The organism is Pantoea sp. BRR-3P, assembly GCF_039621635.1.
Lineage (GTDB): Bacteria > Pseudomonadota > Gammaproteobacteria > Enterobacterales > Enterobacteriaceae > Pantoea > Pantoea floridensis.
Window position 1 is genome coordinate 344662 of record NZ_CP155066.1, and the last position, 57671, is coordinate 402332.

General features: G+C 51.8%; 53 protein-coding genes, 1 tRNA gene, 3 pseudogenes and 1 riboswitch (2 of these 58 only partly in view). Of the genes and pseudogenes, 29 read left to right on the forward strand and 28 right to left on the reverse strand.

Annotated features, from left to right (window positions below; genetic code table 11):
* Positions 1-188 carry the end of a gluconate:H+ symporter gene (locus tag AAGR08_RS01720; RefSeq protein WP_064738443.1) on the forward strand. The gene continues 1132 nt to the left of window position 1, outside the view, so 188 of the gene's 1320 nt are visible here — the last part of the coding sequence; its start codon lies off the left edge, out of view; its stop codon occupies positions 186-188.
* A gap of 29 nt (positions 189-217) precedes the next feature.
* On the opposite strand, the gene AAGR08_RS01725 is transcribed toward AAGR08_RS01720, so the two are convergent.
* Complete coding sequence (locus AAGR08_RS01725) at positions 218-937, reverse strand: polyphenol oxidase family protein (protein ID WP_345828221.1); 720 nt, start codon at positions 935-937, stop codon at positions 218-220.
* A 109-nt stretch (positions 938-1046) separates the two neighbouring features.
* Here AAGR08_RS01725 and AAGR08_RS01730 point away from each other — a divergent pair, with 109 nt between their 5' ends.
* From AAGR08_RS01730 to AAGR08_RS01745, 4 genes are all read left to right on the forward strand, one after another.
* Positions 1047-1856, forward strand: a complete 810-nt coding sequence (locus AAGR08_RS01730) for a 5'-nucleotidase, lipoprotein e(P4) family (RefSeq protein ID WP_097095952.1) — start codon at positions 1047-1049, stop codon at positions 1854-1856.
* A 580-nt stretch (positions 1857-2436) separates the two neighbouring features.
* Positions 2437-3075, forward strand: coding sequence for a carbonic anhydrase (locus AAGR08_RS01735; RefSeq protein ID WP_345829834.1), 639 nt, complete (start codon positions 2437-2439; stop codon positions 3073-3075).
* Between the two features lie 2 nt (positions 3076-3077).
* On the forward strand, positions 3078-4547 hold the full coding sequence (locus AAGR08_RS01740; protein ID WP_097097646.1) for a SulP family inorganic anion transporter: 1470 nt from the start codon (positions 3078-3080) through the stop codon (positions 4545-4547).
* Positions 4548-4840: 293 nt separating this feature from the next.
* Positions 4841-6262, forward strand: coding sequence for a GGDEF domain-containing protein (locus tag AAGR08_RS01745; RefSeq protein WP_097095954.1), 1422 nt, complete (start codon positions 4841-4843; stop codon positions 6260-6262).
* Positions 6263-6278: 16 nt separating this feature from the next.
* Here AAGR08_RS01745 and ddlA read toward each other — a convergent pair whose 3' ends face one another.
* Positions 6279-7373, reverse strand: coding sequence for a D-alanine--D-alanine ligase (ddlA, locus tag AAGR08_RS01750; RefSeq protein WP_097095955.1), 1095 nt, complete (start codon positions 7371-7373; stop codon positions 6279-6281).
* 244 nt (positions 7374-7617) lie between these two features.
* Here ddlA and AAGR08_RS01755 point away from each other — a divergent pair, with 244 nt between their 5' ends.
* The 4 genes from AAGR08_RS01755 to AAGR08_RS01770 all read left to right on the forward strand — a co-directional run bounded on the left by AAGR08_RS01755 (position 7618) and on the right by AAGR08_RS01770 (position 13549).
* Positions 7618-9879, forward strand: coding sequence for a type I secretion system permease/ATPase (locus AAGR08_RS01755; protein WP_345828224.1), 2262 nt, complete (start codon positions 7618-7620; stop codon positions 9877-9879).
* Positions 9876-11117 (forward strand): HlyD family type I secretion periplasmic adaptor subunit, encoded by a 1242-nt coding sequence (locus tag AAGR08_RS01760; protein WP_097095957.1) that lies wholly within the window; start codon positions 9876-9878, stop codon positions 11115-11117. Before AAGR08_RS01755 ends, AAGR08_RS01760 begins: the two co-directional genes overlap by 4 nt.
* Before the next feature lies 1 nt (position 11118).
* The gene (locus AAGR08_RS01765; protein WP_345828225.1) at positions 11119-12510 is read left to right on the forward strand and encodes a TolC family protein; all 1392 of its coding nucleotides are present in this window, start codon (positions 11119-11121) and stop codon (positions 12508-12510) included.
* Between the two features lie 334 nt (positions 12511-12844).
* On the forward strand, positions 12845-13549 hold the full coding sequence (locus tag AAGR08_RS01770; protein ID WP_097095959.1) for an MgtC/SapB family protein: 705 nt from the start codon (positions 12845-12847) through the stop codon (positions 13547-13549).
* A 117-nt stretch (positions 13550-13666) separates the two neighbouring features.
* Here the strand turns inward: AAGR08_RS01770 and AAGR08_RS01775 are convergent, their stop codons facing one another.
* The 3 genes and pseudogenes from AAGR08_RS01775 to AAGR08_RS01785 form a co-directional block, all read right to left on the reverse strand.
* Positions 13667-14515, reverse strand: coding sequence for a benzoate transporter (locus AAGR08_RS01775; RefSeq protein ID WP_345828227.1), 849 nt, complete (start codon positions 14513-14515; stop codon positions 13667-13669).
* Positions 14516-14869: 354 nt separating this feature from the next.
* On the reverse strand, positions 14870-15487 hold the full coding sequence (locus AAGR08_RS01780) for a hypothetical protein (protein WP_345828229.1): 618 nt from the start codon (positions 15485-15487) through the stop codon (positions 14870-14872).
* A gap of 37 nt (positions 15488-15524) precedes the next feature.
* Positions 15525-15989 (reverse strand): annotated as a pseudogene (locus AAGR08_RS01785) (tyrosine-type recombinase/integrase); the annotation flags it as partial.
* A gap of 68 nt (positions 15990-16057) precedes the next feature.
* Here AAGR08_RS01785 and AAGR08_RS01790 point away from each other — a divergent pair.
* On the forward strand, positions 16058-16315 hold the full coding sequence (locus tag AAGR08_RS01790; protein ID WP_345828231.1) for a hypothetical protein: 258 nt from the start codon (positions 16058-16060) through the stop codon (positions 16313-16315).
* Between the two features lie 262 nt (positions 16316-16577).
* Positions 16578-18920, forward strand: a complete 2343-nt coding sequence (locus AAGR08_RS01795) for an AAA family ATPase (RefSeq protein WP_345828232.1) — start codon at positions 16578-16580, stop codon at positions 18918-18920.
* A 56-nt stretch (positions 18921-18976) separates the two neighbouring features.
* Here AAGR08_RS01795 and AAGR08_RS01800 read toward each other — a convergent pair.
* Positions 18977-19798: pseudogene (locus AAGR08_RS01800) on the reverse strand (phage portal protein); the annotation flags it as partial.
* 134 nt (positions 19799-19932) lie between these two features.
* Here AAGR08_RS01800 and AAGR08_RS01805 point away from each other — a divergent pair.
* Positions 19933-20151, forward strand: a pseudogene (locus tag AAGR08_RS01805) (ogr/Delta-like zinc finger family protein).
* Positions 20152-20218: 67 nt separating this feature from the next.
* Here AAGR08_RS01805 and AAGR08_RS01810 read toward each other — a convergent pair.
* The 3 genes from AAGR08_RS01810 to AAGR08_RS01820 all read right to left on the reverse strand — a co-directional run bounded on the left by AAGR08_RS01810 (position 20219) and on the right by AAGR08_RS01820 (position 22368).
* The gene (locus AAGR08_RS01810; protein WP_345828234.1) at positions 20219-20899 is read right to left on the reverse strand and encodes a hypothetical protein; all 681 of its coding nucleotides are present in this window, start codon (positions 20897-20899) and stop codon (positions 20219-20221) included.
* Between the two features lie 420 nt (positions 20900-21319).
* Positions 21320-21395 (reverse strand) — tRNA-Ile (locus AAGR08_RS01815).
* A 187-nt stretch (positions 21396-21582) separates the two neighbouring features.
* On the reverse strand, positions 21583-22368 hold the full coding sequence (locus AAGR08_RS01820) for an SDR family oxidoreductase (RefSeq protein ID WP_345828236.1): 786 nt from the start codon (positions 22366-22368) through the stop codon (positions 21583-21585).
* Between the two features lie 133 nt (positions 22369-22501).
* On the opposite strand from AAGR08_RS01820, the gene AAGR08_RS01825 reads away from it, so the two are divergent.
* The 3 genes from AAGR08_RS01825 (at position 22502) to AAGR08_RS01835 (ending at position 24449) form a co-directional block, all read left to right on the forward strand.
* Positions 22502-23089: a TetR/AcrR family transcriptional regulator gene (locus tag AAGR08_RS01825; RefSeq protein WP_345828238.1), complete on the forward strand. Its 588-nt coding sequence runs from the start codon at positions 22502-22504 to the stop codon at positions 23087-23089.
* Positions 23086-23601 (forward strand): G/U mismatch-specific DNA glycosylase, encoded by a 516-nt coding sequence (gene mug / locus AAGR08_RS01830; RefSeq protein ID WP_097095966.1) that lies wholly within the window; start codon positions 23086-23088, stop codon positions 23599-23601. The genes AAGR08_RS01825 and mug overlap by 4 nt, the downstream gene beginning before the upstream one ends.
* An 89-nt stretch (positions 23602-23690) precedes the next feature.
* Entirely contained in the window at positions 23691-24449 is a 759-nt protein-coding gene (locus AAGR08_RS01835) for a substrate-binding domain-containing protein (RefSeq protein WP_345828242.1), read from the forward strand.
* Between the two features lie 48 nt (positions 24450-24497).
* Here AAGR08_RS01835 and rpoD read toward each other — a convergent pair whose 3' ends face one another.
* The 3 genes from rpoD to rpsU all read right to left on the reverse strand — a co-directional run bounded on the left by rpoD (position 24498) and on the right by rpsU (position 28704).
* Positions 24498-26339, reverse strand: coding sequence for an RNA polymerase sigma factor RpoD (gene rpoD, locus AAGR08_RS01840; RefSeq protein WP_097095968.1), 1842 nt, complete (start codon positions 26337-26339; stop codon positions 24498-24500).
* A 285-nt stretch (positions 26340-26624) separates the two neighbouring features.
* Positions 26625-28370 (reverse strand): DNA primase, encoded by a 1746-nt coding sequence (gene dnaG, locus AAGR08_RS01845; RefSeq protein WP_097095969.1) that lies wholly within the window; start codon positions 28368-28370, stop codon positions 26625-26627.
* A gap of 118 nt (positions 28371-28488) precedes the next feature.
* The gene (gene rpsU, locus AAGR08_RS01850; protein ID WP_008103436.1) at positions 28489-28704 is read right to left on the reverse strand and encodes a 30S ribosomal protein S21; all 216 of its coding nucleotides are present in this window, start codon (positions 28702-28704) and stop codon (positions 28489-28491) included.
* Positions 28705-28985: 281 nt separating this feature from the next.
* Here rpsU and tsaD point away from each other — a divergent pair, with 281 nt between their 5' ends.
* Positions 28986-29999 carry a tRNA (adenosine(37)-N6)-threonylcarbamoyltransferase complex transferase subunit TsaD gene (gene tsaD, locus AAGR08_RS01855; protein ID WP_345828246.1) on the forward strand — a complete coding sequence of 338 codons (1014 nt, stop codon included), beginning with the start codon at positions 28986-28988 and terminating at the stop codon, positions 29997-29999.
* A 30-nt stretch (positions 30000-30029) separates the two neighbouring features.
* Here tsaD and plsY read toward each other — a convergent pair whose 3' ends face one another.
* A complete protein-coding gene (gene plsY / locus AAGR08_RS01860) occupies positions 30030-30629 on the reverse strand; it encodes a glycerol-3-phosphate 1-O-acyltransferase PlsY (RefSeq protein ID WP_097095971.1) in 600 nt (199 codons plus the stop codon).
* Between the two features lie 107 nt (positions 30630-30736).
* Between plsY and folB the strand changes: the two genes are divergently transcribed.
* Both folB and bacA read left to right on the forward strand, forming a co-directional pair.
* A complete protein-coding gene (gene folB / locus AAGR08_RS01865; RefSeq protein ID WP_097095972.1) occupies positions 30737-31096 on the forward strand; it encodes a bifunctional dihydroneopterin aldolase/7,8-dihydroneopterin epimerase in 360 nt (119 codons plus the stop codon).
* Positions 31097-31287: 191 nt separating this feature from the next.
* Entirely contained in the window at positions 31288-32106 is an 819-nt protein-coding gene (gene bacA / locus AAGR08_RS01870) for an undecaprenyl-diphosphate phosphatase (RefSeq protein ID WP_097095973.1), read from the forward strand.
* A gap of 18 nt (positions 32107-32124) precedes the next feature.
* Here the strand turns inward: bacA and AAGR08_RS01875 are convergent, their stop codons facing one another.
* Both AAGR08_RS01875 and AAGR08_RS01880 read right to left on the reverse strand, forming a co-directional pair.
* On the reverse strand, positions 32125-33357 hold the full coding sequence (locus AAGR08_RS01875) for a multifunctional CCA addition/repair protein (protein WP_345828248.1): 1233 nt from the start codon (positions 33355-33357) through the stop codon (positions 32125-32127).
* 142 nt (positions 33358-33499) lie between these two features.
* Positions 33500-34123, reverse strand: coding sequence for a TIGR04211 family SH3 domain-containing protein (locus AAGR08_RS01880; protein ID WP_097095975.1), 624 nt, complete (start codon positions 34121-34123; stop codon positions 33500-33502).
* Positions 34124-34327: 204 nt separating this feature from the next.
* On the opposite strand from AAGR08_RS01880, the gene AAGR08_RS01885 reads away from it, so the two are divergent.
* The 3 genes from AAGR08_RS01885 to hldE all read left to right on the forward strand — a co-directional run bounded on the left by AAGR08_RS01885 (position 34328) and on the right by hldE (position 40038).
* Complete coding sequence (locus tag AAGR08_RS01885) at positions 34328-35638, forward strand: inorganic triphosphatase (RefSeq protein ID WP_097095976.1); 1311 nt, start codon at positions 34328-34330, stop codon at positions 35636-35638.
* A gap of 25 nt (positions 35639-35663) precedes the next feature.
* Complete coding sequence (gene glnE, locus AAGR08_RS01890) at positions 35664-38522, forward strand: bifunctional [glutamate--ammonia ligase]-adenylyl-L-tyrosine phosphorylase/[glutamate--ammonia-ligase] adenylyltransferase (protein WP_345828249.1); 2859 nt, start codon at positions 35664-35666, stop codon at positions 38520-38522.
* 91 nt (positions 38523-38613) lie between these two features.
* On the forward strand, positions 38614-40038 hold the full coding sequence (gene hldE, locus AAGR08_RS01895) for a bifunctional D-glycero-beta-D-manno-heptose-7-phosphate kinase/D-glycero-beta-D-manno-heptose 1-phosphate adenylyltransferase HldE (protein WP_345828251.1): 1425 nt from the start codon (positions 38614-38616) through the stop codon (positions 40036-40038).
* A 37-nt stretch (positions 40039-40075) separates the two neighbouring features.
* Here hldE and AAGR08_RS01900 read toward each other — a convergent pair whose 3' ends face one another.
* The gene (locus AAGR08_RS01900; protein WP_008103418.1) at positions 40076-40381 is read right to left on the reverse strand and encodes an accessory factor UbiK family protein; all 306 of its coding nucleotides are present in this window, start codon (positions 40379-40381) and stop codon (positions 40076-40078) included.
* 171 nt (positions 40382-40552) lie between these two features.
* A riboswitch (FMN riboswitch) is annotated at positions 40553-40702 on the forward strand.
* Positions 40703-40807: 105 nt separating this feature from the next.
* On the opposite strand from AAGR08_RS01900, the gene ribB reads away from it, so the two are divergent.
* Positions 40808-41464 carry a 3,4-dihydroxy-2-butanone-4-phosphate synthase gene (gene ribB, locus AAGR08_RS01905; protein WP_097095979.1) on the forward strand — a complete coding sequence of 219 codons (657 nt, stop codon included), beginning with the start codon at positions 40808-40810 and terminating at the stop codon, positions 41462-41464.
* 32 nt (positions 41465-41496) lie between these two features.
* Here the strand turns inward: ribB and AAGR08_RS01910 are convergent, their stop codons facing one another.
* On the reverse strand, positions 41497-41901 hold the full coding sequence (locus tag AAGR08_RS01910) for a cell wall hydrolase (protein WP_345828253.1): 405 nt from the start codon (positions 41899-41901) through the stop codon (positions 41497-41499).
* A 332-nt stretch (positions 41902-42233) separates the two neighbouring features.
* Here AAGR08_RS01910 and ygiD point away from each other — a divergent pair, with 332 nt between their 5' ends.
* Positions 42234-43019, forward strand: a complete 786-nt coding sequence (gene ygiD, locus AAGR08_RS01915; protein WP_345828254.1) for a 4,5-DOPA dioxygenase extradiol — start codon at positions 42234-42236, stop codon at positions 43017-43019.
* Positions 43020-43057: 38 nt separating this feature from the next.
* On the opposite strand, the gene AAGR08_RS01920 is transcribed toward ygiD, so the two are convergent.
* The 3 genes from AAGR08_RS01920 to tolC all read right to left on the reverse strand — a co-directional run bounded on the left by AAGR08_RS01920 (position 43058) and on the right by tolC (position 46518).
* Positions 43058-44221, reverse strand: a complete 1164-nt coding sequence (locus AAGR08_RS01920; RefSeq protein ID WP_345828256.1) for a glutathionylspermidine synthase family protein — start codon at positions 44219-44221, stop codon at positions 43058-43060.
* Between the two features lie 8 nt (positions 44222-44229).
* The gene (locus AAGR08_RS01925; RefSeq protein WP_345828258.1) at positions 44230-44904 is read right to left on the reverse strand and encodes a DUF1190 family protein; all 675 of its coding nucleotides are present in this window, start codon (positions 44902-44904) and stop codon (positions 44230-44232) included.
* Between the two features lie 141 nt (positions 44905-45045).
* Complete coding sequence (gene tolC / locus AAGR08_RS01930) at positions 45046-46518, reverse strand: outer membrane channel protein TolC (protein WP_097095984.1); 1473 nt, start codon at positions 46516-46518, stop codon at positions 45046-45048.
* Positions 46519-46731: 213 nt separating this feature from the next.
* Here tolC and nudF point away from each other — a divergent pair, with 213 nt between their 5' ends.
* Genes nudF through AAGR08_RS01960 form a run of 6 tightly spaced genes read left to right on the forward strand, consistent with a single transcriptional unit; the run spans position 46732 to position 52142 of the window.
* On the forward strand, positions 46732-47367 hold the full coding sequence (gene nudF, locus AAGR08_RS01935) for an ADP-ribose diphosphatase (protein WP_097095985.1): 636 nt from the start codon (positions 46732-46734) through the stop codon (positions 47365-47367).
* Positions 47364-47789 carry a DUF1249 family protein gene (locus AAGR08_RS01940; RefSeq protein WP_008103400.1) on the forward strand — a complete coding sequence of 142 codons (426 nt, stop codon included), beginning with the start codon at positions 47364-47366 and terminating at the stop codon, positions 47787-47789. Before nudF ends, AAGR08_RS01940 begins: the two co-directional genes overlap by 4 nt.
* Before the next feature lie 42 nt (positions 47790-47831).
* Entirely contained in the window at positions 47832-48659 is an 828-nt protein-coding gene (cpdA, locus tag AAGR08_RS01945; RefSeq protein ID WP_345828260.1) for a 3',5'-cyclic-AMP phosphodiesterase, read from the forward strand.
* Between the two features lie 3 nt (positions 48660-48662).
* Positions 48663-49244 carry an esterase YqiA gene (gene yqiA, locus AAGR08_RS01950; RefSeq protein WP_097095987.1) on the forward strand — a complete coding sequence of 194 codons (582 nt, stop codon included), beginning with the start codon at positions 48663-48665 and terminating at the stop codon, positions 49242-49244.
* A 46-nt stretch (positions 49245-49290) separates the two neighbouring features.
* Complete coding sequence (gene parE, locus AAGR08_RS01955; RefSeq protein ID WP_345828261.1) at positions 49291-51186, forward strand: DNA topoisomerase IV subunit B; 1896 nt, start codon at positions 49291-49293, stop codon at positions 51184-51186.
* 56 nt (positions 51187-51242) lie between these two features.
* Positions 51243-52142, forward strand: a complete 900-nt coding sequence (locus AAGR08_RS01960) for a LysR substrate-binding domain-containing protein (RefSeq protein ID WP_097095989.1) — start codon at positions 51243-51245, stop codon at positions 52140-52142.
* 36 nt (positions 52143-52178) lie between these two features.
* Here AAGR08_RS01960 and AAGR08_RS01965 read toward each other — a convergent pair whose 3' ends face one another.
* The 8 genes from AAGR08_RS01965 to AAGR08_RS02000 all read right to left on the reverse strand — a co-directional run.
* Entirely contained in the window at positions 52179-52487 is a 309-nt protein-coding gene (locus AAGR08_RS01965; protein ID WP_097095990.1) for a putative quinol monooxygenase, read from the reverse strand.
* Between the two features lie 31 nt (positions 52488-52518).
* Positions 52519-53100: an NAD(P)H-dependent oxidoreductase gene (locus AAGR08_RS01970; RefSeq protein WP_345828263.1), complete on the reverse strand. Its 582-nt coding sequence runs from the start codon at positions 53098-53100 to the stop codon at positions 52519-52521.
* Positions 53101-53318: 218 nt separating this feature from the next.
* Positions 53319-54179 (reverse strand): ketose-bisphosphate aldolase, encoded by an 861-nt coding sequence (locus AAGR08_RS01975; protein WP_097095992.1) that lies wholly within the window; start codon positions 54177-54179, stop codon positions 53319-53321.
* Between the two features lie 127 nt (positions 54180-54306).
* Complete coding sequence (locus AAGR08_RS01980; protein WP_345828265.1) at positions 54307-55155, reverse strand: class II fructose-bisphosphate aldolase; 849 nt, start codon at positions 55153-55155, stop codon at positions 54307-54309.
* Positions 55156-55164: 9 nt separating this feature from the next.
* Positions 55165-56256 (reverse strand): PTS fructose transporter subunit IIC, encoded by a 1092-nt coding sequence (locus AAGR08_RS01985; protein WP_097095994.1) that lies wholly within the window; start codon positions 56254-56256, stop codon positions 55165-55167.
* A gap of 11 nt (positions 56257-56267) precedes the next feature.
* Positions 56268-56582, reverse strand: a complete 315-nt coding sequence (locus tag AAGR08_RS01990) for a fructose PTS transporter subunit IIB (protein ID WP_008103372.1) — start codon at positions 56580-56582, stop codon at positions 56268-56270.
* Between the two features lie 24 nt (positions 56583-56606).
* On the reverse strand, positions 56607-57077 hold the full coding sequence (locus AAGR08_RS01995) for a fructose PTS transporter subunit IIA (protein ID WP_097095996.1): 471 nt from the start codon (positions 57075-57077) through the stop codon (positions 56607-56609).
* 17 nt (positions 57078-57094) lie between these two features.
* Positions 57095-57671: the end of a transcription antiterminator gene (locus AAGR08_RS02000; protein ID WP_345828267.1), read on the reverse strand. 986 nt of this gene lie beyond the right edge of the window; the window shows 577 of its 1563 coding nt (coding positions 987-1563); the start codon falls outside the window, past its right edge; its stop codon occupies positions 57095-57097.

Genomic DNA, 57671 nt, shown 5'->3' on the forward strand with positions numbered 1-57671 from the left:
TGATGGTGCTGGCTGTGGGCTCCGGCAGTGTTATCGCATCGCACGTTAACGATCCCGGCTTCTGGCTGTTTAAGGGCTACTTCAACCTGAGCGTGGTGGAAACCCTGAAGACCTGGACGGTAATGGAAACGCTGATCTCGATTCTCGGTTTGGCGGGCGTGCTGGCCCTTAATGCAGTGATTCACTGACCGACCGGCTTCACAAGGACGTGAAGCCGCTAGCCGCGGGTACGGATCCACGAGAAGCGCGACTGATAGCCGCTGGCAAAATGGGTGTTATAGCGATAGCTGGATCCCGGCTCCGCCATGCAGTAAGTACAAACCTTCACGACCTCAATATGTTCCGCCTGAATACCGCGCTGTAACAGTAAACTCCGAGCCAGATGTGGCAGATCAAACCAAATCCCTTGCTGCTGCGCACGCGCCTGTGGGCGAATTGCCTGCGCGTTGTGTGGCTGCTGCGTAGACCACTGTAGCGGTGGCAGATCGTTACGATCCCGCATCTGTGTGACAAGATCGTTGCCCAGTTCATAACAGCAGGGACCAATGGCTGGGCCGATAGCGACACGCAGCGTTTCGCGGCTGGCACCCCGTTCCAGCAAACGATCCACGGCGTTATTTAATACGCCACCTAGCGTACCTTTCAGCCCTGCATGCACCGCTGCAACCTGCTGCTGTTGCGGATCGGCAAACAATACCGGTAAACAATCGGCGGTATATACCGCGACCGGCAGATGATGTTCGCCAATCACTCCATCAGATTCACAACTTTTCGGCGGCTGGTTTTGACTCGCCAGCACCACGTTGGCGCTGTGACGCTGCTGACCGTACGCCGCATTGGCCGGAGCCGGTTGGCCCGCCGGCTGGAACGCATATTCCAGCCACGTAAGGCCCTCTAACAGCGCTGAACGTGGACCGCGGTGCAGGTGCTGAACCATAAGTGTCTCCTATAACCTGAATGCCGTATTCTGCTGCCCACAGCTTACGTTAACTGCTACATTTTTAAAGCTTTACAAAACCTGACCATAATCACTTAAGGATGAAATGATGAAAAACACCACCTGGCTGGCCGCGTCTGGCTTCATCGTGCTGGCCCTGGCGGGCTGTGCCCAGCCGTCAAAACAGCAGGCCCAACAGCAGCTCGGCCAGCAATCCGTGCTGGCGGTGAACTGGTTCCAGCAATCCGGCGAATATCAGGCATTGAGCTGGCAAGCATTTAACACCGCGCGCATGGCGTTTGATCAGGCGCCCTCCCTGGCAGGAAAACCGAAAGCGGTGATCGTCGATCTGGATGAAACGATGATCGATAACAGCGCTTATAGCGCGTGGCAGGCGAAAAATGGGCAGCCCTTCTCCGCTAAAACCTGGTCAGCGTGGACCCAGGCGCGCCAGGCTACGGCGGTGCCGGGCGCGGTGGAATTTGCCAATTACGTGAACAGCCATGGCGGCACCATGTTCTATATCTCTAATCGCGATCGGAAGGATTATGCCGCGACCGTTGAGAACCTCACCAGGTTGGGCTTTTCCGGCGTGAACGACAAAACCGTGCGCTTAAGCAGCGGTAATTCTAATAAGCAAGAGCGCTTCGACGCGGTGAAAAATGCGGGTTACAACGTGGTGTTGTATGTGGGTGACAACCTGAACGACTTCGGTGGTGCCACCTGGCATCAGGGGAATGCCCAGCGTCAGCAATTCGTCAGCCTTAACCATCAGCATTTTGGTACGCAATTTATCGTGCTGCCGAATCCACTGTATGGCGATTGGGAAAGCGGTATGGCAGAGAATTACAACAAACTCTCCCCGGAACAGCAGTTACAGGTGCGCGATGCGCGTATGAAAGCCTGGAACGGTAAATAATTCGTCAAGCGAAATAGCGCCTGCTAATGCAGGCGCGTTAACGTCTTTTTTAGATCCACCTTTATTTACTTTTCTGCGAAACTATTATTCTCCTCATTATATTCCTGATCTCTTGCTTAATTATTCGTATGAACTGAGTGAAAAATAGCGCTGAATAAATATAAAAGCAGTGAATCGTTCTAATCATAAATTTTATAATTAGGAATCTTCCCAGCCCGAATGGTTTAAATTTCCCACCCCGGCTAAAGGCTTGCCGCAATTGCGTGTATATTTTTGTAATGGTATTAAGAATATATTAATAAGTTAGATGCTTAATGCTTTGTTGTGCCTCGTTTTTACTTCACGCTCTCTTTTTCCTGATGCTTGCGTAAATTTACTCGCTACATACGTTTGCTGAATTTTATTTTACAAATAGTCTCGATTTGTCATCCATGAAAATATTCATGATGCAACGCCATGCTTAAGCGTCTATAAACAATTTCTGTGAGGAAGTTCTGCTTTCGTCCTCAATTATTCTCCATAGCCGCGTTTAATAGCGACGCTATTTGCCTGAAAGCGATATTTTAAACGTAGAGAGAAGATTATTGTGACGACACTGAAACCCTTATTAGCGAAAAATCGCAGCTGGGCTTTGCAGCGCCGCGAGCGCAATCCCCATTACTTCGAAAAATACCTGCATCAGCAAAAACCACACTCGTTGTGGATTGGCTGTTCAGATAGTCGCGTGCCGGCGGAAGTGCTCACCGGTTCGCACCCGGGCGAACTGTTTGTGCACCGTAATATCGCCAATATGGTGGTACCGGATGACGATAATCTGATGAGTGTTATGCAGTACGCCATTTTCTATCTGGGCGTGCAGCGCATCGTGCTATGTGGCCATTACGGCTGTGGCGGCGTGCAGGCTGCCCTGGGCTTACCTGCCAGCCCGCTGGCCACAGAGAACTCGGCATTGGCGCGGCGTATCGCTGCACTGCGCAGGAGTTTACAGCAAGGGCTGGTGGAGTATCACGCCAGCGATGCCGGAGAAGAGGGTACCAGGCTCAACAGGTTGGTGGAAGCCAATGTGCTGGCACAATATGCGCAGCTCGTGGCCAGCGAGCCGGTTCGGCAGGCGTGGCAAGCCGGACAAGCGTTGGACGTTTTTGGCTGCGTCTACGATTTGCAATCCGGCCATTTGAAAGAGTTAATCCAGCAATCTGCAGAGGAATTTACGCCATGAATCTGAGCACCCTTCGTCAGGATATTCCCGCGGGTTTAGTGGTATTTCTGGTTGCGCTGCCGCTCTGTCTTGGTATCGCGCAAGCCAGCGGACTGCCGCCGTTTGCGGGTTTACTTACCGGCGTAATCGGTGGATTGCTGGTCACTGCGCTCAGCCCATCCCGCTTTGCGGTGAGTGGACCTGCCGCTGGATTAGTCACCATTGTGGTAGCATCCATCGCCACGCTGGGCAGCTTTTCTGCCTTTCTCACCGCGCTGATTTTAGCGGGCGTGCTGCAGTGTGTGTTGGGGGTGTTACGTGCCGGGCGCTTCATCTCATTGGTTCCGGGAAGTGTGATTAAAGGCATGCTGGCAGCGATTGGTATTTTACTGATCATGCAGCAAATCCCTGTGGCCTTTGGCGCAAAGGGTGATGTGGAGCTGATCTCGCTGGTGAATGGCGAGTTTGCGTTCTCAGCCAGTGCAATGCTGGTGGCTGGCACGGGTCTGACTATTTTATGGCTGTGGACCACGCCGCTGATCAAATCAGTTAAAGCGCTGAACTGGATCCCCGGGCCGCTGGTCGCCGTGCTGATAGGTTGTGTCGCGACGGTGTTTGGCGATCGCCTTTTTCCCGCACTGGCCGAAGATTTACCGCGTATTGCGCTGCCCGCATTCGATAGCCTATCCGCGCTGGCGGCAGAGCTTGAAACGCCAGACTGGCAGGCATGGCAAAATTCTTCCGTGTGGATGGTGGCGCTAACGCTGGCATTAGTGGCGAGCCTTGAAACCTTGCTGAGTCAGGAAGCACTGAAAAAGCTGCGCCCACAGCATCCTGCGCCGTCACCGAATAAAGAGATGTTTGCGCAGGGCATTGGTAATCTCACTGCCGGTTTTCTTGGTGCGATGCCCATTACCGCGGTGATTGTGCGTAGCTCGGTGAACGTCAGCTCGGGCGCACAAACCAAGCTCTCCATTCTGATTCATGGTGTGCTGCTGCTGATTTGCGGCCTGTGGTTTAGCCATCTGCTAAACGCCATCCCTCTTGCCAGCCTGGCAGCCGTGTTGCTTTACACCGGTTATAAGCTGGCGACGCCGCGTCTGTTCATTGAACAGATGCGCATGGGCGCGCAGCAATATGTGCCTTTCCTTGCCACCATCGGCGGCATTATCGTATTTGGCATGCTCGCGGGGATTGGGATTGGCATCGCCACCCAGGTCCTTTGCAGCATCTATAAAAGTCATCGTAATGCTTTGCAGCTCACGCGTTATGACGATCACTATGTATTGCGCTTCCAGCAAAACCTCACTTTTATGCATAATCCCAAATTGCAGGGATTACTGGCGGAGATTCCGGAAAATAGCGTAGTGATTGTCGAACACGATAATGCCGAATATATGGATCCGGATGTAAAAGCGGTATTACAGGATTTTGGTGAAAGCGCCCCTGAACGTGGCATTCGGCTAAGCCAGTGGCCCGTTGCGGTTAAATAGCAACAATCCTCGGCGGGAAAGTCATTTTTTCACCCTAAAATCGGATATCTCGGATATCCGATTTTTTTATTTACAGGGCATAATTGCCACAGTTGCATCCTTTTTCTCTGACGTTACCGCAATACCACCTGGCCCCTATCCTGCTTTCATGGCAGATTGAGCGCCATCCAGCCGCAGAGTAGGATGACGAACACTTGCTTAATTACCGAATCATCGCACGGTTATTTCAGGTTTAATGCTTGCTGATGCCCATGGCTGATGGCAGCGATTTCCAGGTTACAGGATTCAGACGTATGCGCGTTATGCTGTTTGAAGAGAATAATTTAAAAAAGAATGCTCTCACGCTGTTCTTCATTACGCTGTTTTTCTGTTTTATCGGTAGCCATTTACGCATCCCCGAAGAGTTTTCACTGTTCTGGCCGGTAAATGCGTTGGTGGCCGGTTTAATGGTGCGTAACCCGTTTTTGCACACCACCTCCAGTTATCTGGTGTGTTTCAGTGCCATGGTCTTTAACGACATGGTATTTTCCGGCTGGGCGTTGCCAGCGTTCACCGTCAATTTCGCCAATATTTTGTTTATTCTCGTGGCGGTCAGCATGCTGATCAAACATCTGCAGCGCCCTTCGGCGCATAGCCAGGTGTTTAATGCCATGCGCATTTTTCCTGCCTGTTTCCTCGGCGCGGCGGCCTGCGCCACCTGGGGTGCCTGGGCGCAGGATGTCGACTTCAACGCGCGCTTTATCGTGGCGTGGGGCGACTGGTTTAGCGAGCAGTTTTCGACTTCACTGATGTTGCTCCCGGTGATGCTGGCGCGCCCGCTGCGCACGGTAGCGCCGCGCACCTTACTGCATCCCGGCAAACTGCTGCCGCTGGCGGCGGTCATTGTGTCGTTGATCGTTGGGGCATTAATTGGTGGTGCCGGCAGCCTGACCTTCCCGGTGCCGGCGCTGATCTGGTGCGCCATTGTGTTGCCGATTCCGCTGACCAGCCTGGTTATTCTGATCACAGGGATCACCGAGATCGTCTTGGTTTCGCATGGCGTTATGAATATTCAGGGCGACGATGCGCTGCTGCCTATTAGCCATCTCACCTCAGCACGCCTTGGCGTTGCCACCGTTGCGATCAGCCCGTTGCTGGTGGCGGTGAGTATGGATGCGATCAGGCAGCTCAATCACCGTCTTTCACTGCGCGCTAATTATGATTTCCTCACCCAATTGCTCTCCCGTTCCGGCCTGTATGAAAGCCTGAAGAATGAACCCTTTTCACTGCAGCGAGAAGCGGGGGTTGTGCTGCTGGATGTCGACTATTTCAAAGCGATTAATGACAACTTCGGCCACGATGCTGGCGATAGTGTGCTGGAGGAAATTGCGCGCCGTATTCAGCAGGTGGTTGGCAATCGTGGTCTGGTGTGTCGTTTTGGCGGCGAAGAATTTGTGGTGGTGGTATTTGACTGCAATCACAGCCAGCTGTATCAGCTGGCCGAAACCGTGCGTCAGGCTATGGTGAAGGAGAAGTTCTGGATTCAGGGCAACACGGTAACGGTGACGGCCAGTTTAGGTCTGGCGCGCGGCAGCGCCCAGAGCGAACGGGAATGGCCGGCGGTTATCAACCGCTTAGTATCGGCAGCGGATAAGAATCTCTACCTCGCCAAGCGCAACGGCCGCAATCAAACCTCACCGGCGACGGAGCCGCGCAATATCATGGACGTGGCCTGAGCCACGTCCATGCCGGTTACACGCTGCTTTTAAGCTGGCTGGTGAGCTGATGGCGCTGCTGCGCCAGCACGATCAGACGCGATATTAAATCGCTGTAGCTCAAGCCTGCTGCCTGCCAGAGCTTCGGATACATGCTGATATTGGTGAAACCCGGTAACGTATTCACCTCATTGACAATAATCTCCCCGGCATCCGTCAGGAACACATCGACGCGCGCCATACCGAAACACTCCAGCGCCTGGAAAGCAGTTATCGCCACTGCGCGAATGGCATCACTTTCTTGATCGCTGATTGCCGCCGGCACCTCCACGTGGGCACCGCTTTCGCTGATGTACTTGGTGTCATACGAGTAGAACGCATCGTGTACCACCACTTCGCCGCACGGACTGGCTTCCGGCGTATCATTACCCAGCACCGCACACTCAATCTCACGACCTTTAATGCCTTGCTCAATCAACACCTTGCGATCGAAAGTAAAGGCGAGATCCAGCGCTGCATCAAACTGTTCCAGGCTATCAACTTTACTCACGCCCACCGACGAGCCCTGGTTAGCGGGTTTGATAAACAGCGGCAGGCCAAAGCGCGCGATCACCGCTTGAGCATCGACCTTGGCGCGCTGTGCCTGCGTAACGCTCAGCCACGGCGCGACATTGAGTCCGGCATCGCGCAACAGACGTTTGGTAAAATCTTTATCCATGCTCACGGCGGAACCCAGTACATCTGAACCGACAAACGGCAGATTAGCCATGCGCAGTAGACCTTGCAGCGAGCCATCTTCACCCAGCGTGCCGTGTACGATGGGGAAAATCACATCCAGCTGTGACAGCGGCTGCGCCTGCTGGCGTGTTATCAGCTGCTGCGAGGCGCTGCCGGGTACCAGCGCGATATTTTCGCCAGACCGATTGAGGGCAATCAACGCCGGATTTTCAGCGTTGAGTAAAAAACCCGACGCATCATTCAGATGCCATTCGCCCTGTTTATCAATCCCCAGTAACACCACTTCATATTTATTCTTATCAATGGCTTCAAGGATATTTTTGGCTGATTGTAACGACACTTCATGTTCGGCCGATTTGCCACCAAATACGATACCTACGCGCTGTTTTGCCATTGCTATTTTCCGATTGCTATCAAGCGAGTCAGTAAGATAACACGCAGATGAGGAGCATCAACAGCCCCCGGTTTTCACCCTGCAAAACGCCATCTTCCCAATGTTAAACAAATCGTTATATCCCTTTGAGACAAGCCTTAGACTTTCTGAAACCTGACATCTGTCAAAATTTTGCCCCTTCAAACAGATGAAACGGTGGGCAATGTGCCCGCCGTTTTTTTGTCAGGTTTACAGGAGTCGGGAAATGGTCGACCAGAAGCAGGATGCTGTGGAGCGGGATGCGCGTTCTGTTGCTCGAATAGAAACCACCGTAGATGACACGCTGTTAAAAAGCGTGGCGTGGATCTGCAAACATTACAACCGTGAAAAAAGTGAAGATGCGCTGGTGGCGGGTTTACCCAAAGCGACATTTCTTAGCCCCTCGCAGGCCATGACTGCGCTGGAAAACGCCGGCATCACGGGCGGCATGGTCGAACGCCGCCTGCAAGAGCTGCCAGAGCCGTTAATGCCGATGATTTTGCTGCGCAAAGGCTACGGCGGCTGCATTGTGCTTTCGCGCCGAATACAGACCAATGCGGAGAATCAACGCGAGCTGCGCTTCCAGCTGGTGATGCCAGATGTCAGCGAAAAAGCCGTGGAGATGACACTCGCGGAGCTCAATGAGATCTATGCCGGCTTTGCCGTGCTGGCCAAACCGGCAGCGGTACTGGACGAGCGCGCCAGTGCCATGCTGCCGGAGGTCAAAGGACATTGGCTGTTTACCACGCTGTGGCGCTATCGCCGCTACTATCGCAGTGCCGCGATCGCCGCGGTATTAATCAATGTGCTGGCACTCTCCAGCATTTTCTTCACCATGAATGTCTACGATCGCGTAGTCCCCAACCAGGCGTTCGTTACGCTGTGGTCGCTGGCGATTGGGGTCACGATTGCGATGATCTTCGAAGCGATAACGCGCTTTGTGCGCGCGCACCTGCTGGATATGGCCGGTAAGAAGGCCGATTTGGTGCTGGGCAGTATGCTGTTTCGTCAGGCTCTGTCGATTCAGATGGAGCATAAGCCGGCATCGTCGGGCACCTTTGCTAACCAGATTCGCGAATATGAATCCGTACGCGATTTTGTGGCCTCAGCAACACTCGCGGCTATCTCCGATTTACCCTTCATCCTGATGTTTGTTGGCGTGATCTTCTTTATTAGCGGTCCGCTGGCCATCATTCCGCTGATGATGATCCCGATGATCATCATCGTCAGCGCTGCGATCCAGTGGCCGCTGGCGCGCATCATGAAAGAGAACTTGCGCGATGCCTCATTGAAGCAGGGCGTGCTGATCGAATCGATCGAGGGCATGGAGACGCTTAAAGCGGTGGGCGGCGAAGCGCATATGCAGCGTCGCTGGGAAAATTTCAGCGCGCTGCAATCAGCCAACGCCATGAAATCTAAACGCTATTCGACGCTGGCAACCGGCGTGGTGACGTTCCTGCAACAGTTTCAGACGGTGATGCTGGTGGTGGCGGGCGTCTATCTGATTAATGCTGGCACGTTCACCATGGGGGCCATGATCGCCACCGTGATGCTAGCCAGCCGCGCAACCGGTCCGCTGGGGCAGGTGGTGGGTCTGGCGGTGCGCTATCAACAGGCGAAAGCCGCGATGATGTCCTTGAACAAATTAATGGAGATGCCTGTCGATCGCGACAGCAGCAAAACCTATCTGACCGATCCCCCTCTGAGCGGTGCGATCTCACTGCGCAATGTGAGCTTCTCTTATCCGGCTCCGCCAATGAAGCCCAATCCAGAGATTTTGCAGGACATCTCGCTGAGCATTAACGCGGGTGAACGCGTCGCCATTCTTGGCCGTATTGGCAGCGGTAAATCTACCTTGTTACGTGTGATGGCGCGGCTTTATCAGCCGATTAAAGGCCAGCTGGCGGCGGATGGCCTGGACGTTAACCAGATCGATCCAGCGGACTGGCGCAAAGCCGTCGGGTTTGTTAGCCAGGATGCGCGTCTGTTTTACGGCACGCTGCGTGAAAATGTGATGATTGGCCGTCCGGATGCCACCGCCAATGAGCTGCTGCGCGTACTAAAACTTACCGGCCTGGATCAGGTGGCTGCGCGCCATCCGAGCGGTATCAACCTGATGGTGGGCGAGGGCGGAGAAGGATTATCCGGCGGGCAGCGACAGCTGGTTTCGCTGGCGCGCACCTTGTTAACGCGTCCCAAAATTGTGCTGATGGATGAGCCAACCAGCGCCATGGATAGCATGACTGAAAATCAGTTTCTTACGCATCTCCGCCACGCCAGCGAAGGACATACGTTGATTGTGGTGACACATCGTCCCTCCATTTTGGCGCTGGTCGATCGCATCATCGTGGTGGAAGAGGGAAAAGTGGTCGCGGACGGTCCCAAAGATCGGGTGCTGGCTACGCTGGAGGGGAAAAATAAAGCGCAGCCGCGCCAGGCGCTAGCGCCTTCCACGCCGGTGGCCGCCGGGCAGGAGGCAGCCGTATGAGCAAGTTGCTACCATGGCGTAACCGCGTCAAGCCTCTGTCTGCTGCTGACGCTGAGTTTATGAACGATGTGCAGGCTTCACTGCTGTCACAAACCACACCCGGTTCCAGGCTGGTGATGTGGCTGATTATTGCGGTGTTAGGTATAGGGCTTCTCTGGGCCAACTTCGCCCGGGTTGAAGAGATTACCAAAGGCGATGGCAAAGTCATCTCGCGCAGCCGCGAACAGGTCATTCAAAGCCTTGAAGGCGGCATTCTGGCGGAGATGAACGTACATGAAGGTTCGGTGGTAAATCGCGGTGATGTATTACTGAAGATCGATCCCACTCGCGCGCAGTCCAGCTACCGCGAAGTCCTGAGTAAAGTGGTGGGTCTGAAGGGCAGCATTGCGCGTTTGCGCGCCGAGGCTTATTCGCTGCCGCTGGCGTTTGATGAGCAGGTGAAGAGCGATCCTGCCATCGTTGCGCAAGAGACCCAGGCCTACGAATCGCGTAAGCGCGCGCTTAATGACAGCATTACCTCGCTGCAGCGTAGTTACGCCTTATCTCTGCGCGAGATTCACCTGGCGGAGCCGCTGGCTGCAAAAGGGCTGTTGTCTGAAGTCGAGCTGCTGCGCATGCAGCGTCAGGCGAATGACATCCAGGCGCAAATCGTTGAGCGTCGCAATCGCTATCAATCTGAAGCGCATGCAGAGCTGACGCGGCTGGAGCTAGAGCTGAGCCAGGTCAGTGAAAACCTGGTGGGGCGCGCCGATGTGGTAGAGCGAACCACCCTGACTGCGCCCGTGCGCGGCACGGTGAAAAATGTGCGCGTTAACACCATCGGCGGCGTGATCCAGCCGGGCGAACACATCCTTGAAATCGTTCCATTGGAAGAACAGCTGCTGGTTGAAGGAAAAATCCGTCCGTCTGACGTGGCATTTCTCCATCCCGGTTTACCGGCCAAGGTGAAGATTACCGCCTACGACTTTGCCATTTACGGCGGGCTTGATGGGCATGTGGAGTACATCAGCCCTGATACGTTGAAAGACGAGCAAAAAGCCGCCAGTGGCCGCCCGGATGATACCTACTATCGCGTTCTGATCCTGACGGATAAAAGCACGCTGCACGCCGGCAATAAAGATCTGCCGATCATTCCAGGCATGATCGCTACCGTCGAGATCCGCACCGGTGAGAAAACCATTCTCGATTATCTGTTGAAGCCAGTTCTGAAGGCTAAAGAAGCATTCCGCGAGCGTTAAAATGATGAAAATAAAGAATACGATGCACCGTGCAATGGTGCGTTACTTCTCCGTGTGCGCGGTTTGTATCGCCGCCTTGTTGACTCCCGCAGTGAATGTGATGGCGGAATCCAGCGATATCTCGCTGGAGGGGGCTCGGGTGAGCCTGAGCGGACCGGAGAATGAAACGGTCGCAGCGAGTGAGCTGCGCCAAAAATTCCTTGCCGCTGCGCGTATTAGCTGGAGCATGAGTCCGACGCTGAAGGCGTATATGGCGCAGGGCGAGGCGGCCGAAGCCAACGTCGAAGATGCGAAGGGGCAGCGTTGGCCGCAGGTGGACGTTACGGCCTCATCAGCCACTAAAGAGTTTGGTAACGGCGTTAAAAACTATCAATATCAGGACAGTACCCCCTCTTTAGGCTTGTCAGTCGCAACCAATTTGTACGATTTTGGCCAAACCCGCAGCACCATTGAAAGCCGTCAGGAACGTGTTACATCTGCGCGGCAAACGGTTCAGGCTCAGCGCGAAGAGCTCGCCATGCAGGTAAGTAATGCATTGATTGAATGGGATAAACAGCAGCACATTATCGCCATCAGCAAGCAATATCTGGCGCGCATGGCAGAACTGACCAAGATGCTCAACGGCATTGTTCAGTTGGATGGGGGCCGCCGCAGTGAACTCACACAGGCAAAAGGGCGGCTACTGCAGGCGCAGAGCTATCTGGAAAACGCGGAATCACGCGCGCGTGACGTAGAGATCACTCTGCATCGTCTATTGGGCGATAGCCGGGTAATTCTGCCGGCCAGCGACAAGTGGGCGCTTCCCTTTGCGGACGTAAATCGCCAGCTTTCGAGTCTGGATGGGCATCCGCTGATCTTGCGCGCCAGCGCTGAAGAACGTGCGGCTTTTAAGGAAGCCGAAGCCATCAAAGCCTCGGGCCTGCCGAAGCTCAACTGGACGGTCAGTAAAAACACGCGTGAAGATCAGTTAGGCCGTCAGCAAGCCTGGCAAACCGGTTTGAACGTTAGCTGGGGTTTATTCCGTGGCGGCTCAACCACCGCACAGGAAATTGCCGCCATTAAGCGTGCCGAAGCGAATCGCGAGCAGGTGCAGGAACAGCGGCGTGAGTTGGAAAACCGCGTGCGGACGGCCAATCAGAACGCACATTCCACCGCAGAACGTGCCGCACTGTATAAAAACCTGATTGTGGAATCCGATCGCATCCGTAAAGACTTTTTTGATCAGTGGTATCACTTAGGTCGTCGTTCATTACTGGATGTGTTGAGTGCAGAAAGCGATCTCTATAACAATCAGGTTAATGAAGTCAGTAACCGTTTCGATAGCTATGCCGCCATTATTAACGGTTATGCCAACGCCGGCACGCTAAGCCACTGGTTGATGACGGGACGCTAAATTAGCCGTGGCGGGCTGGCATTGTCATAACCCAACTTAAACAAAGTGGATTTTGCGGTTGGCAACGCGGCGGCGAGCGCTTTAAAATCGCGGCGAATTTTTACCCAAGAGGATCACGACATTGGACACTTGTCCCGAACGATTACAACAGGCCCTTGCGGTAAGATAGCTATCACGCTGTCTTAACCGCGCGTTAAGACAGCGGACTTCCTTCCAGAATCTCCCTTTCTCATTAGCGTTTTGCTGCTGATCCACAGCGGTAACGGCTCTAGCTGTAATCCAATTATTAACCCCGTTGTTCCGCAGGCAAAAGCACGGCGGAGTGAGGTCTATTATGGATTGGAAAATCTTTTTACTGCGCGTTACCGTCGCGCTGGTGTTGGGCGCATTAATTGGCTGTGAGCGCCAGCTCCGCCAGCGCATGACCGGTTTACGCACTAATGCGTTGGTGAGCACCGGCGCTTGCCTGTTTGTTTTGATGACGCAAAGCGTGCCAGGCATTGCTAGCGATGCCTCACGCGTTGCCGCTTATGTGGTCTCCGGTATCGGCTTCCTGGGCGGCGGCGTGATCATGCGTGATGGCCTAAACATTCGCGGGCTGAATACCGCCGCGACCTTGTGGTGCACCGCCGCGATTGGCGTACTGTGCAGCATGGGATTACTGCTCGAAGCCGCGATTGGCTGCATGGTGATCCTTTGCGCCAATATCCTGTTGCGTGAGTTGGCGCTTGGCATCAATCGCCAAACCATTGTCTCCGCTGCCGAGGCTATCCAGCACTACAAAGTACAAATCATCTGTCTCGCGCAGGATGAAGTACAGGTACGCAGCCTGATGCTGCATACATTGGGCGGCAGCGGTCTGCGCCTGCAATCGCTGCACAGCGAAGACCTGGATCCGCCGCATCGCATGGAAGTCAATGCGGAGGTGATGGGGAATCCCACACTGACCGATCAGCTGGAAAGTCTGGTAAGCCGCATCAGCCTCGAGAAAGGCGTGAGCTCTGTAAGGTGGCAGGTGAGTGAGATGGAGCGCGATTGAATCATTGCACGCCAGTTTATTTTGGATTGAGTAAACAAAAAGCCACCTTGAGCGAGGTGGCTTTTTGATATGATTTTAATATTATTATTTTTTGGTGTTATGAATTATCTAAAACCATTATAGAATAAACTCTTTATATTTATCTTTATTCGAAACCAAATACGCTGGAAACTTGTCATCTGATAGGTTTTGTTTGACGAGATTTCTATCTCTATTCCACAAATCCTTTCCATCGATTAAAGATTTAATGATGTGCTCTTTATTGTTTAAATGCGGCAGATCATATTCGGTATGTGAAATTGACGACATTTTCTCAGAAATTCTTTCTGGTGTCATAATCCATGAAAAGTGCCAGCCAGCATCTTTGATAACCTTGCTACGAAATTTAAACCAATTTCTGGCAATAAAATCGTCAAATAAACCTGATTTTTTGATGTTCCTGAAGATTTCTGGCTTGCTATCAAAATGATCTCGTAAATTGCGCATGCTGGTTGCACGTGGCAGTCTGCATTGACGTGCAGAACCATCAGGATTGAAAACCTGAAGGTTAAATTGATAATTATAAAAAGGCATATGCAGTATTGTACATAGCTGCTTAGGGTTTATTTTCTTAATAATTTCTGGCTTGAATATTTCATCAACATCAGAAATCAAAATAAGATCAGTGTCACCAGCATCTTTTAAACCCCGCATGATTGCATTTCTAGTCGCGGCTTCATTCGCCCATGCATCATATTGGTCTGCGTGTTCCTGCTTAAATATAGGCCGTTCATTAAAGATCACATAAATTATTTTATCTTTAAATTTTTCAAACTTATTAATATCAAAATTTAACTTTTTAGGCTTCCCGGTGAATGTATGGGTTGATTCCACAATCACAAAGCGATCTACGACATCATTAAGAGTATTGAGCCTGATATCTAATAGCATATCTTCATCATAATATAAGAAACAGTCGTAAATCACAGTGCATTCCCTGAGGTGGCCCAACATCTGAAGCTACATGTTTACAAAATGACACATCTGTTGTCTAGTTCTTAATGATTAAGTGAGGGATTACGTACATTTTCCAACGCTTATGATGAAAATCTCGATCGCCGCTGATGCTTAAAAACAAAAAAGCCACCTCATGAAAGGTGGCTTATTGATATGATTTTGAAGGTAAAATTTGGTGGCCCCTGCTGAGTTTGAACCAGTGACTAAGCGATTATGAGTTCCAATTCGAAGCCAGTTAAATCAGTAACTTACTGATTTTAATGTTTTCTTTAGGCCGAATAGTGATGAAAAGTGGCACATAGCGTTGCGCTCTGCTGCCACTTTTCAACTATCGATCATTTTGAGGTTGGATAAATTGGTCAGTGTTATCCTTGGGTGAGGATAACGGCTAACTATGTGACGTGCAACTCCCTCATTTCCCCAAAAATCATTGATTATTAACTGATTTTTAAATAACCCTATCCAATAATCAGGTGCAGTAATTTCATTTTTATTTATTGGGCAAAATATTGAAATGGAAAGTATTCCCCAAACTAGACTTGCAGGAAATACAATTGTCTGTTCTGCTAGAATAACACCCCCTTCTTCGTGGAATGAGAATCCTTTTGATAATGAATCACTATGAACGAGACCACATCTTACTACGTGATACATCAAATCTGAAAAATATGGCTTGAGTATAGGCTTGCCAAATCCGTCAGTTATTGGGAAGTTGTCAAATGTTGTTTCATCAAGGTTTATTCCACCTAGAGACATAAATTCGATCAGCCAAGAATATTCTTTAATGAGACTTTTGAATATTTTATTGCTACTTTTCTTATGTTCGTAGTAGCGTTGGGAAGTGACATCAAGAGCATTACAAGCGTGTTCTAATGCCGCGTAAGTTTCGCCGCGACCCATGTGATCTATTGCGTATTTAACTCTTTCTCCAATTGTTGGCATATTTTCTCCTATTTAAAATGTCCATTTAGAATTCATATTATAAATCCATCTGATTTAATGGGGTGAATAAAATAGCGTATGAAAGAAGATCTGGAGCAAAGTACGTATAATGCATCGCTATCTTAATATCCATGTGCCCCAAAATTCGCTGAAGTACAAGAATATTTTCACCATTCATCATAAAGTGAGATGCGAAAGTGTGATGTAAAACATGTGTCAGCTGCCCAGCAGGTGTCTTAATGCCGGCATGTTGCATTGCCTTTCGAAAGACTGAGTAACAAGGTTTAAGGAGCAACGGTGCTTGCCTGCTAGATGGCGGGCCAGCTAGTAATTTTTCAGTTATCGTCACTGCTCAGTTTTTCTTGCCTTTATTTTTTACATAAATGATCTGACCGGCGCGTATTTGGTTTCCCTTCAAGCTTTAGGCCTCACTCCATCGTGCGCCAGTTGCCAGGCAGATTTTCACACTAGTTGGAAGATCTATAGAACGGCTATTAAAACAACAAATCATGCCAGAAATGCTTACGTGTGGTGATTGCGAATATAACAAGAGCTACGAGGCGTTAGGTTATGGCTAAAAGTCCCGAAAAATTCCAGATCATTTACCGAGGTGAGGCGCTTGCTTACTACAAGCCAGGTGAATGGGTATTTTTCCAACGGCCGAAAGGATATGGCGGGGGCTACTGGCTTGGCAAAACCTACGATTTCGTTTTTATGCTTGAGATTCCGTATCCCATTTCTTTGCGGCAGGGCATGGAGTTTATGGATGAAGCAGAAGGATTTGGTGCCCACAAACCCGCTTTTGTAGACGACTTCAAACTGGAGTGAAGAGTGCATGACTATGCCGCATGAATTTGCATGATCCGAAAAGGGTAGCTTTACCCTCGGCCCGCCAGTTCTGGTGGGCTTTCGTTTATGTCATGCAGGTGATTGAAAACCGCATCATGAAGCGGGCAGGCGTGGCGGGGGTACGAGCTCGCGCGATCACCCTGATTTATTTACAGCTGTATAAATTGTCATCTTGTAAAAAAATGTGTTCTATCTTCTATTACAATTCTTTAATAAGATTAATCTGAATTAGAGGTTTTAGATGATTGAACATTTAGTTATTGACAACGTTGCCTCATATGATGGGCCTCCTCAGCTACTCAAAGATCTATCGACATTTAATTACTTATATGGTGCTAATGGCGCTGGTAAAACTACTATAAGTAAAATAATAAGTAATCCGGACAAATACCCAACATGCCAAATAAAGTGGAAAGATAATAGTAAGCTGATTAGTTATGTATACAATAGAGATTTTGTTGAAAATAATTTTAGTCAAGATAATATCAAAGGCGTATTTACTCTAGGCAATGATGTTAAAATTGATCAAGATGAATTAATAAAGCTAAATGATGAAAAGAAAAAAACGAGAGATTCAATTGTTGCGAAGAGAAAGCTTATTGATGGTGAAGGCGAAGATATTGGTGCATTAAAACAATTAGAAAAAATTGAACGAGAGTTCAAGGATGATTGCTGGAAACAAAAAGTAAAGTATGATGATGTTTTTTCAAAACCTTTCTCAGGACTCAGAAATAGTTCGGAAAAATTCAAAGCAAGAGTTTTGATAGAATATAAATCAAATGCATCAGATGTTCATCCAATAGAAGAACTTACTGATAAGGCACATAAAGTATTTTCAGATGAGCTTACTCATCACCCTATAATTTCATTTCCTAATTTAGACGTAATTACCAGTATATTAAATGAAGATATTTGGCGTGAGAGAGTAGTGGGAAAAAAAGATGTTGGTGTTGCAGACTTAATTGGTTTGCTAAATAATAGTGATTGGGTTAAAAAGGGCTTGGACTATTATAATAAATCAAAACCGCAATGCCCTTTATGTCAGCAAGCAGTTAGCAATGATATATTTGAAAATATAAAGTCTTATTTTGATGAGACTTACGAGTCAAAAAAGAATGATGTTAATGAGCTGGCTCAGCGATATGAACTTCAACTTTCAGTTATTCAGAGGTTAATATCTGACATTAAGTCCTATAAGTCACCTTTTGTGAATTATGATGTTTTTGATGATAAAGCCAATCTTTTTTTATCGGCGCTATTTGCAAATTTTGATTTGGTAAAGAAAAAACAAGTCCAGTTGAGCGAGGTTGTCATCTTTAAAGATATAAGTGGGGTCGTCGATGACTTTATTTTATTTTTGAATGATGTTAATAAAGCCATTAAGGAAAATAATGATATTTATAATAACAAGAAGGTTGAGTCTGATAACCTCTCAAAGAATTTTTGGGCGTATTTGATTAAAGTTGAATTAAAGAGTGTAATAGATAAATACACGTCGGAGATCTCAAGATTAGAAAAGAAAATCAATGGTCTCAATATTGGTTTAGGCAAGGATAATGAAAGGTTAGATGAATTATCACTGAAGATTGAGCAAATAGAATCGAATCAAACCAGTATTATTCCAACAGTCCATAAGATTAATGATATATTGAATTCTTATGGTTTCAAAAATTTCTATCTTAAGCCTGCTGAAGATAAAGTTCATTACATAATTGTTAGAGATACTGGTGACCATGCTCGAACAACTCTGAGTGAGGGTGAAAAAACATTCATCACATTCTTGTATTATTATAGTCTTGTCAGGGGAAGTGATAGCGCCACGGGAGTTCTGAATGATAGGGTCGTTGTTTTTGATGACCCTATTTCAAGCTTAGATAGTGATATATTATTTATCGTTAGTTCATTAATAAAAGATCTAATGGATGATGTTCGTAATAAAACTGGTAGTATTAAGCAGATTATTTTCTTAACTCATAATATTTACTTTCACAAAGAGTTGACGTTCAACCCGGACAGGAAAGGTAATCGGGCCATGAATGAAGAGACTTTTTGGGTTGTTAGAAAGAAAGGCAAAACTTCATATCTAGAAAATTGCGAATTTAATCCTATAAAAACGTCATATGATCTCCTTTGGAGTGAGTTAAGGCGAGATGAAGTAAACAATAATACCATACAGAATACGATGCGAAGAATTCTGGAGAACTACTATAAAATTTTGGGAGGCATGGATATTCGCAAGTTAGAATGTAACTTTATTGGAACTGAAAAAGTTATATTTAGATCATTGGTTTCATGGATTAATGATGGATCCCATTTTTCAGGTGATGATCTATATATGAATTTGGATGAAATATCCGTCGAAAAAAATATGATTGTTTTTCAAAAAATATTTGAAAAGAGTGAACATACAGCTCACTTTAAGATGATGATGGGAGATTTTTATAAACCCTTGGCAATTGAAGGTAACATTACCCTTCAGGGCGAGGTGGAGGTTGAAGAGAGCGCAAATGATGAGTATGTTAAAAATGCTAATGTAGCAGTTGATGAAATTTCTTTTTCTTCAAAAGGCGAAGTGCCATTCTAAGGACATAATAAGATGCCAGTAACGAGTAATTGTTACTGGCTGCACATTTTTCGATCTTAATTCAGGTTGTATGGCTTAAATTGTATAATGTTTAATCCAATCCACTTATTTAATTCTTCGAGTCTTTTCTGCAATGGAATTAACTCATTACGCACAAATACTTTGCTAGCCTTTTCAACATCCCCAACCCCCTCAACATTACTCGGCATAATCCCCATAATCTGCTGTGGCACGCGGTGCGCGGCCATCATGTCGTCACGGCTCACGTTTTTGATGTTCAGAAACTCATCCTTAGCCGCCACTTCTGACAGCGGGATGATCTGAATCCCGTCCTTCTTCCCGTTCGGTGAGTACATGAACAGGTTGCGAAAGTTGCCCGGCCCCTTAGCGCTTTTCATTGCCTGGCGGATGTTATTCACGTCTTCCTGATTCTGCGCGGCGTCGGTCATGTACATGATGAAACCGGCGTGGCTGCCGTTAAGTTAGTATTTGCGGCGGAACAGCGTTGCCGACTCGTTTAGCAGGGTGGACGGGATCGCCGAAAGATACTCCGGCAGGCCGTAAACCTCCTGATTTAAGTCCGGCTCCATCAGGTGAAATACGCTGCCTTTGGTAAACTCATAGGGCTGCGTGTTCATGCCGTGTTGCACAAACCAGTAAGTGTCTAAATCTGTGCCGCATCGCGTGAATTTTGCCAGTGCTGGCTAAAGTCCCAGCACGTCGACGAGCTTGTTGGTGCGCTTCTCCAGAAAGGCGTTGCCAAACACCAGATAGTCCTGCACGAAGCGGCTAAACGCCTGCTGGCTCAGCAGCGGATGAGGGATGAAGGTACTGGTCAGAATGTTCCGCTTCACGTTGATATGCGAGCTGTGATGTACCACGACGCTGAAAGCGGCTATACAACCAGTATTGAACTTGAAGTGAAAATAGATCCATTTAAAATAGAATGGTGTCAACTCAAAGTGGTTATTTTGAGTAATATTTATCTCCATCGGGTTTTGGAGACGACATTATGATGAATTGCCCTTAGTACGGGAATGCAGCACATACCTGCAGCAGCTTTCAGGTATCAGAAACAACCAAAGAACGTTATAACCAGTGCCAGAATACTAATTTCAACTGCACATTTAAATCTCATGAAACAATTTCTGAGATCATTGTTAAATCGGGCAGCGTCAAACCTGTTCCGCCGCATACGGGAAGAAATCAGCAGCAACCATTGTGGTTATGATTAATGGCGGGATGTAACCCCGCCAGCGGCTCCAAGACATGTTTTTATTACTATTATTGAGGTCAATCTAATTGCTAGGGGCATTATTTTCTCTGACGAAATCGATCAAATCATTTAATTGTTGTGAGTTTGGAAAATGCTTGCTGATATCTTCTTCTTCAATTTTTTCAAGTAGCCCTTTCATATCTCTAACACTATAATTATTTCGATAATGGCCGTATACTCCTGCCAGTTTTATAAGATAACTTTCTAACTCTCTTCTCGTTGTGCTTAAAGTATCTAATCGTGAGTCCTCGAGATTTTTTAGTCTTATCAACTCTTCCATTTTTTCCTCAAGTTCATCTTTTTTGATTTTTGCTTCCTTTCTTTTTATTTGAATGTTGTTTTTAAAGGTATGCCAAAGATCTATGCCAAGTGAATTACTATCATCTCTTATAGCGGAAATTACTCCTATGATAAGCGCGTAAATTGCGGTCGTTATAGGCATAATAATGGCTGCGATTATTCCATAGGCAATTGGCCATGCAAAAAAATTCTTAAAGAAATCTTTTTGAACACCTATATAAATTAGAGTCATTTCAATAGGTTCTTTTGATTTCAAAACCAAAAGGATATTTTCTAAGTTAAAAATAAGTAATGATGTTAGAACATAACCGTAGAAATTATTTCTCATGCGATCAAATGCTATATCTGAGATAGGTTTCTTTGCTACCTCAGTTAAGGTATCAATGACAGAGTTTATTCCCATTATTTCCTCTTGTTCATTATAAAACGTGATGGGCTGAATACATTATAAATTCCCTCAACTCAATGACTGCAATATATTATTTACAAATTGCTATTTTAATGTCTACATCTTTATGATGGCTGCAATGCTTTTTATAGATTTCAGCGATGTGATGATAACTATTTTTACCTTAGCAACAAGAAAGTTCTGCCGATGATCAATCGTAAGGCAAAAATGTGATGTTAGTGTGGATATAAACAAACTCAGTACTCCACTTTGAACATTTTTTAGAAGAATATGCTTAGGGAACTAAGGGCTTTTTTGCTTAAAGGTTAGTGACAGGATAAGCAGTGAATAAAAGTTTGCTGCCAATGATAGACTGTACAAACAAAAAAGCCACCCCAGAAGGTGGCTTAACTGCATGATTTACATCACTAAATTTGGTGGCCCCTGCTGGGTTTGAACCAGCGACCAAGCGATTATGAGTCGCCTGCTCTAACCACTGAGCTAAGGGGCCAGCGGAGCGGGGATTATAGAGTATCTTGATGGGGTGATCCAGAGTTCGCCATTTGGATGGTGAAAATTACAGCAATGGCTGACTCTTTGATCTCAAAAAGAAAAATCTATTATCCCACACGCTATCGATTATTAAGCGCTCAACCCTGATCGCTTTTTGAGACCAAACTGGTGCAAAAAGGCCGCCATTACGATAAATAGCGCGATGCAGGCTTGTTCAGCGAGATATACGGTAAAATGGCAATGCGTGCTTCGTCGTAGCGCTGCCACAGGCTGATATCCTCTACTGACGGAATCGTTACCAACTCACCCGCATCTAATCCGCTGAGCGCTGCGGATACCAAATCATCCACTTCCATCAGCATCTCCGCCGGAAGATCGTTGATAGATTTGCCTGCACGTTCGAAGATTTCGGTACGTGTTAAGCCTGGCAGCACCGCCTGCACTCGCACGCCGCTGTCGACAAGCTCACGGTTCATATTGCGCGTCAGAGAAAGCACGTAAGCTTTGCTGGCGTTGTAGGCGCTGTTCGCGGATTCACTCACCAGCGCTAATACCGAAGCGATATTCACAATGGTGCCGCTGCGGCGAGCACGAAATACCTGCGCAGCACTGTGCGCGAGTTGGGTCAGTGCCGTGATATTTAAGGTCAGCATCGTCTGGATCTGGGCAATGTCACCTTCAATAAATTCGCCTTCTACCGTCATACCGGCATTGTTCACCAGCATCGTAATCTGCGTATTTTCATGGATTTCACGGTCAACTTTCTGCAAGTCAGCGTGATGGGTGAGGTCTGCTGCTAATACATTAACTTCCACGCCATGCTCATCGCGCAGAGACTGGGCCAGCGCATTGAGCCTGGCCGCATCGCGCGCCACCAGGATCAGGTTTGCGCCGCGTGCGGCGAGTTGTTTTGCATAGGTTGCGCCAATACCGCTTGAGGCGCCGGTGATCAAAGCCAGTTGGTGTGACATAGTGGTTTCCTTGAAATGACGGTTATCATATTTACGTGGTTAAATATGACGTCCATCATATTCGACGTCAAGCTAGAATATGATGGGCGTAATAATTACACTGATTGTCACTAACGATGAGCGGATAAATGAGATGGAAAAGCTGAGCCATAAAGCGCGTACGCGGCAGCGCATTTTGGATGAGGCCTCTGTGGCGATGCGCGAGAGCGGGACGGAAGGCATTGGTGTGGCAGCCCTGATGAAGCGCGCAGGGTTAACCCACGGCGGATTTTATGCCCACTTCGCCTCGCGTGAGGAGCTGGTGAAAGCCGTCATCACTGAGATGTTTACGGACTCAGCGCGACGCTTCGCGGATATCACCGCGCTTCAGGATCCGGCACAGCGGCTTAATCAGCTGGTAGATAACTATCTGTCGGAGCATCATTGCCGCACACCGGGTGAAGGCTGTCCGATGCCCGCGCTGGTGAGTGAAATGGCACATTTGCCAGAGGATACGCGCGCGCTTTTTTCCCAGCGACGTGAAGCGGTGCGCCAGCGTTTAGTACAGACGCTGCAGGAGTTGCATCACCCGCAAGCGGATGAGGTCGCCACCAGTATGCTGGCAGAAATGGTTGGCGCTGTGGCGCTGGCACGAGCCTGCGCCGATGACGATGAAGCGCGCACTTTGCTGGCAATGAGCCGCCGTTCGGTGAAACAACGCGCTGGTCTGGAGACGATATGAGCGAGCATGATATTCGCGATATTGTCGCCCCCGATTTACAGGTGCTGTTTTGCGGCATCAATCCGGGCAAATCTTCGGCGCACACCGGTTTTCACTTTGCCCATCCAGGCAACCGCTTCTGGAAAGTGATTTATCAGGCCGGTTTTACGCGTGAGCTACTCAAGCCTGAGCAGGAGCAGCGGCTACTGGAAACGGGCTGTGGTATCACAATGCTGGTTGAGCGTCCCACGGTGCAGGCGAATGAGCTTGATGGTCATGAGCTGCGCGACGGCGGCACGCGGCTACAGCAAAAGATCCTGCATTATCAGCCGCGTGCGTTGGCGGTATTGGGGAAAGAGGCTTTCCAGAAAGCGTTTCGACAGCGCAAAGTGGAGTGGGGTGAGCAGCCGCAAACTTTCGGCGCAACGCGTTTATGGGTGCTGCCAAATCCGAGCGGCTTAAACCGCGCAACGCTAGAGGAGATGGTTGCATCCTATCGTCAACTGCATGATTGGTTACAGAAAAAAGCGTGAGCTCGCTCCGTTAAGTGTGGTCCGATCGTTGTATCCCTCCATGATCCTGTCTAAACCCAATCCTTTATGGCAATAAAAGGTGAGGGCAGATGAAACACATGATTGCGCTGGCAACGCTACTGCTGGCGACACAAAGCGGTGTGCAGGCCGCAACGCTTAAGGTGTTCAGTTCCGGCGGAATGTATCCGGTGATTGAAAGCCTGAAACAGGATTATCAGCAAAAAACCGGTAACAGTATTCAGCTGGAAGCGGCGCCTTCCATGGGAGATACGCCGCAAGCCATTCCCAATCGTCTTAAACGCCACGATAGCGCCGATGTGTTAGTGATGGTTGATTACGCTATCAAACCGCTCGAGCAGGCCAATTGGGTGGATAGCCACAGCCAGCAGGTTCTGGCGCATTCGTATATTGCCATGGCGGTGAAGCAGGGCAGCGGGCAGCCGGATATCAGCAGCGTCGCTAAATTCAAACAGGCGCTGACTGAGGCATCGAGTATTGCGGTGTCCGATAGCGCTAGCGGCAAATATATCCAAACCAAAATGCTGGGTAAGCTGGCATTGGGTGCTGAAACCGCAAAAAAAATAGCGGTGATCCCGGCAACGCCGGTCGGTGAAGCTGTCGCTCAGGGCAAAGCGGAACTGGGTTTTCAGCAGAACAGTGAATTAAAAGCGGTGCAGGGCATTACTATAGTGGGACTGATTCCGCAGGCTGTGCAGCAGGATACGCTGTATGGCGCGGTGATCACGCGTGACACGCAGCAAAAGCGAGCGGCGGCGCAGTTTGTGAAGTATTTACAAAGCGATAAAGCGCGCCAGATGATGCAGGAAAAAGGTTTAACGCCGTACTGATGGCAATAAAAAACCCCGGCAAGCCGGGGTTTTTCGTCTCGACATCGATTAATCGTCGAGGAAGCTACGCAGCACTTCAGAGCGGCTTGGATGACGCAGCTTACGCAGCGCCTTGGCTTCGATCTGACGAATACGCTCACGCGTAACGTCAAACTGTTTGCCGACCTCTTCCAGCGTATGGTCGGTGTTCATATCGATACCGAAACGCATACGCAGAACTTTCGCTTCACGCGCTGTCAAACCAGCCAACACATCGTGGGTGGCTGAGCGCAGGCTTTCCGAGGTAGCGGAATCCAGCGGCAGCTCCAGCGTGGTGTCTTCGATAAAATCGCCCAGATGCGAATCTTCATCATCACCAATCGGCGTCTCCATCGAGATAGGCTCTTTAGCGATTTTCAGCACTTTGCGGATCTTATCTTCTGGCATCAACATGCGTTCGGCCAGCTCTTCCGGCGTCGGCTCACGACCCATCTCTTGCAGCATCTGACGCGAGATACGATTGAGTTTGTTGATGGTCTCAATCATATGCACCGGGATACGGATGGTACGTGCCTGGTCCGCGATGGAACGGGTGATAGCCTGACGAATCCACCAGGTGGCGTAAGTTGAGAACTTATAACCACGACGGTATTCAAACTTATCAACCGCTTTCATCAGGCCGATGTTGCCTTCCTGAATCAAATCGAGGAACTGCAGACCACGGTTGGTGTATTTCTTCGCGATAGAAATAACCAAACGTAAGTTTGCTTCAACCATCTCTTTCTTCGCACGACGCGCTTTCGCCTCGCCGATAGACATACGACGGTTAATGTCTTTCACCTGCTCGATGGTCAAGCCGGTTTCTTCTTCGATCTGCTGCAGTTTGTACAGCGAACGCATCACATCATCTTCGACTTCCAGCAGCTTCTCTGACCATGGTTTGTTCATGGCCAGTGCGGCTTTAAACCAGCTTGGGCTGGTCTCGTTGCCGGTAAACAACGTGATGAAGTTTTTCTTCGGCATTTTGCACAGTTCAATACACAGCTTCATGATCAGGCGCTCTTGCGTACGCACGCGCTCCATCATTTCACGCATATTGTTTACCAGGTAATCGAATTGCTTCGGTACCAGGCGGAACTGTTTAAACACTTCAGACAGATTTTGGATTTCAGCAACGGCGTCCGCGTGGCTGCGGCCTTTGGCTTTGATGACGGTACGCGTGGTTTCATACTGCGTACGCAGGTCGCCAAACTTCTCGCGAGCCAGTTCTGGATCGATGGAGTTGTCATCGTCAGAGCTGTCATCATCCTCTTCGTCTTCTTCTTCATCATCATCGCGATCTTCCTGCGATAACTCAGAACCAACGTGAGTTGCGGTCGGCGCAATATCTTCTTCCGCGTTAGGATCGATGAAGCCGATGATTAAATCGGACAGGCGAGAGTCGCCCGCTTCTACGCGATCGTACTGATCGAGCAAATAGGTGATCGCTTCCGGATATTCGGCAACAGAGCATTGAACCTGGTTGATACCGTCTTCGATGCGCTTAGCGATGTCAATTTCGCCTTCGCGCGTCAGCAGTTCAACGGTACCCATTTCACGCATATACATGCGCACCGGGTCGGTGGTACGGCCAATTTCAGATTCAACACTGGATAAAACCTGAGCGGCGGCTTCTGCGGCATCTTCGTCAGTGTCGGAGCTGTTCTCATTCAGGATCAGATCATCGGCATCAGGCGCTTCTTCTACGACCTGAATACCCATGTCATTAATCATCTGAATGATGTCTTCGATCTGATCGGAGTCGACGATATCTTCCGGCAGATGGTCATTGACCTCAGCATAGGTCAGATAGCCTTGCTCCTTACCACGGGTGACAAGTAGCTTAAGCTGTGACTGCGGGTTTTGCTCCATAAGACGGTATCCACACTTCTGTTAATTAGATTGGTGTCGGTCGGCGGCGAGCCAACTATAACAGTGAAGGCGTTGTGTTTTTGCCGCTGCCTACATCGCGGCCAGGGCTTTTGCCCTTCTATATTCGGCACTTAAGCCGCTTTTGTTCTTTCCGGGCCTGGCTTCGACGCCTACGGCCCTAATAGGGTGATGTTTCCGGCTTCGCTTATCGCGTCTAATAATCCGGAAATGACTGAGCCAAAATGCGGTTTTTAACGTGCTTGCAGTTCTGACCCAGTAAAAATCTTATTTTTTCGCTAATGCCTGGCTTAAAGCCCAGAACTCGCGACGTTCGATGGCGCTTAGGCCTTCCGTTCGCTCACGTGCGATTAATGCTTCAAGGCGCTGTTCGAGCGCGGAATCATAAATACTTGCCAGTGAATCCTGAAACACTTCTTCCGCCTCTTCATCCACTATCATGTGGTTCCAGGTGGCCAGTGTTTCAAGGGTCTGGCTAAAATTTGTCCCGCGATATAACTCTAGTAGCTGTCCGGTAGTCAGGCCAGGATTCTCTGTACAACGACTGACTAACTCCACAAATAGCGGTAAACCCGCCATTTTCGACTGCTCGAGTCCATCCAGTGTAGGCACGATGGAAGCAAATTGCGGATTCTGCACCAATAACGCAATCAACACGCGCATGGTGGTGCGCTTCAACGGTGGCGCCGTTGGTAGCACTCCGCTTTCGGCCAGCTTCGGCATCAGCTTGTCTAACTGGTTATCGTCAAGAATGCCGAGTTTGTTACCCAAAGTTTGACGCATATAAATGCGTAAGGTTTCACCAGGAATCTGACTAATCAGCGGCAGCGCCAGTGTCGCCAGCTTGGTCTTACCGTCACGGGTACTCAAATCCACCTGCGGCATTAAGCTATCGAACAAAAACGTGGAGAGCGGTGTTGCCTGCTCCATCCGCGCTTCGAAGGCTTCTTTGCCCTCTTTGCGTACCAGCGTGTCTGGATCCTCGCCATCGGGCAAAAACATAAAGCGTAGCTGACGACCATCATTCATGTATGGCAATGCGGTTTCGAGCGTACGCCACGCGGCCTCACGTCCGGCGCGGTCGCCGTCGTAACAGCAAATCACGGTATCGGTTGAACGATACAGCAGCTGAACGTGTTCCGCAGTGGTCGAGGTGCCCAACGAAGCAACGGCATAATCGATGCCAAATTGCGCCAGCGCCACCACGTCCATGTAACCTTCTACCACCAGCAAACGCGCGGGTTGCGGATGATTTTTTTGTGCTTCATAAAGCCCGTACAGCTGGCGGCCTTTATGAAAAATGGGTGTTTCAGGTGAGTTCAGATACTTCGGCGTATCATTGCCCAGCACGCGACCACCAAAACCTATTACGCGGCCACGCTTATCGCGAATAGGGAACATCACGCGATCGCGGAAACGATCGTAGGTGCGGCCTGAGTCATTGCTGACCAACATGCCGGCTTCCATCAGTGATTCGCGATCGTCTTTTTGCTGGCCAAAGCGCTTCAGTACATTATCCCAACCGGCGGGCGCATAGCCGATAGCGAAGTGATCGATCACTTCCTGGCTGAGTCCGCGCGTGGCGAGATAATTCTGAGCAGATTGCGCTTGCGGATTCCGCAGGCTCTGTTGATAAAAGCCGTTCAGGCCTTCCAGCAACTGATAAAGACTTTGACGCTGATGGCGTTCCATTTGGCTGGGGCCGTTGCCCGCTTCATACGGCACTTCTAAGCCGTGAAGCGTAGCCAGCTCCTCAACGCTCTCAACAAATTCCAGACGATCGTGATTCATCAGGAAGTCGATGGCGTTGCCCTTGGCTCCGCAACCGAAGCAGTAATAAAACTGCTTCTCACCGCTGACGGTGAAAGAGGGGGTTTTCTCGTTATGAAAAGGACAGCACGCGTGATAATTCTTACCCTGCTTTTTCAGCTTAACGCGGGCATCGATAAGATCCACGATGTCCGTGCGGGCAAGTAAGTCGTTGATAAATACGCGTGGAATTCGTCCTGCCATAAGCCCCGATTTTTCAGCTCATAAACGACAACAAGCCGCGCTTCCTTTCGGAAAGCACGGCCTTTTACTTGACTCTGTCTGCGTTTATCACGCGGCGGAAGCGAACTTCCGCAAGAAATTAGTACAGACGAGTGCGGCGTGCGTTTTCGCGAGCCAGTTTCTTGGCGTGACGCTTAACTGCAGATGCTTTAGCGCGCTTACGCTCGGTGGTAGGCTTTTCGTAGAACTCACGGCTACGAACTTCTGCCAGAACACCTGCTTTCTCGCATGAACGCTTGAAGCGACGCAGTGCTACGTCGAACGGCTCGTTTTCACGTACTTTAATTACCGGCATGTAACTCTTACCTCGATAAAATTCGGTTTTTGCTGCTGACTGCGGCGCCAGCACATTTCAAAATGGTGCAGCATTTTACTCCAGCCGCGGCCGACTTGTAAAGCACCATGTATAATTTAGAACCAACAGGGGCATATGCCTTCGCGGCTGCCGGTTTTTTCAGGCCGTGGAGTATAGCGCACTCTTTATGCGACAGAAAAACACTTTTTCCTGGCCAAAGTGTCTGGGCTGTGATTTGGCTGTGCTACACTGCGCGCCGCAAGAAGAGGGTGATAAAAGCTATGCGAGTTCTGGGTATTGAAACGTCCTGCGATGAAACCGGCATCGCGATTTATGACGATGCGTCCGGTCTGCTGGCAAATCAATTATATAGCCAGGTGAAACTGCATGCCGATTACGGTGGTGTGGTGCCAGAACTGGCATCGCGCGACCACGTGCGCAAAACCGTGCCGCTGATTCAGGCCGCGCTGAAAGAAGCCGGTCTTGAGCCGCAGCAAATTGACGGCGTTGCCTATACGGCGGGGCCAGGATTGGTTGGCGCGCTGCTGGTTGGGGCGACTATTGGGCGTGCGTTGGCCTTCGCCTGGAATGTGCCGGCGGTACCGGTGCATCACATGGAAGGGCATCTGCTGGCGCCGATGCTGGAAGAGCATCCGCCGCAATTCCCGTTTGTCGCGCTGCTGGTTTCCGGCGGTCACACGCAATTGATCAGCGTGACCGGTATTGGTGAATACACTTTGCTCGGCGAATCGATTGACGATGCAGCCGGTGAAGCCTTTGATAAAACTGCCAAATTGCTCGGTCTGGATTACCCCGGCGGGCCGATGTTATCGCGTATGGCACAGCAGGGTACGCCAAACCGCTTCAGGTTCCCGCGTCCGATGACCGATCGTCCGGGGCTGGACTTCAGCTTCTCCGGCCTGAAAACCTTTGCGGCGAATACCATTCGCGAGCATCAGGATGACGAGCAAGCGCGTGCTGATATTGCCCGCGCGTTTGAAGATGCGGTGGTTGATACCTTAATGATCAAGTGCAAACGCGCGCTGGAGCAAACCGGTTTTAAACGTTTAGTGATTGCCGGTGGCGTCAGCGCCAACCGCACGCTGCGTGAGCGCATGGCTGAGATGATGCAAAAGCGCGGCGGCGAAGTGTTTTACGCGCGTCCTGAATTCTGCACCGATAACGGCGCAATGATCGCCTATGCCGGTATGGTGCGACTGAAAGGTGGCACGCGTGGAGAGCTTGGCGTCAGCGTGCGACCGCGCTGGCCGCTGTCAGAACTGCCCGCCATCTAAAACGAAAAACCGGCATCGCGCCGGTTTTTTTTATTTCTTCTTTTTCCGCTTCCAGATCTTATTTTCCTGGCCGCGCCACAGGCGCTGGATGTTGTCGTGATGCCGCAACAGAATCAGGCAGGAGAGCATGGACACCGGAAAGGTAAACTGCGGCTTGAACCACCAGACATAAAACGGGGCGATCAGCGCGCTAACAATCGCACCCAGTGACGAATAACCGCTCAGCAGCACCGTCAGCAGCCAGGTGCCGGTCATCAAACCCGTTAAATCCCAGCCGATCGGTGCGATGGCACCGAAGGCGGTTGCCACGCCTTTACCGCCGCGAAAACGGAAGAATACCGGATAGATGTGGCCAAGGCAGGCGGCAATTGCCGTTAGGCCAAGATAGAGTGGCGCAACGTGCAGCAGATAAGCTATCCACACCGGAATCATGCCTTTCGCCACGTCGAAAATCAGCACCGCCGCCGCGGCAGCCTTACCACCAATGCGTAAAACATTGGTAGCGCCAGGATTGCCTGAGCCCTGCGTGCGCGGATCGGGTAAACCAGCCAGTTTACAAACCAGTATCGCACTGGAAATCGAACCGCAAAGATACGCGAAAATAATCATACCAAGCGCGATAGCACTCATAGCTTCGTACCGTTCCTTTTGGGTCGTTTTGTTCTCGATAAGCGTGGATAATACGCATAATCCGCCGGAAGTGGTATCCGGCTTAGCCAAAAACAGAGACTGACATCATGGATATCGTATTTATCGAGCAACTCACCGTGTTCACCCACATTGGCGTTTACGACTGGGAGCAAGGCATGCTACTGAAATTGGTGCTCGATGTCGAAATGGCATGGGACAACCGTCAGGCCGCGGCCAGCGATGATGTGAATGATTGTCTGAGCTATGCCGATGTCACCGAAGCGATCCTCAATCACCTGCAAGGCCGGCGTTTTGCCCTCGTCGAAAGGGTGGCGGAAGAAATCGCCGATCTGTTGATGAATCGTTTCAAAACGCCGGGAGTACGCATAAAGGTAGGTAAACCGGGGGCTATCGCCCAGGCTGCGAGCGTTGGCGTGCGTATTGAGCGCGGGACTATTCCGAAATAAATCTTCCGTGATTGCCATCACAATGAAACCAAACCAAATTATGGTGTGTCTCACTTGAGGCCGCTGCGCTGACCAATCGATCGTGCCTGAATTTCTTAAGGTTTCCTTCAGCGTAGCGCAGGCATAATTTCAGGCGGTAGCCCTTTGCGACCGCCTTTTTACTGTTTAAAACGGATAGAGGATAAATTTTGATGGCAGACATTCATCAGCTTTGGGTAGCTGCAATCCTGGGGATTGTAGAAGGCCTCACGGAATTCCTGCCGGTCTCTTCCACGGGCCACATGATTATTGTTGGCCACCTGCTAGGTTTTGAAGGCGAGACCGCCGAAACCTTCGAAGTGGTGATCCAGTTGGGATCGATTCTGGCTGTGGTGGTGATGTTCTGGCGCCGACTGTTTGGTTTAATCGGCATTCACTTTGGTGAGGTCAAACACGAAGGTGTAGGGACCGGAAGGTTAACGCTGATTCATATTCTGCTGGGTATGGTGCCGGCGGTGGTAATTGGTTTGCTGCTGCACGATCAAATCAAAACGTTGTTTAACCCGATTAACGTGATGTACGCGCTGGTTGTCGGCGGTGTACTGCTGTTGGTGGCCGAGTATTTCAAACCAAAACAACCCAAAGCCGTTGGCGTGGATGACATTACCTATCGCCAGGCATTTATGATTGGCTGCTTCCAGTGTCTGGCGCTGTGGCCGGGCTTCTCTCGCTCGGGAGCGACAATTTCGGGCGGTATGCTGATGGGTGTAAGCCGTTATGCGGCGTCGGAATTCTCGTTCATTCTGGCGGTGCCGATGATGATTGGTGCAACCGGCCTTGATCTCTATAAGAGTCTGGGATTCCTGACGATGCAGGATCTCCCGATGTTTGCGGTAGGTTTCGTGACCGCTTTCATTGTGGCGCTGCTGGCAATCAAAGTGTTCCTGGAGCTGATTAAGCGTATCTCGTTCGTCTCTTTCGCCATCTACCGCTTCATTATCGCGGCCGTGGTTTACGCCATCTTTATGTAAGTTATCCTGCGCGGCCGGTTACGCTGGCCGCGCGTTAATCAATTCCGCCTGCAGTACCGCAATACGTCGACGCGTTAACTCTTCCCGTACTTCAGCCCCTTTAAAACCTGCCGCAACCACTTCTTTAGTGGGCACCGCTTGCGCTAGCGTAAATGCCAGGCGCAAATAATCGCCTTGCGGATAAGCCATGCTTTCCAGGCCGCTTCGGCCGCGCGCATCGGCTTCGCTGGTCAGTGCCATTTTCTCTACGCGATCGGGTTTGCGCCAGGCGTCTATACGATCAAACAACGCGATGAGCGCATCGGCCGGCTGACGTTCAATGGTGTGCACCACGTCGTGGAATTCTGTGACGACCAACGCCAAATCACGCACGTGATTCGGCACGCGCAGGCGTTGGCACAGCGCTTCAACGATGGGCACTCCCGCCAGGCCGTGACCATGATGGCTAGGCCATTTGTCCGCTGGCGTTAGCGCTTTGCCGACATCGTGAAAGAGCGTGGCGAAACGGACATCAAGCTGATCCGAGAGCGCGGCGGATAACGTCAGCGTCATCAACGCGTGTATGCCGGTATCAATTTCTGGGTGCCATTTGATTGGTGCAGGGATGCCGTAAAGGTTATCAATTTCCGGGAACAAGACGTGCAGCGCGCCACAATCACGCAGTACCTGGAAATAGACCTGCGGATTATGCGTCAGCAACGCTTTTTCCGTCTCTTTCCACACGCGTTCTGCCGTGAGATGAGCCAGTTCACCGCTGGCGGCCATTTCACGCATCAGCGCCAGGGTTTCATCCGCAATCCGGAAATTAAGGTGGGCAAAGCGGGCGGCAAAACGCGCCACGCGCAGCACTCGCAGCGGATCTTCATTAAAAGCGGCAGAAACATGGCGAAGCTGGCGCTGAGCCAGATCGCGCTGGCCACCGTAAGGATCGATTAGCTCACCACTTTCGTCTTGTGCGATGGCATTGATGGTAAGATCGCGGCGCTGCAGATCCTGCTCCAGCGTGACGTCAGGCGCGAATTGCGTCACAAAACCGGTGTAACCATTGCCGCTTTTGCGCTCTGTTCGTGCCAGCGCGTACTCTTCACGGCTGCGCGGATGCAAAAAAACCGGAAAATCCCGGCCTACCTGCTGATATCCTTCCGCCAGCATGGTATCGGGTGTAGCGCCGACTACCACCCAATCTCTATCTTTTACCGGTAAACGCAGCAAGGCATCGCGCACTGCGCCACCGACCAGAAACGTCTTCACTCAACCACTCCAGAAGCAAATCAGAAATTGCGTGCACAACACGCTTGTTGCTTTATTGTTGCATACTTTGGCTAAAAATCGGGCACGACAAAAAGGGCATCTTACGATCCCCTTGAATAAAAGAACAAATCTACATGGCGCGTTAATTCATCCAGCGATCGTTTTTCTTGCGGCGCGGCACCATGTGCGGCAGCAGCAGACCCAGCAGTAAGCCCACGCCCAGCACGCCGCCGCCATACATAAACCACTGCATGATGATGGTGCGCTGTTTGTCATCCAGCTGCACATTCGCGGCGCTGACTTTCTTCTGCGCGACGATCAGCTCGTTCTTCAGCTTCTGATTCTCAGCTTTAAGGCCGTCAATGGTGCCGTCGCTGTTGGCGACTTTGTTTTGCATCTCGGAGGTGCGTTGGTTCCAGCTGTTATCGATGTTCGCCAGCTTCGCAGTCAGGTCTTTAACCTGCTGCTCCAGCTGCGGCACGCGAGTGCGCAGGCTGGGATTGGCGCTCAGCTGCGACAGTGGAATCCAGTTAGTTTTACCTTCTGCATCACGGATTTGGCCATATTGGGAATCACTGTTGGTTTGCAGTAAGGTGACTTCCTCTCCGGCGTTCAGCTTGCCAATCAGGCGATATTGATCGCCTGGGCCGCTGCGCACCCAAGTGGATAATTCATCGGAGATATAACGCTTTTCGTCAGCAGCATGGGCAGGTGTGATGGCGCTGAAAGCCAGCAAAGAAAGAGCAGCGAGTGTGATTTTTTTCATTCGATATCGTTTTTTCTTAATGGCGTAAAATTACCGGCACAGTCTGGAGACGCTTCTCATAAATCTGAATGAGAACTATCCTGGTCTCAATCTGGTGCGAAAAGGGTCGTAAAAGCACAAGAAAGCGGAGACAGCGGGCTTCCGGTGCATTACTCTTCGCCAGATTAAACTCGTAAGTGCCAGCAGCGTATTGAATAAAAAATTATGACCATTGAAATCGAATTAAAGTTCATTGCCACTCCGCAAGCCGCCGAAAAACTGGCTGAAAAGCTTGCCGCCTGGCCACATCAGCATTTCGCCGCGCGCGATCTGACTAACATCTATTATGAAACCGACGACAACCAGCTGCGTCGCTGGGATATGGGCCTGCGCATTCGCGGCGTTGATCAACGTTATGAAATGACGCTGAAAGCCGCCGGTAAAACCGTGGGTGGCTTGCATCAGCGTCCGGAGTACAACGTTGATCTCACGGAGCCACAGCTGGATATTGCGCGTCTTCCCACTGAAATCTGGCCAGCAGGCACCGATATCACTGCGCTGCAATCGCAACTGCAACCGCTGTTTAGCACCCACTTCCAGCGTGAAACATGGCTGGTGGAGTTTGGCGGCAGTGAAATTGAAGTGGCGTTTGATCGCGGTGAGGTGACGGCGGGTGAGCTCAGTGAGCCGTTGTATGAAGTTGAGCTTGAGCTTAAAAGCGGGCAGCGCGATGACCTGCTGAAGTTTGCTGATGCTTTGATTGCGCTGGGTGGATTACGCCTCGGCAGCCTGAGCAAAGCGGCGCGCGGCTATCAGCTGGCGCAAGGCAATCTGCCTCGTCCAGTGCGTGCACTGCCGTTGCAGAAAATCGCCGCCAAAGCGTCGGTGGAGCAGGGCATGATCAACGCCATGACCGCCGCGCTGACGCATTGGCAATATCATGAAGAAGTTTGGCTGCGCGGCAATAAAAATGCCAAAGCGTCGGTGATTGAAGCGCTGGAAACGCTGCGCCAGGCCTTTTCACTGTTTGGTGCTTTGGTTCCACGTAAGGCCAGCAGCGATCTGCGTCAGAAGTTGACCCGTCTTGAAGAGATGCTGGCTGATGAAGAGAACAATGCGGAAGCAGCCTGCTTCTCACTCACCTCCGTCGAAGCCCAGTTAGCGCTTACTCACTGGCTGGTTGAGTCTCAGTGGCAGAATTGGCTCGACGATAAGAGTCGCAGCAAATTGCAGGGATCCTTCAAACGCTTCAGCGATATTATGCTGAGCCGTATTGCAGCCGACCTCAGAGAAACCTTCGATGGCGTTCAGCTGTTCAATGAGTTTCAGGATAAGGCGACGCGCCTAAATCGTCAGCTGCTGGCGGTTAATTTGCTGGCGGGCGCCTATCCGGCCGAGGATGTTAATAGCTGGCTGGAAGGGTGGCAGGAATTGCAGCATGCCATTCGGGAAAAGCAGGAGCGAGGCTTAATTCATCTGGCTAATCTCGCTATTCGGCCCGCGCCGTTCTGGCTCAATAGCGGAATCAAACGCTAACGAAAAATCCAATCAGGGAGAGACGATGTTGTTACCGTTACCAGCGCTGATGCAGGCGCAGTTGGCTAATGTGGCAGAGCGACTTGGTTTGCCACTCTCAGCGTTCACGCCAGAACAGGCTGGTGCGCTGACCTTTAGTGACTTTATCCTCGATAACCTGCAGCAGCATCCGGAATGGTGGCAGCATTTGCAGCAGCAAGCGCCCGCACCAGATGAGTGGCAGCACTATGCCCGCTGGCTGAATGACGCGCTGCAAGCGGTTGATAACGAATCCTCCCTGATGCGCGAACTTCGTCTGTTCCGCCGGCATATGCTGGTGCGTATTGCCTGGATGCAGGCGCTGCAGCACTCCAGCACGGAACAGAGCTTGCAGCAGCTCAGCACGCTGGCGGAAATTCTGATTGCGGCAGCGCGCGATTGGGTATGGCAGGATTGCAGCCGTGATTTCGGCACCCCCTGCAATGACGCCGGAGAAGCCCAACCGATGCTGATCCTGGGTATGGGCAAACTGGGTGGCTGCGAGCTTAACTTCTCTTCTGATATCGACCTGATTTTTGCCTGGCCGGAAAACGGTGTCACGCACGGCGGACGGCGCGAACTCGACAATGCACAGTTCTTTACGCGCATGGGCCAGCGTCTGATCAAAGTGCTCGATCAGCCGACGGTAGATGGATTTGTCTATCGCGTGGATATGCGCCTGCGCCCGTTTGGTGACAGCGGTCCGCTGGTGCTGAGCTTTGCTGCACTGGAGGATTATTACCAGGAACAGGGGCGCGACTGGGAACGCTACGCGATGGTTAAAGCCCGGCTGATGGGCGATGACCGTGGCCACTGGAGCCAGGAATTGCAGCAAATGCTGCGCCCGTTTGTCTATCGGCGTTACATCGATTTCAGCGTGATCCAGTCGCTGCGTAACATGAAAGGTATGATTGCCCGCGAAGTGCGCCGAAGGGGCTTGAAAGACAACATCAAACTCGGTGCGGGCGGTATCCGTGAAACAGAATTCATCGTTCAGGTATTCCAGCTGATTCGAGGAGGACGTGAGCGCTCACTACAATTACGATCCTTGCTGCCTACGCTTGAAGCGATTGGCGAACTGGCTTTACTTAGCCAGCAGCAGGTTGAACATCTGCGTGAAGCCTATCTGTTCCTGCGTCGCCTGGAAAACCTTCTGCAAAGTATTAATGACGAGCAGACGCAAACGCTGCCGGAAAATGAACTCGATCGCCAGCGCTTAGCCTGGGCAATGGGCGCGGTGGACTGGCATGCGCTGATGGTACAGCTTGAAGAGCACATGGCTGGCGTGCGCGCCATCTTTGATGAGTTGATTGGTGACGATGCGCCTGACGTTGACGATCAGCCACAGCTGGCTGAATTTGCCGGGCTATGGCAAGACACGTTGGAAGAGAACGACCTTATTCCGGTAGTGCCGCAGCTGAATGATGCGCAGCGTCACGCGCTTTACAATGCGCTAAACAATTTTCGCCAGGATGTGAGTCGCCGTACTATTGGCCCGCGCGGGCGTTTGGCGCTTGATCAGCTGATGCCGCGTCTGCTCAGTGAGGTTTGCCCACGCGAGGATGCGGATGTGCTGCTGAACCGCCTGACGCCGCTGCTGTTGGGCGTGTTGACGCGCAGTACCTATCTCGAGTTGTTAACCGAATATCATGGCGCGCTGCGCCATCTGATTCGCCTCTGCGCCGCATCACCGATGATTGCCAGCCAGCTGGCGCGTTATCCGCTGCTGCTGGATGAGCTGCTCGATCCGGCAACCCTTTATCAACCTACCGCTACCGATGCGTACCGCGATGAGTTACGTCAGTATCTGCTGCGCATCCCCACCGATGACGAAGAGCAACAGTTGGAAGCGCTGCGCCAATTTAAGCAGGCGCAGCATCTGCGCATTGCCGCTGCTGATATTGCTGAAACGCTGCCGGTCATGAAAGTGAGCGATCACTTAACCTGGCTGGCGGAGGCGATAATTGAATCGGTGGTGCAGCAAGCCTGGCAAATGATGGTGCAACGTTATGGGCGTCCATCACATCTCACCAGCGATAGCGAACGGGGTTTCGCGGTGGTGGGCTATGGCAAGCTCGGTGGCTGGGAACTGGGTTATAGCTCCGATCTCGATTTGGTCTTCCTGCACGATTGCCCTGATGATGCAGAAACGGATGGTGAACGCGTCATTGATGGCCGCCAGTTCTATCTACGCCTGGCACAGCGCGTGATGCATCTGTTCAGCACGCGTACCTCCTCCGGCATTTTGTATGAGGTGGATGCGCGTCTGCGTCCTTCTGGCGCCGCAGGGATGCTGGTGAGCACCTTTGCTGCCTTCAACGAGTATCAGCGTAGCGAAGCCTGGACCTGGGAACACCAGGCATTAGTGCGCGCGCGCATTGTGTTCGGTGAGCCGGCGCTCTGCGAACGTTTTGATGATATCCGGCGCGGTATTCTCTGCCTGCCGCGAGAGCGCGATACGTTGCAGAAAGAAGTGCGCGAAATGCGCGAAAAAATGCGCGCGCATCTCAGCAATAAACATAAAGGCCGCTGGGAGATTAAGACCGATGAGGGCGGTATCACCGATATTGAATTCATCGCACAATACTTTGTCTTAGGCTACGCCGCTGCACAGCCCGCATTGACGCGCTGGTCGGATAACGTGCGCATATTTGAGCTGATGGCCCGGCATCACATCATGCCGGAAGATGAGGCACAGGCACTGACGCACGCCTACGTAACGCTGCGTGATGCGCTACATCATCTTGCGCTACAGGAATTACCGGGACATGTTGCGCCCGACGCCTTTGCCGCTGAGCGAGCGGTGGTAAACAGCAGCTGGCAGCGTTGGTTGAACGTTGCCGAATCAGATCGCGCGGGACAGTGAGCCATAGGGCTTCGAAACCCTGCAACTTAACGTAGGAAGGGTATATGGTATTATCCGCGCATAATTTTGACCGTAGTCTGGAGTCTTTGGAATGAAAGTAACACTGCCCACCTTTGGCAAGGCCACCGTGTTGGTCGTCGGCGACGTGATGTTGGACCGCTATTGGTATGGCCCAACCAGCCGTATTTCGCCGGAAGCGCCGGTACCGGTGGTAAAAGTGGATACCATTGAAGAGCGTCCGGGCGGTGCGGCTAACGTTGCGATGAACATTGCCGCGCTCGGTGCTGCATCTCGCCTGATTGGTCTGACCGGTGCTGACGATGCCGCGCGAGTGTTAAGCGAAACGCTGCAGAAAGTGAAGGTTGACTGCGATTTTGTAGCAGTAAAAAGCCATCCGACCATTACCAAACTGCGCGTGTTATCCCGTAATCAGCAACTTATTCGCCTCGACTTCGAAGAAGGGTTTGAGGAAGTGGATCCGCAGCCGATTCACGATCGCATGCGTCAATCGCTGAAGCAGGCGGGTGCGCTGGTACTGTCAGACTACGCTAAAGGCGCGCTGAATAGCGTACAGACCATGATTCAGCTGGCGCGTGAAGCCAATGTGCCCGTGCTGATCGATCCAAAAGGCACGGATTTCGAACGTTATCGTGGTGCGACGCTGCTGACACCTAATTTGTCTGAGTTTGAAGCCGTGGTGGGTAAATGCAAAACCGTTGATGAGATTGTCAGCCGTGGTATGCAGCTGATTGCCGATTTCGAACTCTCCGCGCTGCTGGTTACCCGCTCAGAAAACGGAATGACGCTGCTCCAACCCGGCAAAGCGCCGCTGCATTTGCCCACGCAGGCGCAGGAAGTGTATGACGTCACCGGTGCCGGTGATACGGTGATTGGTGTGCTGGCGGCGGTATTGGCGGCGGGCGATAGCCTGGAGGATGCCTGTTTCCTCGCCAATGCGGCGGCGGGTGTGGTGGTAGGCAAGTTGGGTACTTCCACCGTCAGCACCGTTGAGTTGGAGAACGCCATTCATGCTCGTCCGGAAAGCGGTTTTGGCGTGATGAATGAGTCAGAGTTGAAAGCCGCTGTGGCGCAGGCGCGCCAGCGCGGTGAAAAAGTGGTTATGACCAACGGAGTATTCGATATCCTGCATGCGGGCCATGTTTCCTATCTGGCCAATGCGCGTAAGTTAGGCGATCGCCTGATTGTGGCGGTAAATAGCGATGCTTCTACCAGGCGGCTGAAAGGCGAAACGCGTCCGGTGAATCCGCAGGAAAACCGCATGATTGTGCTGGGTGCGCTGGAAGCCGTTGATTGGGTAGTATTGTTTGAAGAAGATACGCCACAGCGTCTCATCGCTGAAGTCCTGCCCGATCTGCTGGTGAAAGGCGGCGATTACAAGCCGGAAGATATCGCGGGAAGCAAAGAAGTGTGGGCGAACGGCGGCGACGTGCGTGTGCTCAACTTTGAAGATGGTATTTCAACCAGCAACATCATCAAAACCATTCGCAGCCATTAAGCTTGAGCTGGCGGGAGAATCTCTCCCGCCAAATACATTACTGCGGAGTATCGATTTTGCCAGCCGGATCGGGCGTGATAATCGCTGGAGCCGGTGCCGCTGGGCTCTCACTTTCCAACTTCGCCAAACGCTGTTCCAGTGCGGCAAGTTTCTCACGTGTGCGCAGTAAAACCTGCGTCTGTACATCGAACTCTTCACGATTGACCAAATCCATGCGCGTCAATTGCGCCTGCAAAACCTGACGGATTTTCTTTTCGACATCGTCGCCAAAATCACGAATACCTTTCGGCATAGCTTCATGTACCTGGCGAGCCAGTTGTTCAATTTTTTTCGTGTCGATCATGATGATTTCCTGATTACGGTGGCCGATAGCAGTGCGTGTTCGGACTTAATAGCTATTAAGTGTAATGCCTGAAACGAAAAGGTTAAACCTGAATTCCGCAACGCAGGAAATGCAAAAGCATTTGCACTTTTGTCGATTGCCCGACCAGATGATTGGCGTTATAGTTTATCCGCTTATTCTCAGGGCGGGGCGAAATTCCCCACCGGCGGTAAATCAGCGTCTGCTGAAAGCCCGCGAGCGCTATCACTGCAAAGTAATAGGTCAGCAGATCCGGTGTGATTCCGGAGCCGACGGTTAGAGTCCGGATGGGAGAGGGTAACGACATCTGCCGGGCTTTGCCCGCGTCACGTTATTGCCATGTGTTTTGTACGCACTCCTAAGCACGCCCTGGTTCTGGTAACTCATATTTTTATAAGGTTTTTTACCATGAATCAGACGCTTCTTTCTGAATTTGGCACGCCTGAACAGCGTGTAGAACGCGCCATTGATGCGCTGCGTAATGGTCGCGGTGTGATGGTGCTTGACGATGAAAATCGTGAAAACGAAGGCGATATGATCTTCGCTGCAGAAACCATGACCGTTGAACAGATGGCGTTAACTATCCGCCACGGTAGCGGCATTGTTTGTCTCTGTATCACTGAAGAGCATCGCAAACAGCTTGAACTGCCGATGATGGTTGAAGATAACACCAGCGCTTATGGCACCGGTTTTACTGTAACAATCGAAGCTGCAGCCGGCGTAACAACAGGCGTTTCTGCAGCCGATCGCATTACCACTATTCGTGCTGCGGTAGCGGATGGCGCTAAGCCTTCTGACTTAAATCGTCCGGGCCATGTTTTCCCGCTGCGTGCGCGTGAAGGCGGTGTGCTGACACGTGGTGGGCATACTGAAGCCACCATCGATCTGGTGACGTTGGCAGGATTCAAGCCTGCAGGCGTGCTGTGTGAATTGACCAACGATGATGGCAGCATGGCGCATGCGCCAGAAGCGATTGTGTTTGCTAAGCAACATGATATGCCGGTTGTCACCATCGAAGATCTGGTTGCATATCGCCGTCAGCGCGAGACGCGTCAGGCCAGCTAACTGGATGATGATAATAGAAAGGGCCGGAGACACTATCCGGCTTTTTTTATGCGTGCTCGTTTGGCGTAAAACACATGATTACCAATCACCACTGTGCGTTGGAACGTATGACGCCATGCCGGTTTAGCACCGTGTGCGTGAAAAAAGGTCGCTCCTTTCGTCACGTCTTTTAATTCCCCCTTTACGATCTTTTTCGCCAGCTTTCTGGCTTGCTGCCAGTTCTTGTCTTCTCTGGGCGGAGAACGATAAGGTTTTTTTCTGAGAGACGTCCAGGAGAACTGCTTCGGTGCGTACACCACAGGGCAGATCTCTTTGATCTCCCCCTTTGCGCGGTTCATGGTCAACGTACCTATGGCTATTTGTCCTTTAATCGGTTCACCACGCGCTTCATGGTAGATATTCATCGCCAGGCACAATATTGCCGCCTCAATTAACATAATGTTCCACCGCTCATGTTTGTTAAACCGAGTGGAGTGTAAGAATCAGATTTCGGCGATGTAACAAGACCTGTCTGGCTCGCCGCTGCCTGCAAGCTATGTGCCTGATAACTGGAGATATCATTGGTAAGATTGCGACGAATCTTGCTTCAAAAAGAAAAGGGGAAGTGGTTAAGCCGGTGTGTTGACGTCAGGGGAAAAGCCATGGGCGTTTCAATGGAAAATTTGTTCAAATTAACTGATGAAGAGCATCATGCTTATCAGCGTTAATCCGGCCATGAAAGCGCGTATCGTAGCGGTTAACAAAGCTACAATTCGCCAGAGGATTAATCATGAGCCACACCCGTATGCCCGCGCTGTTCCTTGGTCATGGCAGCCCAATGAACGTCCTGGAAGATAACCGTTATACCCAAGCCTGGCAGCATTTAGGTGCCACATTGCCGCGACCGCGCGCTATTCTCGCCGTTTCGGCACATTGGTATACGCGGGGTACGGCCGTGACGGCGATGAAGGATCCACGCACCATCCATGACTTTGGCGGTTTCCCACAAGCGCTATTTGATGTGCGCTACCCGGCGCCTGGATCGCCCGATTTAGCGCAGCAGGTGATTGATTTACTGGCGCCGATTGCAGTCAAGGCCGATCAGGAGTGGGGATTTGATCATGGATCCTGGGGCGTGCTGGCAAAAATGTATCCAGCTGCCGATATTCCCGTTGTGCAGCTGAGTATCGACGGCACTCAACCCGCCGCATGGCACTACGAAGTGGGGCAAAGGCTAGCCTCGTTACGCGACGAAGGTGTGATGATCGTTGCTAGCGGTAACGTGGTACATAATCTGCGTATGCTGCGCTGGCAGGGAGCAGAAACCGCTTATCCCTGGGCAGAGAGTTTTAATCAGTTCGTACGTGAGAACCTGAGCTTCCAGGGCGAGGTGGGGGATCATCCTCTGGTGAATTTTATGCAACATCCAGATGCGCAGCAGTCAAACCCAACGCCGGAACACTATCTGCCGCTGCTGTATATTCTGGGCGCACGCGCCGCTGATGAAGCGATTACGCTCCCGGTGGAAGGGATGGAGATGGGCGCGATCAGTATGATGTCAGTGCAGGTTGGTTAACTATTCTGGCCGCCCGAGGATTGCGGGCGGCGCAGCGTTTACTCAATAAAAGTGTGGGGATAAAAGCGAGACAGATCCTGAGTGATCAAGGCACGATCTTCACGCAGGCCAATGCCGGCAGGTTGATCGTCAATCAGCCAGCTACCAATCAGCGTGTAGCTATCACCAAATTTAGGTAACTGATAGAACTGCTGAATAATCATGCCTTCTTCGCCATACGGGCCGTCGGCACGCGCGATCTCCTGACCATTTTCGATGATGCGAATATTGGCCCCTTCGCGCGAAAACAGCGGTTTCACCACATATTTATCCATCTGCGGCGCGTTTTTGTCATCTGCAAAATAGGCGGGCAGCAGGTTAGGATGGTTTGGGAACATCTCCCACAGCAGCGGCAGCAGCGCCTTATTGGATATAATGCTTTTCCACGCAGGCTCCAGCCAACGGACACCGGCATCCGCGAGCTTGGTAGAGAATACTTCGCGCAGCATGAATTCCCACGGATAGAGTTTAAATAGGTTGCTGATAACCTGATCGTTTACATCGGTAAACTGGCCTCTTTCGCCTAACCCAATTTCATCAATATAGAGAAATTCACTCGGCAGCCCGGCTTCGGTAGCGCAGTCCTGCAGATATTGCACCGTAGCGCGATCTTCTTCGGTGTCCCGGCAGCAGGAAAAGTGCAGCCAGTTAAAACCGTGTTGCTGATGCAGTGTGGCAAAGCGATCAATCAACTTCTCTTGCAGACTGTTGAATTGGTCACTGCCGTGCGGCAGATTGCCCGCTTTAACTTGATCTTCTAGCCAGATCCACTGAAAGAATGCCGCTTCATACAGCGAGGTTGGCGTATCGGCATTATTTTCCAGGAGTTTGGCATCACCTTTACCATCCCATGCCAGATCGAGGCGCGAATAAAGTGAAGGCTGACGTAGCTTCCAGGACTCACGCACAAAATCCCATGTGTGCTTAGGAATGCAGAAACGGGTGAGTAGCGCCTCACTATTCACCACTTTTTCTACGGCCTGTAAACACATCTGATGCAGTTCGGCGGTGGTCTCTTCCAGCTGTTCAACCTGCGCTAGCGTGAACTGATAGTAAGCATCTTCACACCAGTACGGCTCGCCATACATGGTGTGAAACTGGAAGCCATACTCCGCTGCTTTTTCACGCCAGTCTGGGCGCTCGCTGATTGCAATACGTTGCATGCTGCGGCTTAGCCTCCCAGCGAACGGCTGCTGGTGCCGGAGGCACTGCTGCGCTGCATGGTGTTTTGTTTTGCCACGCTGTCACCGAAACCGCCGCGGGTAATGGTGGAGGTGGTTGCCGGTTTAGGTGCCATGGCGGTTTTTGGCACGTTCATTGTGCGGCCTGAGGTGGCATTACCGTAATTTTTACCCGCTGCATCAACAAATTTGCCGTTTGCTGGGCTATTTGGATTCTTCGGTGAGAAGAGCGGTTGCTGGGCAAAGCCTGCGCCGCCGCCCATCATCCGCCCCATCATGTAACCGGCCATCAACGGCATCCAGAAGCTGCCGCTTTGCTGTGCTTCCGCGTTATTCGCGGTGGTACCAACGCCTGCCTGCGCCGGCGTTTGCTGGCACTGATTTTCACCAAACTCTGCAACGCAATCCTCACGCGTGGCATATTTTGGCGCGGTACGTTCGGCTTCTTTCAAGGCGTTATTGTACGCAGTGGTACATTGCGCGCTCTCGCCTGGATTGGCTTTTGCACAATCATCCGCGTTTTGGTAGAGGGAAACCGTTTCGTCACTCTGTTCGCAGCCTGCCAGCATAAACACTGCGCTAACGGCAAATGCAACCGGCGTTAAGTGGCGTGCCTGCCAGCTTTTACGGAAAGCGGCGTGGCGAATATTTTTCGTCCGTTTCATTATCTTTATCCTGTGCCCAAAGGTGGGGGTTAGGATAGGGGATGAGTGGTGGAAAATGAAGCGTGACGCCAGAGGGAGAGGGGATCTTTACGTTGTTATACGATTGAATGCGAAAGGGGCCGCAAGCGACCCCTTTATAAATCAATTACCGAAGGGATTTCCACTGCTGCGGGCGGCAGCGGGACGCGCTCGTGCGGCGCTTGAAGGCGCTGTTGTCTGCGGACCGTTATCCACGCGGGCGGCTTGCTGGTTGTTTTCCGGTGCAACAACTTCGGGTGCTGTCGTCACCTCTTTGCCGAGTGAACTGTTCAGCTGTTGCAGATCCTGCTCGTTCAGCGTACCCAGCGCATATTTAATATTCAGCTGGTTAATGAGGTAGCTGTAACGTGCGTCAGAAAGCTGCTGTTTAGCGTTGAACAGCGTGGTGGTGGCATCCAACACATCCACGATCGTACGCGTACCCACCTGATAGCCGGCTTCCATCGCATCAAGTGAACTCTGCGCAGAGACAACCGCCTGCTTGTAGGCATCGATGCTGCTGATAGACGCATTCACGTTGTTGAATGAGGAACGGACGGTTTGCACCGCGCTACGGTGCGCGCCTTCCAGCTGCTCGCTAGCGGCAACATAATTGTACTGCGCCTGTTTCACCTGTGAAGTCACAGAACCACCGCTGTACAGCGGCATGGTGAAGCTCAGGCCAACCTGGTTAGAACCGGTAATTGAGTCGGTGCTGCTTGCGCTCTGGTTCGCGCGGCTGCCGCCATATTTGCTGTTAGACATACCGGTTGAGGCCGTCAAATCCAGCGTTGGCATGTGGCCGGTTTCTGCTGAACGAATCTGCTCACGTGCCAGATCCTGGCTCAGACGTGCAGAAAGCAAGTTCAGGTTACGGCTTTCAGCTTGTTTCAGCAGCGCAGCAACGGCATCGGGACGCGCCGTTTTAAAACGATCGATATTCAGTGAAGCCAGCGACAGATAATCCATGCCGGTAATCTGGCGCAGCGATTCCACGGCGTTATCGAGGTTGTTGCGGGCAGTCACTTCGTTAGCCAGTACGCTGTCATATTGCGCGCGGGCGTTTTGAACGTCAGTGATCGCCACCAGCCCAACGTTGAAGCGCTGGGTGGTTTGATCCAATTCGCGGTAGATCGATTGTTTCTGTGCTTCAGTGTAAGAAAGCGTATCGATCGCCTTCAACACGTTGAAATAGGCAGTTGCACTGTTCAGAATCAGGTCTTGCTGGGCAACCTGATAAGTGACGTCCTGGATACCAGCCGCTTTTTCCTGCAGTGACAGCGCGCGCCATTTCGACATGTCGAAAATAGTTTGAGTTAATTGCAGAGACGCGCTGGTCGTGTTGGAATGAAGTCCGCTGCTGTCGCGGTAGCCATTGTTATAAGTATAATCTGCGCCCAAGCCTAGCTGCGGCAATAAAGGACTACGCGCTTCATTGATCTTTTCAAATGCAGCGTCGCGATCCGCAGCGGAAGCACGCAGATCGGGGTTGCTAAGGCGCGCCTGCTGATAGACCTGCAACAGGTTTTCTGCCTGGCTGGCCAGGCTGAATCCGCCCAGGCTCAGTCCAATAAAAAGTGGGAGCAGTTTTTTCATTTGCATTCCTTTTGTTGCAGCAAATTGCACTGGTAGCGCTGCAGGTAAGCCAAAAAAATAATCGCCGATTCTACAGAGGCGGCGTCAGAGATAAGTTGGCTGAACGTGCCTTCTTCCCCTAATTTACGCAATTAATTCAAAAAGAACCACTCGGACGGAGCGGCGGGCTTGGCTTTTCTTTGCTCCACCCCAATCTGCATAAGGAATCAGACGATGGTAAGTGAAAAAAAATCCCCTGTGACTTTCACAAAAAACGATGTAGAAATTATTGCACGCGAAACGCGTTACGATGGTTTTTTTTCCATCGTGAGTTACCGTTTTCGTCACCGCCGTTTTAATGGCGAAATGAGTGGTGAAGTGGTACGCGAAGTTTTTGAGCGCGGTCACGCTGCCGTGCTGCTACCCTATGATCCCTTACGTGACGAAGTGGTGCTGATCGAACAAATCCGCATCCCGGCTTATGATTCCAGCCCAACGCCCTGGCTGCTGGAAATGGTGGCCGGCATTATCGAAACCGGTGAAACACCGGAAGATGTCGCGCGCCGTGAGGCGGTAGAAGAGGCCGGCCTCAAGGTTGGTCGCGTCAAACCGATAGTGAATTACTTAGCCAGCCCGGGCGGAACGTCTGAACGTTTGTCGGTGCTGGTGGGCGAAGTGGATGCCAGCCTGGCAGAGGGAAATCACGGGCTGGAGGAAGAAAATGAGGATATTCTTGTCCATGTGGTAAGCCGTGAACAGGCCTATCGCTGGGTGGAAGAGGGGATAATTGATAACGCAGCATCTGTCATCGCCTTGCAATGGCTGGCGTTGCACCATGAAAAACTACGAGAAGAGTGGAAGCTAAAATGAAACAGCGCTACACCCCTGACTTTCCCGAAATGATGCGTCTGTGCGAAACCAATTTCGCTCAGCTGCGCCGCCTGCTGCCGCGTAATGACGAAGCAGGCGCATCGGTGATTTATCAGGTGAACGGCGCCAGTTATCAGCTCACCATCGAAGAATCAACGCGCTACACCACGCTGGTTGAAGTGCGCCAGGTGGCGCCGGCGGTGAGCTACTGGAGCCTGCCATCCATGTCCGTGCGGCTCTATCATGATGCGATGGTCGCTGAAGTGTGTTCCACTAAACAGATCTACCGTTTTAAAGCGCGCTATGATTATCCTAATAAAAAACTGCATCAGCGCGATGAAAAACATCAGATTAACCAGTTCCTTGCGGATTGGCTGCGCTACTGCCTGGCGCACGGCGCTGTGGCCGTACCGGTCTGCTGATAGCGTAAAAAGCAACGATGGCGTGGAGATTAAGGAAACGCTTTGGATAGCCTGCTAACTCTTCCTGCGGTAGATGGGTCTGATATCAGGATTTTACAAATCACGGATACCCATCTTTTTGCTGGAAAACATCAATCGCTACTTGGGGTGAATACCTGGTCGAGTTTTGATGCCGTGCTGGACGCCATTGAGGCACAGCAGCATAACTATGATCTGATTATCGCCACAGGCGATCTCGCTCAGGATCACACCGTTGAAGCTTACCAACACTTTGTAGCGGGCATTTCACGCCTGCCAAAGCCTTGCGTCTGGCTGCCGGGTAATCACGATTTTCAGCCAGCGATGGTGGATACCTTAGCTGATGCCGGCATTAAGTCAGACAAGCATGTCTTATTAGGCGATCACTGGCAGCTGGTACTGCTGGATAGCCAGGTGTTTGGCGTGCCGCACGGCATGTTGAGTGAATATCAACTGGAGTGGCTGGATAGCGCTCTGCGCAAATATCCGGAGCGTCATACGCTGGTGCTGCTGCACCATCATCCACTCGCTTCCGGCTGTACCTGGTTAGATCAGCACAGTTTACGCAATCCTCATCAGCTGGAAGCGGTGTTGCAACACTTCCCGCGTGCGCGAAATCTGGTGTGCGGTCATATTCATCAGGAACTCGATCTCGATTGGCATGGCCGTCGCGTGCTGGCTTCGCCGTCAACCTGCGTACAGTTCAAACCTCACTGCACCAACTTCACCATTGATACGCTCGCCCCTGGCTGGCGCTGGTTTACCTTGCAACCGGACGGCACGCTGGAAACCGAAGTGAACCGCTTGCAAAGTGACATGTTCCGCCCCGACCTTGATTCTGAGGGCTACTAAGCGATGGCGGCGCTGATCTATCTGCATGGATTCAACAGTTCACCGCAATCGGCGAAAGCCACCCAGCTGCAACAATGGCTCAGCGAGCGGCATCCGCAGCTTCAGGTTATGGTGCCACAGCTGCCGGCTTTCCCGGCGGAAGCAGCCAGTATGCTGGAAGATCTGGTGATGCAATATGCGGGTGAACCGCTGGGGTTGGTAGGATCGTCGCTCGGCGGTTATTTTGCTACCTGGCTGTCGCAGTGTTTTATGTTGCCCGCGGTGGTGGTCAATCCCGCCGTGCGCCCGTTTGAGCTGCTGGTGGATTATCTGGGGGAAAATCGTAATCCCTACACCGGCCAGCAATATGTGTTAGAGTCTCGCCACATTTACGATCTGAAAGTCATGCAGATTGACCCTCTTGAAGCGCCCGATTTACTTTGGTTGCTGCAACAAACCGGCGATGAAATACTCGACTATCGCCAGGCGCTGGAGTATTACAGCGCATGCCGCCAGACGGTTGAAGAGGGCGGCAATCATGCCTATATCGGATTCGAACGCCATTTCGCACAAATTATTGATTTTCTGGGATTAAACGCTCAGTAATTTCGCGAGGTGGGGCCATTTTCTTATTGCTAATCAGACATTTACGATGAGCCAATCAAGCTATAATGCCGATGCCATTGAGGTCCTGACCGGCCTTGAACCGGTGCGTCGTCGTCCGGGGATGTACACCGATACCACGCGCCCGAACCATCTAGGCCAGGAAGTGATCGATAACAGCGTCGATGAGGCGCTGGCGGGTCATGCTAAACGCGTGGAAGTGATTCTTCATGCCGATCAGTCGCTGGAAGTGATTGATGACGGGCGTGGCATGCCGGTGGATATCCATCCCGAAGAGGGCGTGCCTGCGGTTGAGCTGATTCTTTGTCGGCTGCATGCGGGCGGCAAATTCTCCAATAAAAACTATCAGTTCTCCGGCGGTCTACACGGCGTGGGGATCTCGGTGGTTAACGCCTTATCTAAGCGGGTCGAAGTCACCGTGCGCCGCAACGGCGAAATCTACCAGATCGCCTTTGAAAATGGCGACAAAGTACAGGATCTTACGGTTACCGGCACCGTTGGCAAACGTAATACCGGCACCAGCGTGCATTTCTGGCCAGATGCCAGCTTCTTCGATAGCCCGCGCTTCTCAGTTTCCCGCTTATCGCATCTGTTAAAAGCCAAAGCCGTGCTGTGCCCAGGCGTGGAGATTGTCTTTAAAGACAAGGTTAACGACACCGAACAGACGTGGATGTATCAGGATGGTTTGACTGACTACCTCTGCGAAGCGGTCGATGGCCTGCCAACGCTGCCGGAAAAACCGTTCGTCGGCAGCTTTGCTGGCGATGTTGAAGCAGTAGATTGGGCGCTGCTGTGGCTGCCGGAAGGCGGTGAACTGCTGACAGAAAGCTACGTTAACCTGATCCCGACCATGCAAGGCGGCACGCACGTCAACGGCTTACGTCAGGGTTTGCTGGATGCGATGCGCGAGTTTTGTGAATTCCGCAATATTCTGCCGCGCGGCGTAAAGCTCTCAGCGGAAGATATCTGGGATCGCTGCGCTTACGTGCTGTCGGTGAAGATGCAGGATCCACAATTTGCCGGTCAGACTAAAGAACGCTTGTCGTCACGTCAGTGTGCGGCGTTTGTCTCAGCCGTAGTGAAAGATGCCTTTAGCCTGTGGCTGAACCAGAACGTGCAGGCAGCTGAAATGCTGGCCGAGCTGGCGATCTCCAGCGCCCAGCGCCGTATGCGTGCAGCGAAGAAGGTCGTGCGTAAAAAACTCACCAGCGGGCCGGCATTGCCCGGCAAGCTAGCGGACTGCACCGCGCAGGATCTGAACAAGACGGAATTGTTCCTCGTGGAAGGGGATTCCGCCGGCGGATCGGCCAAACAGGCGCGCGATCGTGAATATCAGGCGATCATGCCGCTGAAAGGTAAGATCCTCAATACCTGGGAAGTCTCTTCAGATGAAGTACTGGCCTCTCAGGAAGTGCATGATATCTCTGTGGCGATCGGTATCGATCCCGACAGCGACGATCTGAGCCAGCTGCGTTACGGCAAGATCTGTATCCTTGCGGATGCGGACTCGGATGGTTTACACATTGCGACCTTGCTGTGTGCGCTGTTTGTGAAGCATTTCCGCTCGCTGGTGCAGCACGGCCACGTGTATGTGGCGATGCCACCGCTCTATCGCATCGATCTCGGCAAGGAAGTCTATTACGCGCTGGACGAGGATGAGAAAGAGGGCGTGCTGGAGCAGCTGAAGCGCAAGAAAGGCAAGCCAAATGTGCAGCGCTTTAAAGGCCTGGGTGAAATGAACCCGCTGCAACTGCGTGAAACCACGCTCGATCCCAACACGCGTCGTCTGGTTCAGCTGACGGTGAGCGATGATGATGTGGAGCAAACGCTACGCGTTATGGATATGTTGCTGGCGAAGAAACGTTCGGAAGACCGCCGTAACTGGCTGCAAGAGAAAGGCGATTTAGCCGACCTCGAAGTCTAACAATAAGGGGCGCTGCGGCGTCCTTTATTATTTTGCTATTCGCCGGGGAAGGGAACGTGAAAATCACACTGGAAGAGTTACGCGCCTGGGTAGCGGTAGTGGATAGCGGATCGATTACCGCTGCTGCCGATCAGCTTGATCAAACCAGTTCAGGTATCAGTCGGGCGCTGAGCCGCCTCGAAGGTAAGTTACAAACCACGCTTTTACATCGTACTACCCGTCGCCTTGCGCTCACGGAAGAAGGCCTGATTTTTCTCGATCATGCGCGCCAGATCCTCTCCGCCGTCGAGCTAGCTGAAGAGCAGATCGCCCAGCGCCGTGAGATCCCATCCGGAAGATTACGGGTAAACGCCAACGCGCCGTTTATGCTGCATGTGATTGTGCCGCTGGTGGCTGAGTTCCGTCAGCGTTATCCACAAATCCTGCTGGAACTGAATACCGACGACATCATGATCGATCTGCTGGAGCAGCAAACCGATATTGCCATTCGTGTGGGGGAACTGCGTGATTCAACGCTACGCGCTCGCGTGCTGGGCAGCAGCGCCACGCGTTTAGTGGCCAGCCCGGCTTATTTGCAACAGCATGGCGCACCGGAGAGCGTTGCCGCTTTGTCCAGCCACCAGCTGCTCGGTTTTAGCCAGCTGGATGCGCATAACATCTGGCCGGTATGGCAGCGCGAAGGCGAGTTTTTGCAGATAAAACCGACGCTCTCGGCGTCAAGCGGCGAAACGTTACGTCAGCTGGCGTTGGCCGGGCAGGGCATTGCACGATTATCGGATTTTGTCAGTCGTGAGGATCGTGAGCGAGGAAAGCTGGTGCAGGTACTGGAGCAGGAGACGCGTGAGCTTCGTCTACCGATTCATGCTGTCTATTACCGCAATCAATCTCTGACGTCGCGCATTACCTGCTTTCTCGATTTTCTGCGTGAGAAGATTGAAGAAAATCAGCTACTTTAGTAAAAAGCCTCTGCACCGGGCAGAGGCCTAAGCGCATTAGCCCACGGGTTCCAGCACGAGGATTTTCACATCCACCACGTCGTCTTTAATCACTGAGCGATGGGCATCCATGTGCGGCATCTGCTGATGCTGCTCGAGATGACGCAGTGATTCCCACTGTTCCAGCATAAAAATAGAGTCAGGCGAATTCTGTTTCCACGGCACCTGCGCCTGGTGATCGACGAGTGCATCGTATTGATGGCACCCCTCTTCTTCCAGCACGGTAGGAATCAGTTTGTTGATGGCATCCAGCACGACCTTGCGGCGGCCTGGTTTCACACAAATTTCTGCAACGACGGTTAACATAGTGCTTCCTCTTTTCCCTGGGTGCTTACAGTTAAGCAAAGATCTGGCTGAGATGAGTCCGATAACGTTCAATATCGCGCGGCACGTCCGGCATTTTAATCACATCATTACAGATAAAGGTCGGCAAAGCGTCCATCCCCAGGAACTGATTGGCTTTGTGGAAGTGCAGATACAAACCATCCACGCCAACGCCTTCGAAGAACTGCTCTGGATCGTTAAAGGCTTCCAGCGGCGCATTCCAGGTCAATGACAGCATATATTTTTTGCCCTGGATTAACCCGCCAGAACCGTATTTTTTACCGGCATCGCTGCGCGTACGACCATCGCTGGCATACAGTGAACCGTGGCCTTCGGTGAAGACATCATCAATGTATTTTTTTACGGTCCACGGCTCACCCATCCACCAACCCGGCATCTGATAGATCACCACATCGCTATCGAGGTACTTTTGCACTTCTTCTGCCACATTATAATCGCTATCGGCAATGGTCACTTGCACCTGGTGGCCAAGGTCGCGCAGCTGGCTGGCAGCAACTTCTGTCAAAGTGTGGTTCAGCTCGCCTTTCGAATGGGCGAAGGTTTTGCCGCCGTCGATAATTAAAATATTGCTCATAACTCGCTCCGTTTCTCGTTGATGGCGCACACTCTACGCGCGCGCAGGAAAGAGAAAAATGCGTGATTGATCACAACACTTTTGCCAAAAAAGCAATAATGCGGCAGGTTATGAAACAATCCGAGCAAGCGGAATGGCAAAAAAATGCGCGATAAACCGCGCCGCTACACTCGTATTTTCTGTAGCGGCGCAATTTATTGCACAAGGTAGTAGAACGATCAGTACAAACTCGCCTTACCCAACCCACCAAACAGATTCATTTTGTAGCGAATGACTTCCTTCGCGGCAGTGATGGCATCGGGGTAAATCACGTTGGGATCCCACCAGGTTTCGCGCGCCAGAATCTCACGCAGCTTAGCGAAGTAGGCGTATTTCATGTCGCTAGAGATATTGATTTTACCCACGCCCAGCGTCACCGCTTCGGCGATCTCTGCATCTGGATTGGCCGAACCGCCGTGTAGCACCAGCGGGATGGTGAGGCGCTGCGAAATGTCTTTCAGGATATGCATCTGCAATTCTGGCTTCATATTTTTCGGGTAGATGCCGTGCGCGGTGCCGATCGCCACCGCCAGCGTATCCACGCCGGTGCGCTGTACAAAATCTTCCGCCTGCGCCGGTTCGGTGTAGATCACCTTACTTACGCCGCCTTCTACCGACGTTCCGGTATCGCCAATGGTGCCCAGTTCACCTTCCACCGAAACGCCTACAGAATGCGCCAGCTTCACCACCTCTTTAGTCAGCGCCACGTTCTCTTCATAAGGCAGCAGGGAACCATCGATCATCACCGAGGTGAAACCGCACTGAATGGCGCGCAGCACCTGAGCGATGGAGGCGCCGTGATCGAGGTGGATAGTGAAAGGCACCTTGCTCTTGAGCGTACGTTCACGCACATAGCCAAAGAATTCGTCAGTGACAAACTCCAGCTCGCTCGGGTGGATGGAGATGATGGCTGGCGTATGCGTGGCTTCGGCTTCTTCGACTACCGCGCGAATAAAGCAGCTGTCCGCCACGTTAAATGCGCCAATCGCGTAGCGGTGTTCACGAGTCGGTGCCAACATTTCTTTCATTGAAATCAACATGTTAATTTTTCCTCAGCGTGATGTTTACCGGAGCCGACGCGCGCGCCGACCCGATGATGGATATGAATGTGAAATTGATAATGCGATGTAGGGTCGCCATTCATGGCGACCGCCAATCAACCGATGGCTAAACCTTGCCCGCCGATCCCGACCAGCTCAGATACTCAGCCACCACCTCACGGCAGGCAGATTCCATGAGCCCAAGCAGATCGGCTAACTCGGCGTGGGGATGCTTTAGCGCCTGTTCGACGGCCCTTTTTCCGCCTTCAAACACCGCCGCACCGACGTTGATCTTGGCGACGCCAAACTCGCTCACGCGACGAATATCCTCCGCGGGCGTGCCTGAACCGCCATGCAGCGCCAGCGGCCGGGTGGAGACCACGTGCAACTCCTCTAAGCGCTGGAAATCGATCTTCGGCTTCACCCCAGCCGGATAAAGTCCGTGCGCCGTGCCGACCGAAATCGCCAGCAGATCGATATGGGTTTGTTCGATAAACGGCAGCACGTCCGCCACCTGCGTCATCTTCACCGAGGCATCGGCCAGTTCATAGGTTGGCGCATCAGCGATATGTCCGAGCTCGCCTTCCACGCAAACGCCCGCGGTATGTGCCATCTTCACCACGGCGGCAGTCTGGCGAATGTTTTCTGCCAGCGGTTCAGATGAAGCATCAATCATCAGTCCGGTAAAGCCGGCGCGAAATGCCTGACCAATCAGCGGAAACGCTTTGCCGTGATCGAGCGCCAGCGCCACCGGCACGCGAGCCGATTCGGCCAGCGCTTTTACCAATGGCACCGCAATCGCCGGCGGAAAGTGCGCGCTATGTCCCTGGTAAACATTCAGAATCAGCGGGGCGCGCTGCTGCTCAGCGGCCTGAATGGCGGCACGCGCGGTTTCAAGGTTGAAGCAGTTGATCGCCAGCACCGCGTAGCGCTGTTGGGCAGCGGCCTGAATCAGGTCATTCATCATGGCAAACATAGTGGCTCCTTATTCCAGAGTGAATTTGATCTCTTCATCGCGGACGCCGGGTGCTTCCACGTCATCGAACTCTTCATCCGCTTGGGTAACCGGTTTTTTCAGCACCGACAGCATCACGCCGCACACCGTGGTGCCGATGCCGAGCGCTAAGCAGAACAGCCAGGGTTTATTGAACAGCGGCACCACAAACATCCCGCCGTGCGGCACCGGTGCGCCCACGCCCCACACCATAATCAACCCACCGGCGATGGCCGAGGCCACAACACAGCTGCCGACCACGCGGAACAGGTCACGTGCTGCAATCGGAATCACCCCTTCGGTAATCATGCAGATGCCCATCGGGAAGGCGGCTTTCAGCGCCTCTTTTTCCGCTTTGGTGTACTTGTTGCGGCTCAGCAGATACGACAGCGTGATACCGAATGGCGGAATCATTGAGCCGACAAACTTCACCGCTTCCGGCCCGTAAATGCCGTCAACCAGCATGCCGTCGGCGAACAGCGACATGGTTTTGTTCACCGGTCCGCCGAAGTCGAAGGTGGCCATCGCGCCTAGAATCGCGCCCATCACAAACTTTGAGCCGCCCTGCATCGATTCCAGCAGCGCAATCAGCGCCTTTTGCAGCCAGACAATCGGCTGGCCGATAAAGGTCATCATCAGTAGCCCGGCAATAACGGTGCTGAGCACCGGCAGCACCATAATCGGCATTAATCCCTGCATTGATTTCGGCAGCCTGATGGTGCGGCGCAGCAGCAGCACCGTGTAACCGACGAGGAAACCCCCGAAAATGCCGCCAATAAAACCGGTGCCGATCTGGCCGCAGATAAAGCCGACGATCAGGCCGGGCGCAAAGCCGGGACGATCGGCGATCGAATAGGCGATCGCCGCGCTGATCAGCGGTACGATCAGGCCCATGCCCCAGCCGCCGATCTGATTAAGCATCCAGGCGAGGGTGCCGGTGTGTTTGCCGACGTCCGGCCCGCCGATCACCTGCCCAAGGGCGATACAGATCCCGGCGGCGACGATCAGCGGGATCATCCAGGAAATACCGGTGAGCAGATGGCCTTTGATCTCCTGACCGTACTGACGTTTGTTATCACTCATGATGGATCTCCTCAGGCGCGCGCCAGTGAATCCGCCACTTTTTCGAGGAATTTCACCGGTGACTTAATCACCACTTCGGTTTTCACTCGCACAATGGGTTTGCCCTGGAAGCGCTCTTCGCCTTTGATCTTCACGTCGACCGCAAGGATCACCACGTCAGCGGCGGCAATGTCCTCCTGCGTCAGCGCGGTTTCGGTGCCAATAGTGCCCTGCGTTTCCACGTGGATGGTGTGGCCCAGCGCGTGCGCGCCTTTGATCAGTTTCTCGCGCGCAATATAGGTATGCGCGATGCCTGCCGTGCAGGCTGCTACACAGACGATATTCATGTGTCACCTCAAAGCGTTAGGGTGTTAACAGAGATCGGTTTCGGCGTACTGACTAAACAGCCGGATGATATTGCTGGGATCGTTTTCTACCAGCAGTTGGGCTATCACCTCATCATCGGCCAGCGCGCTGGCCACCTGCGACAACAGGCGAATATGGGTGGTGTTCTGATCTTCCAGCCGCACGGCGAACAGGATGATGCAGCGCACCTGGCTGCCATCCAGCGTTTCCCACGGAATGTCGTGCTGGGTGCGGCCGATGGCAAGCGTGGTGTGCTTCACCGCCGCAGATTTACCGTGCGGGATGGCGATGTGATTTTCGAAGCCGGTGGAACCTTCGGCCTCGCGCAGCCAGACATCTTCGATAAATGCGGCGCGATCGCTGATGGCACCATCGTGGTAGAGCAAATCGGTCAGCTCATGAATCGCTTCTTCTTTGCTGGTGGCGGTTAGCGCTAGGTTAACGCGGCGTGGCGTGAGAATGCGGGAAATATCCATGGTGAATCCTCATTCAATTAATGTTCAGCCAACGCGCAGGACGCGCCGTCAGGTAGCTGGCTGCCAATCATGGCGTCAGTCACCCGCCGAATATCGTCATCGTTAAAGAAGGCACTGACATACACCGACGGAATTGCCGCGGCGTTGAGGTGAATGGTGGTAATCACCAGATCCACCGTTTGGTGCTGGCAGAAAGCCGCGTGATTGCTGGCCGATACCACGCCAACAATTTCCCAATCCGGGAAGGCGCGCAGGATGCGGCTCTTGAGCAAATGCGATGTACCCACCCCGCTGGAGCACACCACCAGGATGCGTTTATGGGCGATTTGCCGCTCCAGCGCGGCCTGGAAATGCACACACAAATAGCCTATTTCGTCATCCGCCACCGATGAAAGTCCCTGGCTGCGCGCGGTTAATTGCATCGCCTGTTTAGTCAGGGAAAATATTTCTTTCATTTCCTGCTGAATATCCTCCAGCAGCGGATTACGAATATGAATATGGTATTTGAGTCGATTTAATAAGGGCTTTATATGAACCAATAATCCTTCAAATAATAAACGGTCTTGCGCTAAGTCCTGCTGAATAAAAGATGAA

Coding starts and splice junctions, on each gene's coding strand:
- AAGR08_RS01975 (WP_097095992.1), bottom strand. CDS start 54,179: ATGTTGATTTCAATGAAAGAAATGTTGGCACCGACTCGTGAACACCGC.
- AAGR08_RS01825 (WP_345828238.1), top strand. CDS start 22,502: ATGGAAAAGCTGAGCCATAAAGCGCGTACGCGGCAGCGCATTTTGGAT.
- AAGR08_RS01730 (WP_097095952.1), top strand. CDS start 1,047: ATGAAAAACACCACCTGGCTGGCCGCGTCTGGCTTCATCGTGCTGGCC.
- mug (WP_097095966.1), top strand. CDS start 23,086: ATGAGCGAGCATGATATTCGCGATATTGTCGCCCCCGATTTACAGGTG.
- AAGR08_RS01820 (WP_345828236.1), bottom strand. CDS start 22,368: ATGTCACACCAACTGGCTTTGATCACCGGCGCCTCAAGCGGTATTGGC.
- AAGR08_RS01755 (WP_345828224.1), top strand. CDS start 7,618: ATGGTCGACCAGAAGCAGGATGCTGTGGAGCGGGATGCGCGTTCTGTT.
- AAGR08_RS01835 (WP_345828242.1), top strand. CDS start 23,691: ATGAAACACATGATTGCGCTGGCAACGCTACTGCTGGCGACACAAAGC.
- AAGR08_RS01990 (WP_008103372.1), bottom strand. CDS start 56,582: ATGAATATCGTCTGTGTAGCAGCCTGCACGGCAGGCATCGCGCATACC.
- dnaG (WP_097095969.1), bottom strand. CDS start 28,370: ATGGCAGGACGAATTCCACGCGTATTTATCAACGACTTACTTGCCCGC.
- yqiA (WP_097095987.1), top strand. CDS start 48,663: ATGGCGGCGCTGATCTATCTGCATGGATTCAACAGTTCACCGCAATCG.
- AAGR08_RS01810 (WP_345828234.1), bottom strand. CDS start 20,899: ATGGGAATAAACTCTGTCATTGATACCTTAACTGAGGTAGCAAAGAAA.
- AAGR08_RS01760 (WP_097095957.1), top strand. CDS start 9,876: ATGAGCAAGTTGCTACCATGGCGTAACCGCGTCAAGCCTCTGTCTGCT.
- AAGR08_RS01965 (WP_097095990.1), bottom strand. CDS start 52,487: ATGTTAACCGTCGTTGCAGAAATTTGTGTGAAACCAGGCCGCCGCAAG.
- AAGR08_RS01910 (WP_345828253.1), bottom strand. CDS start 41,901: ATGTTAATTGAGGCGGCAATATTGTGCCTGGCGATGAATATCTACCAT.
- AAGR08_RS01780 (WP_345828229.1), bottom strand. CDS start 15,487: ATGCCAACAATTGGAGAAAGAGTTAAATACGCAATAGATCACATGGGT.
- AAGR08_RS01920 (WP_345828256.1), bottom strand. CDS start 44,221: ATGCAACGTATTGCAATCAGCGAGCGCCCAGACTGGCGTGAAAAAGCA.
- AAGR08_RS01985 (WP_097095994.1), bottom strand. CDS start 56,256: ATGAGTGATAACAAACGTCAGTACGGTCAGGAGATCAAAGGCCATCTG.
- parE (WP_345828261.1), top strand. CDS start 49,291: ATGAGCCAATCAAGCTATAATGCCGATGCCATTGAGGTCCTGACCGGC.
- folB (WP_097095972.1), top strand. CDS start 30,737: ATGGATATCGTATTTATCGAGCAACTCACCGTGTTCACCCACATTGGC.
- AAGR08_RS01795 (WP_345828232.1), top strand. CDS start 16,578: ATGATTGAACATTTAGTTATTGACAACGTTGCCTCATATGATGGGCCT.
- AAGR08_RS01725 (WP_345828221.1), bottom strand. CDS start 937: ATGGTTCAGCACCTGCACCGCGGTCCACGTTCAGCGCTGTTAGAGGGC.
- nudF (WP_097095985.1), top strand. CDS start 46,732: ATGGTAAGTGAAAAAAAATCCCCTGTGACTTTCACAAAAAACGATGTA.
- glnE (WP_345828249.1), top strand. CDS start 35,664: ATGTTGTTACCGTTACCAGCGCTGATGCAGGCGCAGTTGGCTAATGTG.
- AAGR08_RS01925 (WP_345828258.1), bottom strand. CDS start 44,904: ATGAAACGGACGAAAAATATTCGCCACGCCGCTTTCCGTAAAAGCTGG.
- ygiD (WP_345828254.1), top strand. CDS start 42,234: ATGAGCCACACCCGTATGCCCGCGCTGTTCCTTGGTCATGGCAGCCCA.
- AAGR08_RS01900 (WP_008103418.1), bottom strand. CDS start 40,381: ATGATCGACACGAAAAAAATTGAACAACTGGCTCGCCAGGTACATGAA.
- ddlA (WP_097095955.1), bottom strand. CDS start 7,373: ATGGCAAAACAGCGCGTAGGTATCGTATTTGGTGGCAAATCGGCCGAA.
- AAGR08_RS01765 (WP_345828225.1), top strand. CDS start 11,119: ATGATGAAAATAAAGAATACGATGCACCGTGCAATGGTGCGTTACTTC.
- AAGR08_RS01980 (WP_345828265.1), bottom strand. CDS start 55,155: ATGTTTGCCATGATGAATGACCTGATTCAGGCCGCTGCCCAACAGCGC.
- AAGR08_RS01790 (WP_345828231.1), top strand. CDS start 16,058: ATGGCTAAAAGTCCCGAAAAATTCCAGATCATTTACCGAGGTGAGGCG.
- tsaD (WP_345828246.1), top strand. CDS start 28,986: ATGCGAGTTCTGGGTATTGAAACGTCCTGCGATGAAACCGGCATCGCG.
- tolC (WP_097095984.1), bottom strand. CDS start 46,518: ATGAAAAAACTGCTCCCACTTTTTATTGGACTGAGCCTGGGCGGATTC.
- AAGR08_RS01970 (WP_345828263.1), bottom strand. CDS start 53,100: ATGAGCAATATTTTAATTATCGACGGCGGCAAAACCTTCGCCCATTCG.
- AAGR08_RS01770 (WP_097095959.1), top strand. CDS start 12,845: ATGGATTGGAAAATCTTTTTACTGCGCGTTACCGTCGCGCTGGTGTTG.
- AAGR08_RS01885 (WP_097095976.1), top strand. CDS start 34,328: ATGACCATTGAAATCGAATTAAAGTTCATTGCCACTCCGCAAGCCGCC.
- plsY (WP_097095971.1), bottom strand. CDS start 30,629: ATGAGTGCTATCGCGCTTGGTATGATTATTTTCGCGTATCTTTGCGGT.
- ribB (WP_097095979.1), top strand. CDS start 40,808: ATGAATCAGACGCTTCTTTCTGAATTTGGCACGCCTGAACAGCGTGTA.
- rpoD (WP_097095968.1), bottom strand. CDS start 26,339: ATGGAGCAAAACCCGCAGTCACAGCTTAAGCTACTTGTCACCCGTGGT.
- AAGR08_RS01745 (WP_097095954.1), top strand. CDS start 4,841: ATGCGCGTTATGCTGTTTGAAGAGAATAATTTAAAAAAGAATGCTCTC.
- AAGR08_RS01995 (WP_097095996.1), bottom strand. CDS start 57,077: ATGGATATTTCCCGCATTCTCACGCCACGCCGCGTTAACCTAGCGCTA.
- AAGR08_RS01880 (WP_097095975.1), bottom strand. CDS start 34,123: ATGAAAAAAATCACACTCGCTGCTCTTTCTTTGCTGGCTTTCAGCGCC.
- AAGR08_RS01940 (WP_008103400.1), top strand. CDS start 47,364: ATGAAACAGCGCTACACCCCTGACTTTCCCGAAATGATGCGTCTGTGC.
- hldE (WP_345828251.1), top strand. CDS start 38,614: ATGAAAGTAACACTGCCCACCTTTGGCAAGGCCACCGTGTTGGTCGTC.
- bacA (WP_097095973.1), top strand. CDS start 31,288: ATGGCAGACATTCATCAGCTTTGGGTAGCTGCAATCCTGGGGATTGTA.
- rpsU (WP_008103436.1), bottom strand. CDS start 28,704: ATGCCGGTAATTAAAGTACGTGAAAACGAGCCGTTCGACGTAGCACTG.